Below are 57,671 nucleotides of genomic sequence, written 5' to 3'. Positions count from 1 at the left end.
GCCTGCTGCAGGAATTCCACATCAGTCACATCCGCGACAACCTCGGCATGAGCCTGTCCGGTGGTGAACGCCGCCGTGTGGAAATCGCTCGCGCGCTGGCAACGGCACCGAAATTCATCCTGCTCGACGAACCGTTCGCCGGTGTCGACCCGATTTCGGTCGGCGACATCAAGCAGATCATCCACCACCTCAAGGCCAAGGGCATTGGTGTACTGATCACCGACCACAACGTCCGTGAGACGCTGGACATCTGCGAAACCGCTTACATCGTCAACGACGGTCAGTTGATTGCCGAGGGCGATGCAGAAACCATCCTGGCCAACGATCTGGTCAAGGAAGTGTATCTGGGCCACGAGTTCCGCCTGTAAGCGCAACAGTGCCCGGTGCGCCGCCCGGGCGCTGTATCGATTCAAGCAGGATTTAATACGCTTTAATTGTTACAGCGCTCTAGGCAAACACTTCAGTTTCAGGCATATAATTTGCTTAAGTTTGGCGCTTCGGCGCCCTGTAGTGGATGGCGCATAGCGCCGGCGAATAAGGTGTTAAGCCCCTGCCATGAAACCATCGCTAGTCTTGAGAATGGGCCAGCAGCTGACGATGACACCGCAGCTGCAACAGGCCATCCGTCTGCTCCAATTGTCGACCCTGGATCTGCAACAGGAAATCCAGGAGGCTCTGGAATCCAATCCGATGCTCGAACGCCAGGAAGAAGGCGACGACTTCGACAATTCCGACCCCATGGCCGACAACGCCGAACAGAAGCCCGCCACCGAAATCCAGGAACCGTCCTATCAGGAAACTGCCCCGACGGTGGACAACCTCGAGGAGGGCGAATGGAACGAGCGCATCCCCAACGAGCTTCCGGTCGACACCGCCTGGGAAGACGTCTACCAGACCAGTGCCAGCAGCCTGCCGAGCAGCGACGATGACGAGTGGGACTTCACCACACGCACCTCCGTCGGCGAGAGCCTGCAAAGCCATCTGCTGTGGCAACTGAACCTTGCACCGATGTCCGACACCGATCGCCTGATCGCCGTCACCCTGATCGATTGCATCAACAATCAGGGCTACCTGGATGAAACCCTCGAAGAGATCCTCGAGGCGTTCGATCCGGAACTGGACATCGAACTGGACGAAATCGAAGCCGTCCTGCACCGCATTCAACAATTTGAACCAGCCGGCATCGGCGCCCGCAACCTCGGCGAATGCCTGCTGCTGCAATTGCGCCAGCTGCCAGCCAAGACGCCTTGGCTGGCTGAAGCCAAGCGTCTGGTCAGCGATTACATCGACCTGCTCGGCGGCCGCGACTACAGCCAGTTGATGCGTCGCATGAAGCTCAAGGAAGACGAACTGCGTCAGGTCATCGAACTGGTGCAGAGCCTGAATCCGCGCCCAGGCTCGCAAATCGAGTCGACTGAAGCCGAATATGTTGTCCCTGACGTTATCGTGCGCAAGGACAACGAGCGCTGGCTGGTCGAGCTCAATCAGGAGTCGGTGCCACGCCTGCGCGTCAATGCCCAGTACGCCGGTTTCGTGCGTCGCGCCGACACCAGCGCCGACAACACCTTCATGCGCAATCAGTTGCAGGAAGCCCGCTGGTTCATCAAGAGCCTGCAGAGCCGCAACGAAACCCTGATGAAAGTTGCCACCCAGATCGTCGAGCATCAGCGCGGTTTTCTGGAGTACGGCGACGAAGCCATGAAGCCGCTGGTCCTGCATGACATCGCCGAAGCGGTCGGCATGCACGAATCAACGATTTCACGGGTGACCACACAGAAATTCATGCATACCCCGCGCGGTATTTATGAGTTGAAATACTTTTTCTCCAGCCACGTCAGCACCTCCGAAGGCGGCGAATGCTCGTCCACAGCGATCCGCGCGATCATCAAAAAACTGGTTGCAGCGGAAAATCAGAAAAAGCCGTTGAGTGACAGCAAGATCGCTGGTTTACTGGAGGCACAAGGCATTCAGGTGGCTCGCCGCACCGTCGCCAAGTACCGCGAATCCCTCGGGATCGCGCCTTCGAGCGAACGCAAGCGGTTGATGTAAGCCACGTTACAGCGTTCCAGTGGCAGGCTTTTCGGCCTGCCGCTTTATGCACTGGCAACGAAGGAGAAGCTGTATGCAAGTCAACATCAGTGGACACCAACTGGAAGTGACCCAACCTCTGCGTTCCTACATCGAGGAAAAACTCCAACGACTGGAGCGACATTTCGACAAGATCACCAACGTGCAAGTCACGATGTGCGTCGAAAAGCTGAAGCAGAAAATTGAAGCCACCTTGCATATACCCGGCAGCGAAGTGGTCGCTAACGCAGAAGATACTGATATGTATGCTGCGATCGACTCACTGACCGACAAGCTGGATCGCCAACTCAAAAAGCATAAGGAAAAGACCCAGAGCCTCCTTCAGGGCGCTACCGGTCGTTAACATCCCTAATCCATGATCCGACTTGAAACCATCCTGACCCCCGGCCGTTCCCTCGTGAACGTGCCGGGCGGCAGTAAAAAGAAAGCCCTCGAACAAATTGCCAACCTGATCGCCCGCGAAGTGCCGGATCTGGAGATGCAAGATGTCTTCGAGGCGTTGATTGCCCGTGAAAAACTCGGCTCCACCGGTTTTGGTAACGGCATCGCCATTCCTCACTGCCGTCTCAAGGGTTGCCAGTCGCCTATCAGCGCCTTGATGCACCTTGATACGCCAATCGATTTCGACGCCATTGATGGCGCTCCGGTTGACCTGCTGTTCGTACTGCTGGTCCCGGAAGCCGCCACCGATGCGCACCTGGAGTTGCTGCGTCAGATCGCCAGCATGCTCGACCGCAAGGACGTGCGCGATAAACTGCGCAGCGCCGCGAGCAACGAAGCCTTGTATCAGGTTGTCCTGGACGAGCAGAACGGGCATTAATCATGCGCTTGATCATCGTCAGCGGCCGTTCCGGCTCGGGTAAAAGTACGGCTCTGGATGTCCTTGAGGACAACGGCTATTACTGCATCGACAACCTTCCTGCAGGCTTGCTGCCGGAACTGGCCGAACGCGCGCTGATTCACACTGAGCTGGCGCAACCGCTGGTGGCCGTGTCCATCGATGCGCGCAACCTGCCGAGCCACCTGACGCGCTTTCCGGAGCTGCTTGAAGATGTCCGGGGAAAGCACATCCAGTGCGACGTTCTGTATCTGGACGCCGACGAAGAAACCCTGCTCAAGCGTTTCTCCGAGACTCGCCGTCGCCATCCACTGAGCAACGCCAACCGCTCGCTGGCCGAGGCGATCCAGGATGAAACCGCCCTGCTCGGCCCGATTGCCGACCTCGCGGACCTGAAGATCAACACCACCAATCTGAACCTGTATCAGCTGCGCGACAGCATCAAGCTGCGCCTGCTGAACCAGCCGGAGCCGGGGACCGCATTTCTGGTCGAGTCCTTCGGCTTCAAGCGCGGCATGCCGGTCGACGCGGATCTGGTATTCGATGTGCGCTGCCTGCCCAATCCGTACTGGAAGCCGGAACTGCGCGCGCAATCAGGTCTCGATGCGCCGGTGGCTGAGTACCTCGCGGCGCAGCCAGAGGTCGAAGAAATGTTCCAGGACATTTTCACTTACCTGCACAAGTGGCTGCCGCGCTTCGCTGCGAGCAACCGCGCCTACGTCACCATTGCCATTGGCTGCACCGGCGGGCATCACCGCTCCGTCTACCTGACCGAACGCCTGGGTCAGGCCCTGCAGAAAACCCTGAAGAACGTCCAGGTTCGCCACCGCGACCTCACTTAAAGGATTCACACCGCGATGCCTGCTCTGGAAATCGAAATCATCAACAAGCTGGGCCTGCATGCCCGCGCATCGGCCAAGTTTGTTGGAGTGGCCGGGCAGTATCCGGATTGCACGATCAGAGTGGGTCGTACACCAGAGACCACGATTGATGGCAAAAGCATCATGGCGATGATGATGCTGGCGGCTGGCAAGGGCACCAAAATCTATCTGAGTACTGAAGGGCATCAGGAACAGGAAGCCCTGGATGCGCTGGTGGCGTTGATCAACAACTACTTCGACGAAGGCGGCTGACAGCCAAAGTCAAAAGATCGCAGCCTGCGATCTTTTGCTCTGCTTCAACCCAACGCCGTATCCATCACCATCATCAGACAAAACCCGATCAGCAAACCAAGACTGGCCAGCTTGTCATGACCATTGCGTCGCGACTCGGGAATCACTTCGTGAGTCACTACCAGCAACATCGCCCCTGCCGCGAGCGCCAGACCTAACGGCAACAACACCTGCGCCAGACTGACCAGCCAGGCACACAACAGTGCAAACACCGGTTCAACCAGACCAGACGCCGCGCCGATCAGAAACGCCTTGACCCGCGACATCCCCGCCCCGGCCAGCACCAAGGCAATCACCAGACCTTCCGGTACATCCTGCAAAGCGATGCCCATGGCCAGACTGTCCGCATCCGGCATGCCGCCGCCGGCGGAAACGCCGACGGCCATACCTTCCGGTATGTTATGGGCAATGATGGCGAACACGAACAGCCAGATACGCGGCGCAATTACCGGATGCTCAGGTGTGCCGACCAACATTTCCGGCGAAGCTCCGGATAACTGACGATCAACCAAATACAGACCGAATGCACCGAGCATGATGCCGAAGCAAATCAGGCCGCTGGATGACCAAGGTGTCAGACCCAGATTTTCGGCGGCGGCAATGCCCGGCACGATCAGCGAAAACGCCGTCGCCGCCAGCATCACCCCCGCGCCAAATCCCAGCAAGGTGTCACTGAGTGCCTGCGGCATGCGCCGAATCACCAGCACCGGAACAGCGCCAAGCGCCGTGCCGAGGGCGCAGATCGCGCCGCCCTGAAGCGCCCGTGACAGTCTCGGTTCCAGATTCAGCCATTCCAGTCCGTGGGCAACCAGCAAGGTCATGCCCGCCAACAGCAATAGCGAGCCCACTGCGTAGCGAAACATACGCCCACTTCCGATCGCCAGTGTTTCAGTGCCCATAGTCAGCCTTGGATTGTTTTTATAAAAGACTTAAACCAGTGCGGCGTGATAGCGCGCAGCAACTTCAGGCCAATTGATCACGTTGTAGAACGCGCTGATGTATTCCGGACGACGGTTCTGATAACGCAGGTAATAGGCGTGCTCCCACACGTCGAGACCGAGAATCGGCGTGTTGCCGTTCATCAGCGGACTGTCCTGATTGCCGCTGCTCTCCACGATCAGCTTTTTCTCGGGCGTCACACTGAGCCAGGCCCAGCCGCTGCCGAATCGGGTCAGTGCGGCTTTGGTGAAGGCTTCCTTGAAGCTGTCGAGACCACCCAGTTGCTCATCAATCGCCTTGGCCAGCGCGCCATCCGGTTTACCGCCGCCGCTCGGCACCATCACTTCCCAGAACAGCGAGTGGTTGGCGTGACCGCCGCCCTGATTGATCACGGCCGCACGGAGTTTTTCCGGCAGATCCTTAACGCTGGCGACCAGTTTTTCTACCGGCCACTCAGCGTATTCAGTGCCTTCTACTGCGGCGTTGAGGTTGTTGATGTAGGTCTGGTGATGCTTGGTGTAGTGAATCTCCATGGTCTGCGCATCGATATGCGGTTCGAGGGCGTCGTAGGCGTAAGGCAAGGCAGGCAAGGTAAAAGCCATTTCAATGGACTCCATGGTGATGTGGGACAGGCGCGCGGCGCGCATTGCCGGTATCCGGGTGCAGCAGGCGCTGGGTGCGCGGGTATTCGCCGTGTTCACTGATGAAATTCAGCAGCTCGACGTAGGTCTTGCTGCTCTGGCGCAGCGCCGCTTCACGTAATGCAAGGCGCTGACGTTCGTCCTGCATGGTCTGCAACAGCCGTTGGTGGATGGCGCAGAGGTATTCGGCACTCTCCTCCGGCTGGTTCAGGCGCAAGTGCAGATCCGCCAGGTTGTGATGGGAGATGACGCAGGCCGCCACCGCTTCGTCGGCATCGGCCCAGCGTTCGAACAACACTTGCGCCAGGGCCAGGGCTTGCAGATAAGCCTCACGGGCGTCGATCAATTCGCCCAGCATGAAGCAGCGATTGGCCCGTTCGATCGTGCGTTTCCAGTGCTCCATGGTGAGCCTCCTCCAAAGCGGTTGCAGGGTTTACACGCCGCCGGCGGTGAGTTTCTCGGGGTTGAGCAACTGTTCCAGTTGGCTGCGCGACAGGTCGGTGTGTTCCAGTGCGACGTCGATCACCGCGCGGCCTTCCTTGTAGGCCTGCTTGGCGATCTCGGCGGCTTTCTGGTAACCGATAATCGGGTTGAGCGCGGTGACCAGAATCGGGTTGCGTGATAGCGCCTCTTTCAGGCGCGACTCGTTGACCTTGAAGCTGGCAATGGCCTTGTCGCCGAGCAGACGGCTGGAGTTGGCCAGCAGTTCGATGCTGCTCAACAGGTTTTGCGCGATGATCGGCAGCATCACGTTGAGTTCGAAATTGCCCGACTGGCCGGCGACAGTGATCACCGAATCGTTACCGATGACTTGCGCGGCGACCATGGCGGTGGCTTCCGGGATCACCGGATTGACCTTGCCCGGCATGATCGACGAGCCCGGTTGCAGGGCTTCCAGTTCGATTTCGCCGAGGCCGGCGAGCGGGCCGGAATTCATCCAGCGCAGGTCGTTGGCGATTTTCATCAACGACACAGCGGTGGCTTTTAGCTGACCGGAGACGGCGACGGCGGTGTCCTGCGAGCCAATCAGCGCGAACAGATCCTTGCCCGGGGTGAATTGCACGTCGGTCAGTTGGCTGAGCTGACGACTGAAACGCGCGGCGAACTCAGGATGTGCGTTGATCCCGGTGCCGACCGCCGTGCCACCCTGCGCCAGGGATTGCAGGCTTGGCAGCAAATCCTGCAGGTGAGCGATGTTGGCTTTGATTTGCTGCGCCCAGCCGTTGAGCACCTGGCTCATGCGCACCGGCATGGCGTCCATCAAATGCGTGCGGCCGGTTTTGACGTGATGATGCACTTGCCCGGCTTTGCGCTCGATCACTTGCACCAAGTGCAGCAGCGCCGGCAGCAATTGTTCGTGCAGGGCCAGCGCGGCGCTGACGTGGATGGTGGTCGGGATGATGTCGTTGCTGCTCTGGCCGCAGTTGACGTGATCATTGGCATTCACCGGCTCATCGAGCAGGCGACTGGCGAGAGTGGCAATCACTTCATTGGCGTTCATGTTGGAACTGGTGCCGGAACCGGTCTGGAAGATATCCACCGGGAAATGCTGCATGAAATCGCCTTCGAGCAGGCCTTGCGCGGCGTCGCTGATGGCTTTGCCCTGAGCGGCAGTGATCTGGTTGAGTTCGACGTTGGCGCGCGCGGCGGCGGCTTTGGCGAGGATCAGTGCGCGAATGAATTGCGTCGGCATCGGTTTGCCGCTGATCGGGAAGTTATCCACTGCGCGCTGGGTTTGCGCGCCGTAGAGAGCGTCCACCGGCACCTGCAGTTCGCCCATGCTGTCGCGCTCAATACGTGTCTTGGTCATCTGAAAATCCTTGCACCAGTTCAATAAGAGGAATCGAGGGAAGCAGTTCGCAAGTGGCGAGCTGCCAGGTATAGCGTTGCCAACGTTTGAGCCGGCATTTGCACAGGGACAGGCGTTCCATTTCACGCAATGGGCGCCAGGCTTGATCGAGACAGAGGCTACGCCAGTGCCACGGCAAGGCGATGTCGGTGGCCGTGTCGAGCAGAAGGCGGAAGGAGGTTTCAGCGATGGTCCAGGGAGAAGTGGCCGTACAACAGGCCAGATACCGGCCTTCGGCCAAGTAATGTTCGATCACGCGCGGCTCGTCAGGATCCATAGCGCAACGGATCTGGCGACTCATCCAGCGCCAGCTTTCGAGATACGGCTGCTCGTGCAAGGCAGAACTCATGATCCGGGGCTCATCCGATAATGAGATTTATTATTAGATGATAATGAGAACCAAAACAAGAGCTCCGATTTACGCAGAGTTTATTGTGGGAGCGAGCCTGCTCGCGAAGGCGTCCCGTCAGTCACCGCTGCGGTCGGCTGTTAAATCGCTTTCGCGAGCAGGCTCGCTCCCACAAATTTTTGTGTGGAGCCAATAAAAAAGGCGCGCCACCCGATGGGGTGGCGCGCCTTTTTAGTTCTGACGAATGAGGTTTAGCTGCCCGCCACCGTCATCCGCTCGATCAACACAGAGCCGGTGCGGATGTTGCTACGCAGTTCCAGGTCATTACCCACCGCAACGATCTGCTTGAACATGTCGCGCATGTTGCCGGCGATCGTCACCTCCTGCACGGCGAACTGGATTTCGCCGTTTTCAACCCAGAAGCCTGCCGCCCCGCGCGAATAGTCGCCGGTGACCATGTTCAGGCCATGGCCCATCAATTCAGTAACCAACAAGCCACGCCCCATACGCTTCAGCAGCGCCGCCTGGTCTTCATCACCATGGGTAACGAACAGGTTATGCACCCCACCAGCGTTCGCCGTGCTTGGCATGCCGAGTTTGCGCCCGGAGTACGTGCCGAGGATGTACGACACCAACTCGCCCTTTTCGACGAACGGTTTGGCATACGTCGCCAGACCATCACCGTCGTACGAAGCACTGCCCATTGCGCGCATCAGGTGCGGACGCTCGTCGATGGTCAGCCACTCCGGAAACAACTTCTGCCCCAGGGTGCCTTCAAGGAACGACGACTTGCGATACAGACTGCCGCCCGACACCGCCGAGAGGAAACTGCCGAACAAACCGCCCGCCAGCTCTGCGGAAAACAGCACCGGCACCTCGCACGTCGGTACCGGGCGCGCGCCCAAGCGGCTCGCCGCCCGTTGCGCGGCACGCTGGCCGATGCTCACCGGATCGGCCAGAAGACTGCCCTGACGGTTCACGTCGTACCAGTAATCACGCTGCATCTGGCCGTCGGCCTCAGCGATCATCACGCAGCTCAGGCTGTGTCGGGTCGACGCATAACCGCCGATAAAGCCGTGGCTGTTGCCGTAAACGCGGCAGCCCTGATGGGTGCTCAGGGTAGTGCCGTCTGCGTTCTTGATCCGCGCATCGGCGTCGAAGGCCGCTGCTTCACAGAGCAGGGCCTTCTCGATGGCCTGCTCCGGAGTGATGTCCCATTCGTGGAACAAATCGAAATCGTGCTGCTCCTTGGCCATCAACGCCGCATCGGCGAGACCCGAGGCTTCGTCTTCGGAGGTGTGTTTGGCGATGGCCAGTGCCGCTGCGACGGTCTCGCGAATCGCATCCGGGCCGGTTGCCGAGGTGCTGGCCGAGCCTTTGCGCTGGCCCACGTACAGCGTGATGCCAAAGCCCTGATCGCGGTTGAATTCAACGGTTTCGACTTCGCGCTGGCGCACCGACGTCGACAGGCCCTGCTCCAGCGACACCGCTACTTCACAGGCACTGGCGCCCTGACGCTTGGCTTCGGCGATGATCTGCTCGACTTGTTCTTGCAGTGCCGGCAATGCCTGCGGGCCGACGCTTTCAACTGCACTCATGCTCATCTCCACTCAAATTCTGCTTTCGGCTGGGGTCATCGAGCGACCGGGCCGGACAAGCGGCCCCCGACTGGTTATCATGGCGGCGTTTCTTTGCGGACTGCCACCATGGTTGATTCTTACGACGACTCCCTCGATACGGGAGAAAAAAGCAAATCTCAGGTCAAACGCGAGCTGCATGCTCTGGTTGACCTCGGCGAGCGCCTGACAACACTCAAGCCAGACTTGATCGCAAAACTGCCGCTGACCGACGCTATGCGCCGGGCTCTGGCCGATGCGCCCAAGCACACCGCGAACATCGCGCGTAAACGGCACTTGCAGTTCATCGGCAAACTGATGCGCGATCAGGACACTGACGCGATTCTGACCTTGCTCGATCAACTCGATGCCTCGACTCGTCAGTACAACGAGCGTTTCCATAACCTGGAACGCTGGCGTGATCGCCTGATTGCAGGCGACGATGCCGTGCTGGAGAAATTCGTCGTCGAGTACCCGGACGCCGATCGCCAGCAACTGCGTTCCCTGATCCGTCAGGCTCAGCATGAGGTTGCGCAAAACAAACCTCCTGCTTCCAGCCGCAAGATCTTCAAGTACATCCGTGAGCTGGACGAGACTCAACGCGGCCTGCGTTGATATTCGCCACCGGGTGGCCGCCCTGCGCGCCACCCGAAGCTCCACCTCTTCTTATGCGCCCGTGCCACCCACGGTGATCGCATCGATTTTCAGCGTCGGCTGACCCACACCTACCGGCACCGATTGCCCGTCCTTGCCGCACGTGCCCACACCGCTGTCCAGCGCCAGATCGTTACCGACCATCGACACCCGGCTCATCGCCTCGGGGCCGTTGCCGATCAACGTCGCGCCTTTGACTGGCGCGGTGATCTTGCCGTCTTCGATCAGGTACGCCTCGCTGGTGGAGAACACGAACTTGCCGCTGGTGATGTCGACCTGACCACCGCCAAGGTTGGCGCAGTAGATGCCCTTCTTCACAGAGGCGATGATTTCTGCCGGATCGCTTTCGCCGCCGAGCATGTACGTGTTGGTCATGCGCGGCATCGGCAGATGCGCATAGGACTCCCGACGACCGTTACCGGTGCGAGCAACGCCCATCAGGCGCGCATTGAGTTTGTCCTGCATGTAGCCTTTCAGTACGCCATTTTCGATCAGCGTGGTGCACTCGGTCGGCGTGCCTTCGTCGTCGACGCTCAGCGAACCGCGACGGCCGCTCAAGGTGCCGTCATCGACGATGGTGCAAAGCTTCGAGGCAACCATTTCACCCATGCGACCGCTGTACGCCGAGCTGCCCTTGCGGTTGAAGTCACCCTCCAGACCGTGGCCGACCGCTTCGTGCAGCAGCACGCCAGACCAGCCCGAACCCAACACAACCGGCAACGTACCGGCCGGCGCCGGAATCGCTTCCAGATTTACCAGCGCCTGGCGCAGCGCTTCACGGGCATAGCCCATGGCGCGGTCTTCGGCGAGGAAATAACGATAGTCGGTACGCCCGCCGCCGCCATGCCCGCCGCGCTCGCGACGACCATTCTGTTCAACGATGACGCTGACGTTGAAACGCACCAGTGGCCGCACATCCGCCGCCAGGCCGCCGTCGGTGGATGCCACCAGAATGCGTTCCCAGACACCGGCCATGCTGACGCTGACTTGCTGGATACGCGGGTCGAGGGCACGGGTAGCCACATCGATGCGCTTGAGCAGCTCGACTTTCTCGGCACGAGTCAGCACTTCCAACGGGTTATCCGGCGCGTATAACTGTGCGACATCCTGCGTGGTGAACGCCTGCACCGTGCCGTTCTGCCCGGCCCGGGAGATCGAACGCGCGGCACGGGCCGCTGCGCCGAGCGCTTCGAGGGTGATCGCGTTGCTGTAGGCAAAACCGGTTTTCTCACCGGACTGCGCACGCACGCCCACACCCTGGTCTAGGTTGAAGCTGCCTTCCTTGACGATGCCGTCTTCCAGCGCCCACGACTCGGAGATCTGGCCCTGGAAATACAGGTCGGCCGCATCGATACCAGGACCGGCCAGATCACCGAGCACGCCTTGCAGGCTCTCGATCGTCACGCCACCGGGCGCCAACAGGTGATCACTGACTGAGGACAACAACTCGCTCATAGGTTTACGCCTTAAATTCGTGTTCTGAAGCAGGCCGCTGTGCGCCCTGCGAGAAAAACCGCCGATGGCTCACCACCGGCATTCGCGCCCTGATGGACGCTTGTTCAATACTGTCGCGTTCGGCCAACAACACCGCTTCGCCTTGATCCTGACTCGCCAGCACGCGCCCCCACGGATCGATAATCGCCGCATGACCGAAGGTTTCTCGCGGTCCTGGATGGCTCCCGCCCTGCGCTGCGGCCAGCACATAACACTGGGTCTCGATGGCCCGGGCGCGAATCAGCACATCCCAATGCGCTGCTCCGGTTACCGCAGTAAAGGCCGACGGTGCGGTAATCAACTCGGCACCGGCGGCGCGCAACTCGCTGTAAAGCTCGGGAAAGCGCAAGTCGTAACACACGGTCAGACCAAGTCGGCCTACCGGCGTGTCGGCAACCACCACGCCACTGCCATAAGCATAGTCATCGGATTCGCGGTAACGGCCGCGATTGTCCGCCACATCGACGTCGAACAGATGCAACTTGTCATAGCGTGCAACGATTTCACCCTGATCATCGACCAGCAGCGAGCAGGCATTGGCCTTGGCCGTCGGTTGATCCACCGGCGGCAACGGCAAGGTGCCGGCCACTATCCATAACTTGAGGTCGCGGGCGGTCTGTTTCAACCATGGCAGGATCGGTCCTTCGCCCAATGCTTCGGCGCGGCCGATGTCAGCGATGTCGCGACGGCCCATGGCGGCGAAGTTTTCCGGCAGCACCGCCAGCTTCGCGCCGCCAGCAGCAGCCTGTTCGAGCAGGCGTCGGGCCTGAGCCAGATTGGCCAGCACGTCGCTTTGGCTGACCATTTGAATTACCGCTAAAGACATGGCCGCTCCTCGGAATCTGCACATAAATCTGTAGGAGCTGCCGCAGGCTGCGATCTTTTGATCTGACTCTTAAAACAAAAGATCGCAGCCTTCGGCAGCTCCTACCAAGGCGTAGTGTCTGCTAGTTAAAAAGGCTTGTCGAAGGTGATTTTCGGCTCTTTCCAAGGGCCTTTGACGGTGTACTTCACACTGGCGAAGCGCGCCACGCGATCACCGATCAACTTGTCGATAAGGAACAATGCACCGCCAACCGCTGGTGCGCCAACGATCAGCGCAGCAATCGGCAGGTTGTTGGTCACCGGCAAGGTCACCAGCAACTTGGCGTCAACCTTGTCGCCGACCAGATCCAGCGTACCGTCCAGCTCAAGGTTGCTGGAAGGACCGGTCAGGCGAATCGGCTCGCGGGTGACATACACACCGTTGTTTGCCACCAGCAAACCTTTGACCCGGTCGTAGCTCAAGCCTTTGCCGAACAGATCAGAGAAATCCAGACGCAAACGCCGGCCGATAGAGTTGAAGTTGAGCAGGCCGAACACCCGCAACGCCTGCGCGCCGCCCTCCACTTCAACGAACTGGCCTTTGTTCAGCGACGCATCGAGTGTGCCGGAGAAACGCTTGGTCGCCAGCCACGCCGGCGAGCCCGGCCAACGGCCATCGACGTCCATGTGGAATTCTTCGCTGGTTACGCTCGGGGCAAAGCCCCAGCCCTTGAGGACGTCGGCGAGGTTCTTGCCACCAATGCGACCTTTGAACCAACTGTTGGTCGCACCCGGCGCACCTTCCCAGCCACCATTGCCCTGCAACAGGATGCCTTTTAGACCCATGTCGAGGTTGTTCAGGGCGATGCCTTTGGCGGTCGGACGCACCTTGAGCGACCAGCCGCCGACCAGATCCGGGCCGAGGAACAGTTGATTGATGGTGATATCCAGTGCCGGAATCTTCGTCGGATCGACAGAGACCAAAGGGTCCGGCGAATTCTCGTCAGCCTGCACCGTCGGGTCCGGCGCCGGCAGTTTCACGTATTGCAGATTGACCGCGATCGGCACGCCCTTGGCGTCCGGCAGACTGGCCGAGCCTTTCGCCTGCTGGCTGTCGAGCGCCAGATTCCACGCGCCCGGCTTGCGGTTGAGCTGTACCGACGCCTGATCCAGCGTGGTCCCGAATGCGGTGAGCTTGCCGACCTTGAAATCAGCACTGTTGAGTAATTGCTTGGCGCTGCCGCCCGGATCCTGCCCGGCATATTTGTTGACCAGGTCCTGCCACGGTGCGACGTCCAGTTCCGAGAGCACACCGCGAATCCGCAATCCCTTGGCGCCCGGCAGCACTGCTTCGCCGGCACCGAGGAACAGCTCGCCACGGCCCTCGGCGAAATTGGTCGGCGGTGCCGCAAAGGTGAAGTTGGCCAATTGGTCGTAATTGACCCAATAACGCCGTTCCTGCCCCTGCAATGTCATGCGGAACACGGTATCGCGCCCGACATCCGCCGTCATGCCGAACGGTGCCGGCAGATCCACGGCAACGCCTTTGAGATTGGAGCTGACCATCAACTGACTGTCGGCGCCATCCAGATTCAACTGCAGTTGATACGGAATCACCCCCGACACTGGCAATGGCTGCGTGACACCCAACCAGTCGGTGAGTTTCTTCACTTCGACCTGCCCGGATGCCGCCACCCGAGTCTTGAGCTTGCCGGGACTGCCATCGGCGAAGATCTGCGCAGTCACCGGTTTGTCGAATGCGCGCGCGGCGATGTTCTGCCCGCTCAGCCCTTTGGCGCTGTCAAAGCGGAAATCGCCCTTGAGCTGAGTCAGCTCCAGCTTCGGCTCAGCCAGCTTCAGGCGCCCATTGGCGGTTTTGAAGTCGACGAGGATTTTCGGCTGGTCGCCACCCTTGTCCAGCGGGATATCGAGCTTGAGCTTGCCTTGCAGATCCCCGGCCCCTTCCCAACCGGCAAAGGTTTCACCTGTGCCGATCGGTGCGTCCTGAAGAATTTTCAGTCCATCACCGAGGCCGCCGGCAAAGCCGCCATCGAGATACATGTGCGTGTGTTGTCCAGCCGGCACATGCGGGATATTGACGAACACATCGCTGACCTGAGTGTCGAGCAACTGCCCCTTGTCAGCCCAGATCCGCACGCCACTGTCTTCGATGAACACGTCACCACTGACCTTGCTCACGTGCGGCCAGCCCGGCTGGAAGGCCAGTTCAGCGTCATGCACTTTGAAGAACAGACTGATGCTGCGGTCGGCCTCACCGGCATTCTTGCTCAGCGAGCCCTGATATTGGAAGAAACCCTGGTCGACTGCACCTTTGAGGATTGCTGTACGCAGCCACTCGTCGAGCGCCGGGCTCAAGACTTCGGGCAGGTATTTGGCCGTGTAGCGACCATCGCCCTCGACCAGACCGACCCGCAGGTCCATGTAGTCTTCCTGGCTATGGTCGAAATGCAGGCGAATCAGGAAGTCGCCGGCAATCTTGCCCTCTTCGCCGAGCACCTTCAGGTACGGAGCGATCAGGGTGAAACCGTCTTTATCGAGTTTCCAGGTCAGACGGGCGTTGGCCTGAAGGTACTGCCATGGCTTGGCGAAAATCGGGTCGAGGTGCAGGACAAAATCCTTGCTGTCCATGCGCAGTTCGCCACCGTCGAGGTTGCCGCTGAGGCTGCCGCTGACATTTCGTGCCGCCGGCGCGCCGTGATAGGCGTCGAAACCGACGTTATCCAGGTTGGTGGCGAAACTGAATTTGTTGCCGTCGGTAGCGTTGGGGCGAAAATCCAGCAACACATTGCGCAGACCACCGGTGACTTTCAAATGATCAACGGCCGTGGCGAAACCTTGTGGTAACGGCCCCAACGCATTCAGCAGTGGCGTGATCGGGGTCAGATCGAGACGATCCGCCTGCAAGTGCCAGAGCTCGTCCACCTTGTCGGTCGCGCGCGTCTGCTTCAGCTGTACATGCGACTCCCAACGTTTTTCAGCGAAATTCATCGCCAGCGAATCGAGGGTGAGAGTCGCGCCCTCGGCACTGTTCTCGTAGTAGGCATTCAGCGCCAGATTATTGATCTGGATCGGCTTGCGATCGGCATAGGCGCCGGTCAGTTGCGGCGCGTTCAAACGGAGCGCTGCACTTTGCAGCGTGCCCTTGGCCCAATTGACCCAGAGCTCACCGCCGGCCTTGATCTCGGAAAAATTCCATTGTTGGGTCAGACGCTCCGGCAGCCACTTCGACCAATCGCTCTGCGGCAGGCTGGCGTAACCCTCCACCACACTGTCCTGCCATTGATCAGGACGAATTCGCGTACGCAGGCTCAGCGCAACGGGCTGGCCGTCCGGCAGGGTCAGACGGGCATCGAGCCGTTGGCGGCTAGCGCCGGTTTTCAGATTGAGGCCGACATAGGTGAGCGTCAGCGGCGCGTGATCCAGCGGCTGCAAGGTCACCTGACTGTCGAGCACCGACAGTTGTTGAATCATCTGCGAGCGATTGAACAACTGCTGCGGATCGAGCGGCTGATCGTTCTGCACCGGCAAGCCTTCCAGTGCCCAACTGCCGTCTTCGGCCTCTTTCAGGCTGATCTTCAGACCATTGAGTTCCAGGTGGGCAATGCGCACCTCGCGAGCCAACAGACTGGCCCACAAATCCGGCACTACCCGCACGTGATCAAGACGCAATGCATTGGTACCGGCCCCGACCATCACGTCATGAGCCAGCAGGATCGGCGCAAAACCGCTCCAGTTCCCTTCCAGTTCACCAATCTGCAACGGCATGCCAAGGGCGGCGCTGGCCTTGTCCTCGATGTCGGCGCGATATTCGGCCACCAGCGGGGTCAGCTCACGGCCAAGACTGACGTACAACGCCATCAACACCAGAACCAACGCGCACAGGCCCAGCCCCCAGCGGGTGAGTGCGGCCAGAATGCGTGTCAGACGCTCCATGTCAGATGGCTCCCATGGCAAAAATACTGCGAAAAGCTGAGGCCAGCCGCGGTGGAATAAACGTGACGCAGGGGATCAGAGCAACACCACGTCATATTGTTCCTGGGAATACATGGTTTCCACCTGGAAGCGTATGGTGCGCCCGATAAACCCTTCAAGTTCAGCGACGTTACCGGATTCTTCGTCAAGCAGGCGATCGACCACTTTCTGGTTCGCCAGCACCCGATAACCCTCGGCCTGATAGGCCCGCGCTTCACGGAGGATCTCGCGGAAAATCTCGTAACAGATGGTTTCCGCGGTTTTCAGTTTGCCGCGCCCCTGACAACTGCTGCACGGCTCGCATAGCACTTGCTCGAGACTTTCGCGGGTGCGCTTGCGGGTCATCTGCACCAGACCCAACTCGGTGATGCCGATGATGTTGGTCTTGGCGTGGTCACGCTCCAGCTGTTTTTCCAACGTGCGCAGCACCTGGCGCTGGTGTTCTTCATCTTCCATGTCGATGAAGTCGATGATGATGATCCCGCCCAGATTGCGCAGGCGCATTTGCCGGGCAATGGCGGTGGCCGCTTCGAGATTGGTCTTGAAGATGGTTTCTTCGAGGTTGCGATGACCGACGAAAGCGCCAGTGTTTACATCGATGGTGGTCATGGCTTCTGCCGGATCCACCACCAGATAGCCGCCGGATTTCAGCGGCACCTTGCGTTCGAGGGCTTTCTGGATTTCGTCTTCGACGCCGTAAAGGTCGAAAATCGGCCGTTCACCCGGGTAATGTTCCAGACGATCGGCGATTTCCGGCATCAATTCGGCAACGAACTGCGTGGTTTTCTGGAAAGTTTCCCGGGAGTCGATGCGAATCTTCTCGATTTTCGGGTTGACCAGATCACGCAGGGTACGCAACGCCAGACCGAGGTCTTCGTAAATTACGCTCGGTGCGGCGATGGTTTTGATCTGCTCGTTGATCTGATCCCACAGGCGACGCAGATATCGGATGTCCATGAGTATTTCGTCGGCGCCAGCACCTTCTGCGGCGGTGCGCAGAATGAAACCGCCCGCCTCTTTGATGCCTTCTTTGGCTACGCAATCGCTGACCACCTGTTTGAGGCGCTCACGCTCGGCTTCGTCTTCGATTTTCAGGGAAATGCCGACGTGGGCAGTACGCGGCATGTACACCAGATAGCGCGACGGGATCGACAGTTGTGTGGTCAAGCGCGCGCCTTTGGAGCCAATCGGGTCCTTGGTGACCTGCACCACAAGACTTTGGCCCTCGTGCACCAGCGCGCTGATGCTTTCCACCGCAGGGCCTTCGCGCAGGGAGATTTCGGCAGCGTGAATGAACGCCGCGCGATCCAGACCGATGTCGACGAATGCGGCCTGCATGCCCGGCAATACCCGAACAATCTTGCCTTTATAGATGTTGCCGACGATCCCGCGTTTTTGCGTGCGCTCAACGTGGACTTCTTGCAGCACACCGTTTTCGACCACCGCCACGCGCGATTCCATCGGCGTGATGTTGATCAGAATCTCTTCACTCATGGCAGGATCTCGTTCAGGCATGTTCACGATAATGGCCGCATCTGGATTCGTACGACGCTCATTGCGCGTTCAGGTTTTGCCAACAGGGTATGCCGAAATGGCCTAACAGTTCTGCGGTTTCGCAAACAGGCAACCCGACCACAGCCGAGTAACTGCCATTGAGGCCGGCGACAAACACCGCGCCGAGCCCCTGAATGCCATAACCGCCGGCCTTGTCCCGTGGCTCGCCACTGGCCCAATAGGCGGCGGCTTCTTCACTGCTGATCGGGCGAAACCGCACCAGACTGCGCACCACCCGCGACTCGCAGCGCTCGTCTTCCAGCACAGCGATGGCGGTCAGCACTTCATGCTCCTTACCGGACAACATCATCAGCATGGCGCATGCGTCGGCTTCGTCCACCGGTTTGCCAAGAATTTTGCCGTTCAGCACCACGGCGGTGTCGGCCCCCAGCACGCAGAATGGCTGAGCAGACACGACGCTACGGCGCCCGGCCTCGGCCTTGCCGCGCGCCAAGCGCTCGACATAGGCCGACGGCGATTCTTCGGGTAATGGGGTTTCGTCGATATCCGCACTGATGGCGGAAAACGGAACGCCGATCTGCGTGAGCAATTCACGGCGACGCGGCGATCCGGAGGCGAGGTAAAGCGGCTTCATCAAAACATCTCCCTGTTCAGTGCCCTGCTTCACCGGCTCAATTGATTTTGTAGCGTCGGCGCAATCCGCGTAGGGCAAAGCTGACCCAAGGCCAGAGCAAGGCACTGACCAGCGCCGGAAGTACCAGCGCCAGGGTCGGCTGACGATTACCGGTCAACGCGCTGAGCCACAATTGCACCAGTTGCGCGAGGCCGAAAATCACCAGAATTACCAGGCATTGCTGCCACATCGGGAACATTCGCAGGCGTTGTTGCAATGAGAGCACGAGGAAGGTGATCAGTGTCAGGATCAATGCGTTCTGCCCAAGCAGCGTGCCGTAGAGCACATCTTCAGCCAGTCCGAGGCAAAACGCTGTGACCATGCCGACCGTTTGCGGCATGTACAGTGCCCAGAATGTCAGGAGCAGCGCCAGCCACAGCGGACGCAGAATTTCCATGAATTGCGGCAACGGCGAGACACTGAGCAACATGCCGATGAGAAACGTCAGCCAGACAATCCAGCCGTTTCGCGATGCGGTAGCCCCGACCATTATTCTTGTCTCCCGGTTGTCGCCGGTGCACTGACAGGCGGTTTGACCGCAGGTCGCGCAGCAGGCTGGGCAGCTGGAGGTTTGGTTGCCGCCGGCGTAGCTGCCGGTGGTTTAGCAGGCGCAGGCGGTTTACTGGCAGCGGGTTTGGCCGGTGTGGCGCTGGCTGCAGCGGTCGGTGCGGCAGGTGTTGCGGGCGTCGGAGCAGCCGCCGCAGGCACAGTCACGGACTTCGGCACAGTGGCCGGAATAATCGGACCACCGCCAAAGGCATCAAGATTTTCCTGCGCTTGCGCGGCATCGTTGGCGCGCTCTTCGGCGGTGCGGTTGTCGCTGAATACCAACAACAGGTAACGGCTGCGGTTGAGTGCGGCAGTCGGCACGGCGCGGACAATCGCGAACGGCTGGCCGGAATCGTGGATCACTTCCTTCACCGTGGCGACCGGGTAACCGGCCGGGAAGCGCTGGCCAAGGCCGGAGCTGACCAGCAGATCGCCCTCTTTGATATCGGCCGTGTCAGCGACGTGACGCAACTCCAGACGCTCCGGGTTGCCGGTGCCACTGGCAATCGCCCGCAGACCGTTGCGGTTCACCTGCACAGGAATGCTGTGAGTGGTGTCGGTCAACAACAATACACGGGAGGTGTAAGGCATCAACTCGACCACTTGCCCCATCAGACCGCGCGCATCGAGCACCGGCTGCCCCAGCACCACGCCATCACGCTCACCTTTATTGATGATGATGCGATGAGTGAAAGGGTTGGGGTCCATGCCGATCAACTCGGCCACTTCGACCTTTTCATTGACCAGCGCAGAGGAATTGAGCAACTCGCGCAGCCGAACGTTCTGCTCGGTAAGGGCGGCAAGCTTCTGCATGCGACCCTGATACAGCAGGTTTTCGGTCTTGAGTTTTTCGTTTTCGGCGACCAGTTCGGTGCGACTGCCGAATTGACTGGCAATCCCTTCCCAGAGCCGTCCGGGCAGGTCGGTAATCCAGTAGGCGTCCATCAACACCAGCGACGCTTGTTTGCGCGCGGGCTTGAGCAAGTCGAAGCGGGCATCGACCACCATCAGCGCGACCGACAGCACGGCCAGCACCAACAGGCGCACACCCAACGAAGGGCCTTTGGCGAAAAGCGGTTTAATAAGCCGCTCCTCCCAGGCAAATGTTCTGTTTATTCATACGGCATCAAACCGGCCTGGATGAAGACTGACAGAAGATAAACGCCAACAGGCAGCACTGCAAAGTGCTGCCTGCGCGCTCACCCACGTATTGCACTCGGCGACTTATTCGCTCGAGAGCAGATCCATGGTGTGCTTATCCATCATTTCCAATGCACGGCCACCGCCGCGAGCAACACAGGTCAGCGGATCTTCGGCAACGATGACTGGCAGACCGGTTTCCTGGGCCAGCAACTTGTCGAGATCACGCAGCAGCGCGCCACCACCGGTCAGCACCAGGCCACGCTCGGCGATGTCGGAAGCCAGTTCCGGCGGCGATTGCTCCAGCGCGCTTTTCACGGCCTGAACGATGGTAGCCAGAGACTCTTGCAGAGCTTCCAGCACTTCGTTGGAGTTCAGGGTGAATGCGCGTGGAACGCCTTCGGCCAGGTTGCGACCGCGAACGTCGACTTCGCGAACTTCGCCGCCCGGGTAGGCCGTGCCGATTTCCTGCTTGATGCGCTCAGCGGTGGATTCACCGATCAGGCTGCCGTAGTTACGACGCACGTAGGTGATGATCGCTTCGTCGAAGCGGTCGCCGCCAACGCGCACGGATTCGGCATAGACCACACCGTTCAGGGAGATCAGCGCGATTTCAGTGGTACCACCACCGATATCCACGACCATCGAACCGCGTGCTTCTTCGACCGGCAGGCCGGCACCGATCGCAGCAGCCATCGGCTCTTCGATCAGGAACACTTCACGGGCACCGGCACCGAGGGCCGATTCACGGATGGCACGACGCTCAACCTGAGTGGATTTGCATGGAACGCAGATCAGCACACGAGGGCTAGGCTGCAGAAAGCTGTTTTCGTGAACCTTGTTAATAAAGTATTGCAGCATCTTTTCGCAGACGCTGAAGTCGGCGATCACGCCGTCCTTCATCGGACGAATGGCAGCAATGTTGCCCGGCGTACGGCCGAGCATGCGCTTGGCCTCGGTGCCGACAGCAACGACACTTTTCTGGTTACCGTGTGTCCGAATGGCCACAACCGATGGCTCATTCAGGACGATACCGCGCTCGCGCACGTAAATAAGGGTGTTGGCAGTGCCCAGGTCAATGGAAAGATCGCTGGAAAACATGCCACGCAGTTTCTTGAACATGGGAAAGGGACCCTAGGCAACGCGTGGGTAAAAAAGTGCGGCAAACTCTAACAACGACAGGGATTTTGGGCAAGGCGCCAATATGTTAAATTGGCCGCTTTTCTGTGCACCAAGCCCCACAATCGCGGCCTTATGACCGTAGAAGTGCGGTAGTGTTCCGACAATCTAACACACGGACGCCGTCCGTTCTGTTTTCCACAGGAGAATCCCGATGGCGCTAGAACGCTCCGACGTGGAAAAAATCGCTCATCTGGCCTGCCTTGGCCTCAATGATGCCGATCTTCCACACATTACTTCCGCTCTCAACAGCATTCTCGGTCTGGTCGACGAAATGCAGGCTGTTAATACCGACGGAATCGAGCCTCTGGCCCACCCGCTGGAAGCCAGTCAGCGCCTGCGCGCCGACGTCGTGACCGAGAGCAATCACCGCGAGGCCTACCAGTCCATCGCACCAGCGGTCGAAAACGGCCTGTATCTGGTTCCGAAAGTCATCGACTAAAGGGAAAGAGCCTGCAATGCATCAAATGACTCTGGCCGAGATCGCCCGCGGTCTCGCCGATAAAAAGTTTTCCTCCGAAGAGCTGACCAAAGTCCTGCTGGCGCGCATTACCCAGCTTGATCCGCAGCTCAACAGTTTCATCAGCCTCACCGAAGAGCTGGCCATCGAGCAGGCGAAAGCCGCCGATGCCCGCCGCGCCAACGGTGAGAGCGGCGCCCTGCTCGGTGCGCCGATCGCTCACAAAGACTTGTTCTGCACCCAGGGCATTCGCACCAGCTGCGGCTCGAAGATGCTCGACAATTTCAAAGCCCCGTACGACGCTACTGTCGTCGCGAAGCTGGCCGCTGCCGGTGCCGTGACCCTGGGCAAGACCAACATGGACGAATTCGCCATGGGTTCGGCCAACGAGTCGAGCTGGTACGGCGCGGTGAAAAACCCGTGGAACCTGGAACACGTACCGGGCGGTTCGTCCGGCGGTTCGGCGGCGGCGGTTGCTGCTCGTCTGTTGCCAGCGGCGACGGCCACCGACACTGGCGGTTCGATTCGTCAGCCGGCGGCATTCACCAACCTCACCGGCCTGAAACCGACTTACGGTCGCGTTTCGCGCTGGGGCATGATCGCTTACGCCTCCAGCCTCGATCAGGGTGGCCCGTTGGCGCGCACGGCCGAAGACTGCGCAATTTTGTTGCAAGGTATGGCCGGCTTCGATCAGAACGACTCCACCAGCATCGATGAGCCGGTGCCGGATTACTCCGCAAGCCTCAACGAATCGCTGCAAGGCCTGCGCATCGGCGTACCGAAGGAATACTTCAGCGCCGGTCTCGACCCGCGCATCGCCGAGCTAATTCAGAACAGCATCAAAGAGCTGCAGAAGCTCGGTGCGGTGATCAAGGAAATCAGCCTGCCGAACATGCAGCACGCGATTCCTGCCTACTACGTGATCGCGCCGGCAGAAGCCTCCTCGAACCTGTCGCGTTTTGACGGCGTGCGTTTCGGTCATCGCTGCGAGCACCCGAAAGACCTGATCGACCTGTACAAGCGCTCCCGTGGCGAAGGCTTCGGCGCGGAAGTCCAGCGCCGGATCATGGTCGGTGCCTACGCGCTGTCCGCCGGTTACTACGACGCCTACTACCTGAAAGCGCAGAAGATCCGTCGCCTGGTGAAGAACGATTTCATGGCTGCCTTTAATGAAGTCGACATCATCCTCGGCCCGACCACGCCGAACCCGGCCTGGAAGCTTGGCGCCAAGAACAGCGACCCGGTCGCTGCCTATCTGGAAGACGTCTACACCATCACCGCCAACCTCGCCGGCCTGCCGGGCCTGTCGATGCCGGCCGGTTTTGTCGACGGTCTGCCGGTTGGCGTGCAATTGCTCGCGCCGTATTTCCAGGAAGGCCGTTTGCTCAATGTTGCGCACCAGTATCAGTTGAACACTGACTGGCACACCCGCACCCCAACCGGCTTCTGAGGAGACACACATGCAATGGGAAGTCGTGATCGGGCTGGAGATTCACACTCAGCTCACTACCCGGTCGAAAATCTTTTCCGGTAGTTCCACCACATTCGGTTCCGAGCCGAATACCCAGGCCAGCCTGATCGACCTGGGCATGCCCGGCGTGCTGCCGGTGCTGAACCAGGAAGCGGTGCGTATGGCGGTGATGTTCGGTCTGGCGATTGACGCCGAGATCGGTCAGCACAACGTGTTCGCGCGTAAAAACTATTTCTACCCGGATCTGCCGAAGGGCTACCAGATCAGCCAGATGGAATTGCCGATTGTCGGCAAGGGTCACCTGGACATCGCCCTCGAAGACGGCACGGTCAAACGTGTCGGCATCACCCGCGCGCATCTGGAAGAAGACGCCGGCAAGAGCCTGCACGAAGAGTTCAACGGTGCCACCGGCATCGACCTGAACCGTGCTGGCACGCCGCTGCTGGAAATCGTTTCCGAGCCGGACATGCGCAGCGCCAAGGAAGCCGTGGCTTACGTCAAGGCGATTCACGCGCTGGTACGTTATCTGGGTATTTGCGACGGCAACATGGCCGAAGGCTCGCTGCGTTGCGACTGCAACGTGTCGATCCGTCCGAAAGGCCAGGTTGAATTCGGCACGCGCTGCGAGATCAAGAACGTCAACTCGTTCCGCTTCATCGAGAAGGCGATCAACTCCGAGATCCAGCGTCAGATCGAGCTGATCGAAGACGGCGGCAAAGTGATCCAGCAGACCCGTCTGTACGATCCGAACAAGGACGAGACCCGTCCGATGCGTTCGAAAGAGGAAGCCAACGACTACCGTTACTTCCCCGATCCGGACCTGCTGCCGGTGGTCATCGAAGAGTCGTTCCTCGGCGAGGTGCGCGCCACCCTGCCGGAACTGCCTCCGCAGAAACGCGAGCGCTTCCAGAGCCAGTTCGGTCTGTCGGCGTACGACGCCAACGTGCTGGCCACCAGCCGTGAGCAAGCGGACTACTTCGAGAAAGTCGCAGCCATCGGCGGCGACGCCAAACTGGCGGCGAACTGGGTGATGGTCGAGTTGGGCAGCCTGCTCAACAAGCAAGGCCTGGACATCGACGAGTCGCCGGTTTCCGCTGAACTGTTGGGCGGCATGCTGCAACGCATCAAGGACAACACCATCTCCGGCAAGATTGCCAAAGTGGTGTTCGAAGCGATGGCCAACGGCGAAGGCAGCGCGGACGAGATCATCGAAAAACGCGGCCTGAAGCAAGTGACCGACAGCGGCGCGATCTCCGCGGTACTGGACGAAATGCTCGCGGCTAACGCCGAGCAGGTTGAACAGTATCGTGCGGCGGATGAAGCCAAACGCGGCAAGATGTTCGGCTTCTTCGTCGGCCAGGCGATGAAAGCGTCGAAAGGCAAAGCCAACCCGCAGCAGGTGAACGAACTGCTGAAAAGCAAGCTCGAAGGCTGATTCCGGCCCCGCGCTCGGGGATCGTTCCCACGCTCTGCGTGGGAATGCCGCCCCGGACGCTCCGCGTCCATTGCGGTGTGACGCAGAGCGTCACGGGATGCATTCCCACGCTGGAGCGTGGGAACGATCACTTTGGAGTATCTGAATGAAACGTCTGCTCGGCGCCTGCGCCCTGCTCTCCTTGCTGGCCGGTTGCGCCAGCACCGACACCATCGACCCGCACGGTTACGACCAGACCGGCGTCGCCTCCTATTACGGTGCCAAGCACCACGGTAAACGCACCGCCAGTGGCGAGCCGTTCAACCAGAATTCCCTGACCGCCGCCCATCGCCAGTTACCCTTCGGCACACGGGTGAAGGTCACCAACCTGAAAAACGATGAATCCGTCGTGGTCCGCATCAATGACCGTGGTCCGCATACCCGTGGACGCCTGATCGACGTGTCCCGCGAGGCTGCCGAACAACTCGGCATGCTGCGCAGCGGCACCGCACGGGTTCGCGTGCAGGCCCTCGACGACTGATGGAGCGCTGACCATTTTCGGATTAGCCGATTTGCCCCTGATCAGCGTGATCGAACTGCTCGCCGGCCTGTGCCTGCTGATCTTCGGCGCCGAACTGATGGTGCGTGCGGCGGTGCGTCTGGCGGCGCGTCTGCATGTGCGGCCGCTGATCATCGGTCTGACCATCGTCGCCCTCGGCAGCAGTGCGCCGCAAATGGCCGTCAGTCTTCAAGCGGCACTGGCGCATAACCCGGACATTGCCGTTGGCAGCGTAGTCGGCAGCAGCATCTTCAACATCCTTGTCACCCTCGGCCTTTCCGCGCTGATCATTCCTCTGCGCGTTTCGCGGCAATTGGTGCGCCTCGATATTCCGCTGATGATCGGCGCCAGCCTGCTGGTGTTCGTATTGGCCTGGAACGAAGAGATCGGTCGCTTCGACGGCATCCTGCTGCTCGGCGCATTGGCGCTGTATCTCGGCTTGCTGCTGCGCCAGTCACGACACTCGACGCGGCCGCACACGGAGCGCATTGAAACAAGCCAAGCGTCGTGGATCGGCAGTTCGCTGATGATCATCGTCGGTTTGGCGATGCTGGTATTTGCCGGGCACCTTTTGCTCGGAGCTGCCGTGGTGGTGGCAACTGATCTTGGATTTTCCGAGCGTGTCATTGGCCTGACCGTTGTCGCTGTCGGCACCTCGCTGCCGGAACTGGCGACCTCGCTGATCGCCGCACTGCGCGGGCAACGGGATATTGCCGTCGGCAACGTGATCGGTACCAACCTGTTTAATCTGCTCGGGGTACTCGGCCTGACCGCATTGATCGCGCCGACGCCGCTGTCGGTGTCGCCGAACGCACTGGATTTCGATCTGCCGGTGATGCTCGGCGTCGCCGCGCTGTGCCTGCCGGTGTTTTATTCCGGTTACCGCGTGACGCGAGCCGAAGGTCTGCTGCTGCTCGGTTTGTATCTGGCGTACGGGCTGCACGTGGTGTCGTTCACCACCGGCATGCCCCTGGCCGGCAAGCTTGAGCGAATGATGTTGTTTTATGTCCTGCCAACGCTGCTGACGTTCTTGTTGTTCACGTCGATACGCGCCTGGCGCCGCCAACACCACAAGAGGGATATGCCATGACCGAATCGAAGAAGTCCGGGGTTGAAGTCCGCCGTCAGGTAATGGGCGATGCGTTTGTTGATCGCGCCTTGGGCAACGCCACCGAGTTCACTCAACCGTTGCAGGACTTCGTCAATGAACACGCTTGGGGCGGTGTGTGGAATCGCGAAGGTCTGCCGCTGAAAACCCGCAGCCTGATCACCCTCGCCGCGCTGACGGCACTGAAGTGCCCGCAGGAATTGAAAGGCCATGTGCGCGGTGCGCTGAACAATGGCTGCACGGTGGACGAGATTCGTGAGGCGTTGCTGCATTGCGCGGTGTATGCCGGCGTGCCGGCGGCGATTGATGCGTTTCGCGCGGCGCAGGAAGTGATCGACAGTTACGAGAAAAGCTAAAAGATCGCAGCCTGCGGCAGCTCCTACATGGAAATGCGGTCTCCTGTAGGAGCTGCCGCAGCTGCGATCTTTTGATCTTGCCTTTATATCCACCCACCCCACTGCAAAACAAAGATCCCGACATTGGTGGTGATCGCCGCCATCAACGTGGTCATCACGATAATCGCCGCCGCCAGTTCATGATTGCCCTGCGCCGCCCGGGCCATGACAAAACTTGCCGCCGCCGTCGGGCTGCCGAAGTACAAAAACAGAATCCCCAATTCCGCGCCGCGAAAACCCCACAACCACGCTCCCAGCGTTGCCAGCACCGGCAACCCGATCATCTTCACCAGGCTGGAACTGAGCGCCATGCTGCCGCTCTTGCGCAACGCCGCCAGCGACAGCGTGCCGCCAATGCAGATCAACGCCAGCGGCAAGGTGGTCTGCGCCAGATACTGACCGGAGGTCTCCAGCCATCCCGGCAAACCGATCTTGAAATAGGCAAACGGCGCCGCCGCAATCACGCTGATGATCAGCGGATTGCTGAACACGCTTTTGCAGATGCTCCACGGATCGGACTTGATCACCGGGCTGTACACCGCCAACACGATGGTCGACAGCGTGTTGTAGAACAGGATCACCAGCGCCGCGAGAATCGCCCCGAGGGAAATCCCGTAATCGCCATACATGCTCGCCGCCAGTGCCAAACCAATGACGCCGTTGTTGCCGCGAAACGCGCCTTGGGTATAGATGCCGCGATCTTCGCGCGGGCAACGGAAAATCGCCCAGCCCCAGGCCAGGGCAAAGCTCACCAGCGTGGCGAGGGAGAAGTAGATCAGCAGGGACGGTTGCAACGCGGCGTGCAGATCGGCATGCAGAATGCCGAGGAACAGCAGCGCCGGCATGGTGACGTTGAACACCAGCGACGAAGCGGTGTGAATGAAGTTGTCGTTGATCCAGTCGATGCGCTTGAGCAGCACACCGAGAAACAGCATGGCAAACACCGGCGCGGTGATGTTCAGGGTTTCGAGGAAGATTGCCAGCATGCCGGGGAGCCTTGGGTGAGCGTCGTTAGGGGGCTAATGATAAGCCAAAAGCTTGAAAAGCCCCTCACCCTAACCCTCTCCCCGAGGGAGAGGGGACTGACCGAGGTGTTTTGCGGCATACATCGACCTGCAAGACCGAGTCGATTATGGATTCGGCAAAGCACTTTCAAGTCGATGTACTTCTAAATATCCCCGGATCGGCCCCCTCTCCCCGAGGGAGAGGGGACTGACCGAGGTGTTTTGCGGCATACATCGACCTGCAAGACCGAGTCGATTATGGATTCGGCAAAGCACTTTCAAGTCGATGTACTTCTAAAATATCTCCGGATCGGCCCCCTCTCCCCCCGGGAGAGGGCTGGGGTGAGGGCCGAGCCGGTCACGCATCAAGTAATCGGCGCCGGGTTAAACAACGTAATGTCGTTATGCAGCTTGTGCTTCTCCGCCCACGTCTGCTGTTTGCCGCTGGCAACATCCAGGTAGTAGTGGAACAACTCCCAACCCAGTTCCTCGATCGTCGCGCGCCCGGTCGCAATCCTTCCGGCGTCGATATCAATCAGATCAGGCCAGCGCTGCGCCAATTCCGTCCGCGTCGATACCTTCACCACCGGCGCCATCGCCAAACCATACGGCGTACCCCGCCCGGTGGTGAACACATGCAAGTTCATCCCCGCCGCCAACTGCAACGTGCCGCAAACAAAATCACTCGCCGGCGTTGCACAGAAAATCAAACCCTTCTGCTTGAACCGCTCGCCCGGGCCGAGCACGCCGTTGATTGCGCTGCTGCCGGATTTGACGATCGAACCCAGCGACTTCTCGACAATGTTCGACAGCCCGCCCTTCTTGTTGCCCGGCGTGGTGTTGGCGCTGCGATCCGCTTCACCCTTGGCCAGGTAACGGTCGTACCAGTCCATCTCGCGCACCAGTTCCTCGGCGACGGTTTTGCTTTCGGCGCGTGAAGTCAGCAGGTAAATCGCATCGCGCACTTCGGTGACTTCGGAAAACATCACCGTCGCCCCTGCACGCAACAACAAGTCCGAGGCATAACCCAGCGCCGGGTTGGCGGTGATCCCGGAAAACGCATCGCTGCCGCCACACTGCATGCCGAGGATCAACTCGGACGCCGGCACGGTTTCGCGGCGGCGCTGGTCGAGCTTCTTCAAACGGACCTCAGCCAATTCCATGATCTGCTCGATCATCTCGGTGAAGCCGTGACTGGAATCCTGCAAGCGATACAGCCACGGATCGCTGAGATCCACCGACGCATCGTCTTCGTGCATCACCTGCCCGGCCTGCAATTTCTCGCAACCGAGGCTGATCACCAACGCCTCGCCACCGAGGTTCGGATTACGCGCCAGATTGCGCACGGTGCGAATCGGGATGTAAGCGTCGGTGGCAGTAATCGCCACGCCGCAGCCATAACTGTGGGTCAGCGCCACGACGTCATCGACATGCGGGTACTTCGGCAGCAGCTCTTCCTTGATGCGTTTTACCGCGTGATCAAGCACGCCGGTGACGCACTGCACGGTCGTAGTGATCCCGAGAATATTGCGCGTGCCGACGGTGCCGTCAGCGTTGCGATAGCCCTCGAAGGTGAAGCCTTCCAGCGGTGCCTGCGCGTCCGGCACCTCGGTGGACAGCGGCAAGCTGTCCAGCGGCGGCGCGGTCGGCATGCGCAGTTGATCTTCCTTGACCCAACTGCCACGGCGAATCGGCTGCAATGCGTAGCCGATCACCTGACCGTAGCGAATCACCTGGCCGCCCTCGGGAATGTCTTCGAGGGTGACCTTGTGGCTCTGCGGCACAAATTCCAGCGTCACCAGGCCATCGGCAAACTCAGTGCCGGCCGGTGCGCCCTGGTCGTTGACCACGACCACCACATTGTCCCGCTCGTGCAGGCGGATGTGGCGCGGCGAGTCGGAATGTTCAATCAACTGCATGACGCCGCTCCTCAGGAATGCGCTTGGGACAATTTACCGCTGGCTTCAACACCGCCGTTGGCTGGCGGCTCTTTGAGTACCACACGTTTGATCGGGCCAACGATGACCAGATAGCTGAACACCGCGACCAGTGCGTTGGCACCGACGAACACCAGCGCCCATTTGAACGAACCGGTGGAGCTGATGATGTAGCCAATCACGATCGGCGTGGTGATCGAAGCAATGTTGCCGAAAGTATTGAACAGGCCACCGCTCAGACCGGCGATCTGTTTTGGCGAAGTGTCGGAAACCACCGCCCAACCCAGCGCGCCAACGCCTTTGCCGAAGAAGGCCAGGGCCATGAAGCCAACCACCATCCATTCCACTTCAACATAGTTGCAGGCAACGATGCTGCTGGAAACCAGCAGGCCGGCAATGATCGGCGCTTTGCGCGCGAAGGTCAGCGAGTGGCCCTTGCGCAACAGGTAGTCGGAAATCACCCCGCCGAGTACGCCGCCGATAAAGCCGCAGATTGCCGGCAACGAGGCGATGAAACCGGCCTTGAGAATGGTCATGCCACGCTCTTGCACCAGATACACCGGGAACCAGGTCAGGAAGAAATAGGTGATGCCGTTAATGCAGTACTGGCCCAGATACACGCCGAGCATCATGCGATTGGTCAGCAACTGACGGATGTAATCCCACTTCGGACCGTCGGACTTTTTGCCCTTCTGATCCATGTCGACCATGCCGCCGTTTTCAGCGATGTGTTTGAACTCAGCTTCGTTGATACGCGGGTGTTCACGCGGGCTGTAGATCACTTTCAGCCAGACCAGCGAGAAGATGATCCCGAGGATACCCATGACGATAAACACGTGCTCCCAACCGAAGGAATACACGATCCAGCCCATCAGCGGTGCGAACAACACGGTGGCAAAATATTGCGCCGAGTTGAAGATCGCTGACGCGGTGCCACGTTCAGCGGTCGGGAACCATGCGGCGACGATACGCGCATTGCCGGGGAACGAAGGCGCTTCAGCCAGACCGACGAGGAAGCGCAGCATGAACAGCGCAACGATGGCGGTGGACATGCCGAACTCACCGACAAAGCCTTGCAGCACGGTGAACAGCGACCAGGTGAAAATGCTCAGGGCATAGACTTTTTTCGAGCCGAAGCGATCGAGCAACCAGCCACCGGGGATTTGCCCGGCCACATAGGCCCAACCGAATGCGGAGAAGATGTAGCCGAGGGTGACTGCGTCAATGCCCAGATCTTTTTGCAGGCTGGAGCCGGCAATGGCGATCGTGGCACGGTCGGCGTAGTTGATCGTGGTCACCAGAAACAGCATGAGCAGGATCAAATAGCGGACGTGAGTCGGCTTGGACGATTGCATGTAGAGGTACTCCCACTGATTATTTTTATGCGCGGGTGAATCTTCTTTGGTCTTGCATCTATTCCCTGTAGGAGCTGCCGAAGGCTGCGATCTTTTGATCTTAAAAGATCGCAGCCTTCGGCAGCTCCTACAGGGTTATTGCGTTTATCAGGAACCGATGTAACTGGTCTTCACGACCGTGTAGAACTCTTGCGCATAACGGCCTTGCTCACGTGATCCATAGGATGAACCTTTACGGCCACCGAACGGAACGTGGTAATCGACGCCAGCGGTCGGCAGGTTGACCATCACCATCCCGGCTTGCGAATGACGTTTGAAGTGGTTGGCGTACTTCAGCGAGGTGGTCGCAATACCCGCCGACAAACCGAATTCGGTGTCATTGGCCATCGCCAGCGCCGCGTCGTAATCGGCCACGCGAACGACGTTGGCCACCGGGCCGAAGATCTCTTCACGGCTGATGCGCATCGACGCTTCGCTGTCGGCAAACAGCGTTGGCGCGAGGAAGTAGCCTTCGGTGTCGCAGGTCACCAGACCGCCACCACTGACCAGACGCGCACCTTCGGACTGACCGATGTCGATGTACTTCATGTCCTGTTCAAGCTGTGCTTGCGAAACCACTGGACCGATGTCGGTGCCGGATTTCAGGGCGTGGCCGACCTTGATCGACTTCATGCGCTCGGCCATGGCTTCAACGAACTTGTCGTGAATCCCGGCGGTGACGATCAAGCGGCTCGACGCTGTGCAACGCTGGCCGGTGGAGTAGAACGCGCTCTGCACCGACAGCTCGACCGCTTGCTTGAGGTCGGCGTCATCGAGAATGATCTGCGGGTTCTTGCCGCCCATTTCCAGCTGAACCTTGGCCTGGCGCGAGACGCAGTTGACCGCGATCTGACGACCCACGCCCACCGAACCGGTGAAGCTGATGCCGTCGACTTTCGGGCTCTGCACCAAGGCATCACCGACCACACGGCCGCTGCCCATCACCAGATTGAACACGCCGGCCGGGAAGCCTGCGCGGGAGATGATTTCCGCCAGTGCCCAGGCGCAACCCGGCACCAGATCGGCGGGCTTCAACACCACGCAGTTGCCGTAGGCCAAGGCTGGCGCGATTTTCCAAGCCGGAATCGCGATCGGGAAGTTCCACGGGGTGATCAGACCGACCACGCCCAGTGCTTCGCGGGTCACTTCGACGTTGACGCCCGGACGCACCGACGGCACGTAGTCGCCGGACAGACGCAGGCATTCACCAGCGAAGAACTTAAAGATGTTACCGGCGCGGGTCACTTCGCCGATGGCTTCAGGCAAGGTCTTGCCCTCTTCGCGGGCCAGCAAGGTGCCGAGTTCTTCGCGACGGGCGAGAATCTCAGTGCCGACTTTATCCAGCGAATCGTGACGGGCTTGAATGCCCGAAGTCGAGTACGCCGGGAATGCCGCGCGAGCAGCGTCGATGGCGGCGTGAACCTGAGTCAGGTCAGCCTTGGCATAGTCGCCGATGGTGTCGCTCAGTTCCGACGGGTTGATGTTGGCCGAGTAGTCGGCACCGGCAACCCATTCGCCGTTGATGTAGTTGTCGTAGCGTTTTGCAGTTGTCACAGGGGCAGCCCTCAAATCTCAAAGCCTTCACGCAAAAAGCCGCTGATTGCTCAGCGGCCTCGCTTTTATCGGGTGTTACTGCGCACCTTGCTTGTCGATCAGCGCGGCGAGCATTTCGTACTCTTCGCCGGTCAGGTCGGTCAGCGGTGCCCGCACCGGGCCTGCGTCATAGCCAGCGATTTTCGCGCCTGCCTTAACGATGCTCACGGCATAACCGGCCTTGCGGTTGCGGATGTCGAGGTACGGCAGGAAGAAGTCGTCGATGATCTTGCCGACGGTGGCGTGATCTTCACGAGCGATCGCGTGGTAGAAGTCCATCGCGGTTTTCGGGATGAAGTTGAACACCGCCGAGGAGTAAACCGGCACGCCCAACGCCTTGTAGGCTGCGGCGTAGACTTCGGCGGTCGGCAGACCACCCAGGTAGCTGAAGCGATCACCGAGGCGGCGACGGATCGACACCATCAACTCGATATCGCCCAGACCATCCTTGTAGCCGATCAGGTTCGGGCAGCGCTCGGCCAGACGTTCCAGCAGCGGTGCGTTGAGGCGGCAAACGTTGCGGTTGTAGACGACCACGCCGATGTTGACCGATTTACACACGGCTTCAACGTGAGCGGCAACACCATCCTGGCTCGCTTCGGTCAGGTAGTGCGGCAGCAGCAACAGACCTTTGGCGCCCAGACGCTCGGCTTCTTGAGCGTATTCGATGGCCTGACGAGTCGAACCACCGACACCGGCTAGGATCGGCACACTCGTTGCGCAAGTGTCGACGGCAGTCTTGATGATTTCCGAGTATTCGCTGGCGGCGAGGGAGAAGAACTCACCAGTGCCACCGGCGGCGAACAAGGCTGAAGCGCCATACGGAGCCAGCCATTCCAGGCGTTTGATATAGCCCGCGCGGTTGAAATCGCCCTGCGCGTTGAAATCGGTCACCGGGAAAGACAGCAGGCCGGCAGAGAGGATGGACTTCAGTTCTTGTGGATTCATTATTCGAACACCCTGGTAGCAACGTTTTTTGTGAGTTGATCGTTCAGCCTTCGCTGAAGTTGTAGGTCATCGTACAACTTAAAAGATAACCGTCAACTGCATTTCATCGTTGTGGGTGGTTTTTTGTCGGACAAAAGTGTTTAAGCCCTAGCGCGAATTCTCGCAAAGGCCCGTGATTACTGGGTTCGATTGCAGAAACGTCTGGTCAAGATTCGTTTACTGAGCGCCGTTGCTACGCCGCGTAATGTGTGACGACCGCCACGAAGGATCGTGGCGGATCACTCGAAGGAACCCGAAATGTCCACGAATTACGCTGCTCCGACTCTCTCGAAAATGGCTGCTCGGTCCTCCTGCACCCTCACGCTTCAGCTATCGACGCTGCCTGATGTCTTGATCGTACAAGTCCCGGATTCCAGCGATTTTCCGGCGAACTGGAGCGTCTACCCGATTCTCGGCGACGACCCTGAGGAACCGGAATGGGCAGGTGAGGAAGTGAACACTGGCACTTGGGACGATGCTGAAGACGAGATGGAGAAACTCACGGGGATCGAATTGCAGATTCCCAAAGAGGTGCTGCGGCAGTACCTGAACAGGAATGTTGAACTGCGCTACAAGTTTTCTGATGAATCGAGCATGGAGCCGTTTTCGCAGGCGCTGAAGTTGCGGATCGAGGGCTGAATCTTGTCGCGGGAGGTGAAGTGACCGTTCATCGAAACTGGTATTTCTTACAGGTGCCAGACTTTCGCGATTCAGACATTAATCAGCTTGAGCTGCCAACGGCTCGTTTCGACAACGAAAAGGATTTTGAACATGACAGATAAACGTTTCGCCATCCAAATGCTGCCAGCACCTGTGCTGAAGGAAGCAATCAATAACGTCCTGCACGTACATAGCCTGGTGGACCCCGCTCACGGAATAGTACCTGCGTCTCAAGAAGCGGCCTCAGGGGACAGAATTACACTTAAAGTGTACGACTCTGACGGCGCCGAGCAGTGGTCACACTCCGTAGTACTGACTGCAATCTCCGCTGGAAAGCCCGCTGAGTTTGCAATCCCGAAAGCGCTTTTTGAAAAAATGCTCAAAGCTGGCGTCAACGCGGTCTTGCAGTACTCCATCGAACGTGCGGGCACCCAAAAGCATTCAATGCAACTGGTAATCGAGCTTAAAGACTGATCCAACCTCAGCCCTGCGCCTGCGCCTCTTCATGGGCCTGGCGCAGTCTTTCACGGCTGTTGGTCAGGTGCAGACGCATCGCCGCACGCGCTGCATCGGAATCCTGACGGGCAATCGCGTCGTAGATTTCTTCGTGCTCACGGCTCAGGCGACTCATGTAGTGCTGCTGATCATCATGGGCCAGGCGCGCCGAATTCAGCCGCGTACGCGGAATGATGCTGGTGCCCAGGTGGGTCATGATGTCGGTGAAGTAGCGGTTGCCGGTGGACAGGGCGATTTCCAGGTGGAAAGCAAAGTCCGACGCCACAGCATCACTGGCATGGGCAGCGCTTTCATTAAGCGCATCGAGCGCGGCGCGCATGGTCGCCAGTTGCTCGGCGCTGCGACGTTGCGCGGCAAGGCCGGCAGATTCGACTTCGAGGCTGATGCGCAATTCGAGGATGGCCAGCACATCACGCAGGGTGACGACGGTGGCCGGATCGATACGGAAACCGCTCGGACTTGGCGTGTCGAGTACAAAGGTGCCGATGCCGTGGCGAGTCTCCACCTGGCCGGCAGCCTGCAAACGGGAAATCGCCTCGCGCACCACGGTGCGGCTGACGCCATGGGCTTCCATGATCGCCGACTCGGTAGGCAATTTGTCACCGCGTTTAAGCAGGCCATCGCGGATCTGCTCGCTCAGCACCGTCACCAGTTCCTGGGCCAGGCTGCGGCGCTTGCGCGGGAGACGCGGGGTGTCGATCAGGTTTTCCATGGTGTGCATCTAGTCTCGAAAATTCGGCTTGTGGGCATCATAGCTCAAGCGGGTTGTACGATCACTTTCCATTTCCATACAAAACCTGTGGGAGCTGGCTTGCCAGCGATGAGGCCATACCTGTCGATGAAGATGTCGACTAAACCGACGCCATCGCTGGCAAGCCAGCTCCCACATGGGATGTGTGTTGATCAGGCAGTCACGGTCTGTTCAACCAAATGCCCGCTCTCGATCCGCACATGCCGTGGATGGAAGCGTTTCAAACTGCTGCGATGGCCGACGCTGACAATGCTCAGCCCCGGTATCTGATCAATCAACGCCTGATACAGCGTCGCTTCATCTTCCTCGTCCATCGCCGAAGTCGCCTCGTCCATGTACAACCACTGCGGTGCGTAAAGCAGCGCACGGGCGAAGGCCAAGCGTTGCTGTTCACCCGGCGAGAGCATGCGTTGCCAGTGATTGGCCTCGTCCAGCCGCGCGACCAGATGCGGCAAACGGCAGGTTTCCAGCACTTGTGCATAACGTTCAGACGCGTAGGTGTCACCCGGTTGTGGATAACTCAGTGCCTCGCGCAGGGTGCCGATCGGCAGATACGGCTTTTGCGGCAGGAACAGATACCGCGCCGCCGGCAAGCGGATGTTGCCGTGCCCCGCCGGCCACAAATGCCCCATCGCCCGCAACAGCGTCGACTTGCCGCTGCCGGAACGGCCGCTGAGCATGACCCGATCACCCGGCTCCACGGTCATGTCGGCATTGGTCAACAGATGACGACCATCGGCCAGGTCCAGACCAAGGTTATGCACCTGCAGTTCGCTGCCCTGATTCTGCACGTCGATCGCCGGGATGCGCTCTTCGTTGTCGGTCATGGCCTGGCGGAAACTCAGCAAACGATCACAGGTTGCGCGCCACGCGGCCAGATCCGAATACGCACTGATGAACCAGCTGAAATTCTCCTGCACGTTGCCGAATGCCGAGTTGATTTGCATCAGCTCACCCAGTTCGATCTTGCCCGCCAGATAACGTGGGGCCGCGACGATGAACGGGAAGATGATTGCGATCTGGCCGTAGCCGGAAGTGAAGAACGTCAGGCGCTTGGATACGCGCATGATGTCCCAGAAGTTGTGCCAGACCAGCCCGAAACGGCTGCTCAAACGACGATTTTCGTTCGGTTCACCGTTATACAAGGCGATGCTTTCAGCGTTCTCGCGCACGCGCACCATGGAGAAACGCAGGTCTGCTTCGAAACGTTGTTGTTGGTTGTTCAGGCCGATCAAGCGTCGACCGATCAGGTGCGTCAGCCAACTGCCGACGGCGGCATAAATCAGCGCACACCAGAACATGTAGCCGGGAATCTCGATGCCGAACACTTCGATGCTGCCGGAAACACCCCACAAAATGATCGAGAACGACACCAGACTGACCACCGTGCGAATCAGCCCGAGGCCAAGGCTCAGGGTGTTGGCGGTAAAGGTGTTGAGGTCTTCGGAAATCCGCTGGTCGGGGTTATCGGTGTAACCGCCCTGCTCCAGCTGATAGTAGTTCTTGTGGCCGAGCCAGCGCTTGAAGTGGTTCTCGGTCAGCCACGCCCGCCAGCGAATCGTCAGCATCTGCGTCAGGTACAGGCGATACACCGCGCCGAGAATCGCCACCGTGGCGATGCCGCAGAAATACAGGATCAACTGCCAGAACGCCGCTTCGTCCTTCTTTTGCAGAGCGTTGTAAAAATCCTTGTACCAACTGTTGATCCACACCGAGATCGCCACGCTGAACAGCGACAACGCGATCACGGCAATCAGCAATGTCCAGGCCTTGCCCTTCTCTTCGCTGCGCCAGTAAGGCGTGGTCATCGCCCACACTTTACGAAAAAATTGCCCGCGCACAGCATCGTTGACCGCGGAATATTCAGCGTTCTGATTCATGGATAAGGCTCGATATAGAAAAGAACAGACACGCACCGATCATAGATGATCGGTGCGTTTTATCGCGAGGGCTGGCGATAGTCGTTCAGCGCAGGTTCAGCGACGAACCGGGCGCTTCTGCAGTTTGCGCTGCAGGGTGCGGCGGTGCATGCCCAGGGCACGGGCAGTGGCGGAGATGTTGCCTTCGTGTTCGGTGAGCACACGCTGGATGTGTTCCCATTGCAGGCGGTCAACCGACATCGGGTTTTCCGGCACCAGACTGTCGAGATCAGCATGCTCGGAGAGCAACGCGGCCAGCACGTCGTCGGCGTCGGCCGGTTTGCACAGGTAGTTGCAGGCGCCGCGCTTGATCGCTTCGACTGCGGTGGCAATGCTCGAATATCCGGTGAGAATCACCACGCGCATTTCCGGGTCCAGCTCCAGCAACTTGGGCAGCAGTACCAGACCGGAATCGCCGTCCATTTTCAGATCGAGCGCAGCGTAATCAGGCAGATCGGCCTGGGCGATGGTCAGGCCTTCTTCGGCGGAACCTGCTGTGCTGACGCGAAAGCCACGGCGAGCCATGGCGCGGGCCATGACGCGGGTGAAGGTTGCGTCGTCGTCGACCAGCAGCAAATGCGGCAGTTCTTCGCCTTCGACTTGGATTTCGTCACTCATGTTGGTCTCCTCGGGCGCCGTGGGGCAGGCGCAGCTCGGTGAGCGTGCCGCCTTCCTCATGACTATAGAGTTTCACTGAGCCGCCGGCGCGTGTCACGCTGGCCTTGCTCAAAAACAGGCCCAGGCCGAAACCTTTGCCCTTGGTGGTAAAAAACGGTTTGCCGATCTGCTCAGCGATGGCCAGCGGCACGCCGGCGCCGTGGTCACGAATGCTGATGGTCAGGTTCTCGACGTCCCAGTCCAGGGTCACTTTGAGGTTTTCCGGGCAGGCATCGGCGGCGTTGTTGAGCAGATTCAGCAAGGCCTGGGTCAGATCCGGCGGCGGCGCCATGCGCGGCACGGTGCCTTGGCCGAGACGGTGGAAGCGATAACTGGCCTCCGGACGCATCAGGTGCCAGCGGTTCAGCGCTTCATCGAGCCAGTCGGTGACGTCCTGCATCTCGACCGCCAGACGCCGGTTGGCCTCGGCGGCGCGCACCAGTTGCTGCAAGGTTTCTTTGCAGAGTTTGACCTGATCCTGCAGCACCTTCAGGTCGTCCTGCAGCATCGGGTCAGGATGGTCCTGCTGCATTTCCTTGAGCAACACGCTCATGGTCGCCAGCGGTGTGCCCAGTTCATGGGCGGCGCCAGCAGCCTGGGTGGCGACGGCGAGCAATTGCTGATCGCGCAGGCCTTCTTCGCGGCGGATCGCGCGTAATTCTTCCTGACGGCGCAGCTCCTCAGCCATACGCGCGGCGAAGAAGGTGATCACCGCCGCGGCGAGCGCGAAGCTCAGCCACATGCCGTAGATCTGCAGATTCTCGCGGGCGACCGGCAGGGTTTCCAGCGGATAGAACCGCGTCAGCATCACCGTGTACAGTGCCAGCGCGATGCCGGAGAGGATCACCGAATAGCGCCACGGCAGTGTCACCGCGGCGATGGTCAGCGGTACCAGATAATAGGAAACAAACGGGTTGGTCGAACCGCCGGAGAAGTACAGCAGCGCACTGTGGATCACCAGATCGCAGGCCAGTTGCAGCGCATATTCGAGTTCGGTCACTGGCCACGAGGTACGCAAACGCACCGCGGTAAACACGCAGAGCAGCGTCGAGCAGCCAAGGGTCATTGCCAGTTGCACCCACGGCAACGGCAGCAGTTGCAGCCAGTAGGCCAGGCCTACAGAACCGGCCTGCGCGGCGAGCACCAGGGTGCGAATAAAAGTCAGCCGCCAGAGGTTCTGGCGAGTGGCGGAAGTCAATTGTACGGGGGCGAGCATGAGCTCTCCTGATGAGCGCTCCAGGCGGATCGCACGGAGTATAACCAAGCCACGGCCTTGAGAGGCGAAAGTGCGGCAAACGACCACATGGCGAAGACATCTTCGGCGGCTATAAGGGCCTCTTCGCGAGCAAGCTCGCTCCCACAGGGGGGAATGCATTTCAAAGGTGGCAGCGAGCCTGCTCGCGAAGGGCTGCACAGCTGACCCGCCGATGTGTATAGAAGTTGTAACTGGGCGAACCGGATCATAAAAGCTAGAGTCTGATGGTTTCACGCAGGCCCCCGAACCATCACCTGCGCCCTCATCAAGGAGCTTTCATGCACACATTCCGCCGCAGCGCCGCCCTTCTCGCCCTGACCGTCGGCAGCATCGCCAGCCTTCCGGCCCTGGCCGCCGATGAGCTGCACTACAACCAGATTTCCCTGCGCGCCGAAGTCAGCACGGAAGTGGCCCGCGACCTGATGATTGTCACCCTCTACACCGAAGAGCAAAACACCGACCCGGCCAAACTCGCCGCCGACGTCAGCACCACCATGAACAAGGCCCTGGCCCAGGCCAAGCAAGTCAAAGACATCACCTTGCGCCAAGGCAGCCGCAACAGTTACCCGATCTACGACACCAAAGGCCAGAAGATCACCGGCTGGCGTGAACGCGCCGAACTGCGCCTGGAAAGCGCCGACTTCGCCGCCCTGTCCAAACTCACCGGCGAACTGCTGGGCGACCTGAAAATGGGCGGCATGGACTTCGCCATCGCCGACCCGACCCGCAAGGCCAGCGAAGACCAGTTGCTCAAAGAAGCCGTGACCGCCTTCAAAAACCGCGCGCAACTGGCCACCGATGCACTGGGCGGCAAGGGTTACAAAATCGTCAACCTGAACCTCAACAGCAACGGTTATCCACAACCGTACCTGCGCGCACCGATGATGATGAAAGCGGCGGCGATGGATTCCGCGCCGGTTACGCCGGAAGTTGAAGCAGGCACCAGCCAGGTCAGCATGACCGCTGATGGTTCGATTGAAGTGTTGATGCAGTGATTTGATCTGGGCTGAATGAAAAACCGGCGATCAGAGCATGGTCGCCGGTTCCACCCTACAACCCCCGCAAAGCAGGCGACAACGTTGATAGGTCAGACAAGACTTCTACTGTTCTAGAGGTTTAAGTCCCAATCTCATCGACGATGCGCTGTGCATCTTCCCTCGTAGCGCATAACTGTGAATAAGGGGTTCCGTCCTTATAACAAACTTGAAAGCGGGAGAAGCCCCATTCATATTCGTAAATCCTGAAGGCTTTGTAGTCAGTAATAATCGGATAACTCATGGTCAAGTCCTTATGTGTTTTCGTTCAAGCCTCGAAGTCGCTCCTTGCAGTAGCGAAACGTACTCGGCTTGAAGAAATACTCAGGCGCATTGGAAAGATTATCTACTGTCATAAATTACAGGTTTGCGGTGAGCTTCATATCGAATTGAAATAAGCCATTGAATCAAGCATTCATCTGCTTATGAAACCAAAAAACCGGGCCGTTACCGGTGATAATCACCATTCTTGTACCTGGATTTTTGGTGCATGAACCGGCTCCATAGCGAGCACGCTCGCGCCTACAAAGGGAACGCGTCCCAAATGTGGGAGCGAGCCTGCTCGCGAAGAACGATAACGCGGTCTCAGGTCTGCGGATCAACCCGATCCAGCGCCCGATTCACCGCCAACTCGGCCAGCATGATGATCTGCTGAATCGCCAACGCCGTATTACGCTCGGGCCGGCCCAGTTGATCGGCAAAGTTACCGGTTAACGTGTTCGCCGACGCCAGTGATTCACAGGCATGCGCCAGCAGGCTTTCGGTGTCGATGTTTGGCTGGATCAGGAACATCGTGCTGGGTTGCCGGGGCTTGACCGGGTCGGGGCTGAGATAGAAATCCAGGGCGCGTTTGATGGCTTCGCGGGTTTTGATCTGGTCGTCGGCGCGGATGGCGTCTTCGAGTGGGGTATCGAGGGGTGGGTCAGGTATCAATTTATCCATGGAAAATTTCCTTATTAACTGACGCCATTCATTTCCGATCTCACTCGAGAAATGAGGTGGCAACTATGTACGGAGTGAGATTACCGGTAAGGAAACCAACCCGGCCGGACAAAGTCCGCCCGTACATAGCCGCCATAAAAACTGCTGTCAGCATGAGCTGGCGGCGATTATGGAGGGGCTTGTGCAGGTTTCCAAATTCAATAACCGGGAATCTCACCTCCCGATCGCCGAGTCTTCAGCGACGCCCAAAGACTAGAGAGCGCACGTCCGACGGACAACCTGAAAACCTTGTGGGAAGGTTCTGGTTATCTGACACAGATTTAAACAGCCAAAAGCCAACCCTCACCCTAGCCTCTCCCAGAGGGAGAGGGGACTGACCGTGGTGTTTGGGAGAGTTACGCCGACGTGCGATTGCCGTGTTGAACTCAGATTCTGAAACAGATCAAAAGCCCCTCACCCTAGCCCTCCCGAAACGTCGGACCGCCCGCAGGGAGAGGGGACTGACCGAGTGGTTTGGGAGATGTACGCCGACGTGAAATACCGAGTCGAACTCAGATCTTGAAAAGCCCACAAATCGGCTCCCTCTCCCTCGGGAGAGGGCTGGGGTGAGGGGTAGCCACAACACAAATCAACAGCCGAACACCACTTGGCTCTTCACCACTCAACAGGATGAGCGTTAGCTCGGCTGCAGCTCTTGATCTGTAGGGCGACGTCGGAAGGCTGAGTGGAGGGATTGATCCGGGCGTGGGAGCGCAGCGACCGTTTGGCGCAGCCAAACACAGCGAGAGGAGGTGCAGCGAAGCAAACCGTAGGCGCTGCGCCCGGATCGATCCCGCAGCGAAGGAACCCCGAGCCCCAGCGAGCGGGCCGCACGTAGGAGCAAGCCTTTTTGGTTACTTTTTCGGCGTCTGGAAAAAGTGACCCGCCGTAAGGGCGGAACCCTAAGCAGCCGTTACCGCAGCAACGGATATACACACAAGTGCTAGATATGCCGAGATAGACGCTTCAACAGGAAAAACGATATTTCCGCCACCCCCCCCGCCCCAGCTACTCTTCCACGATTACCACCGCCGATTCCCCGGGGACCCCATGCCAAGATCCACCCTAAAACTGCTCTTGATCTCCCTCGCACTAACCGCCATAGCCCCGATCGCCAACGCCGCCACAACCCTGGTCTACTGCTCCGAAGCCAGCCCCGCCGGCTTCGACCCCAGCCAATACACCAGTGGCACCGACTTCGACGCCTCCGCCGAAACCGTCTTCAACCGCCTCACCCAATTCAAACGCGGCGGCACCGACATCGAACCCGGCCTGGCAACAAAATGGGATATCTCCCCGGATGGCCTGCAATACACCTTCCACCTGCGCCAAAACGTAAAATTCCACACCACCGACTACTTCACCCCCACTCGAGACTTCAACGCCGACGACGTCCTCTTCACCTTCCAGCGCCTGCTCGACCCGGAAAACGCCTTCCGCAAGGCCTACCCCGCCGAATCCCCCTACTTCACCGACATGGGCCTCAACACCACGATCAAATCAGTAGAAAAACTCGACAAGCAAACCGTGCGCTTCAACCTCAACAACGTCGACGCCGCGTTCGTGCAAAACCTCGCCATGAGCTTCGCCTCCGTGCAGTCGGCCGAATACGCCAACCAACTGTTGAAAGAAGGCAAAGCCGCCGACCTCAACCAGAAGCCGATCGGCACCGGCCCATTCGTGTTCAAGCGCTACCAGAAGGACTCACTAATCCGCTACGCCGCCAACACGGCCTACTGGAAACCCGAAGACCTCAAAATCGATAACCTGATTTTCTCCATCACCCCGGACGCCGCCGTACGCCTGCAAAAACTCAAGGCCGGCGAATGCCAGGTCAGCGGCTACCCACGCCCGGCCGACATCGAAGTGATGGAAAAAGACCCGAACCTGCGCGTGCTCAAACAGGCCGGTTTCAACCTCGGCTTCCTCGCCTACAACACCACCCACGCGCCACTCGACCAGCTCAAAGTGCGGCAGGCGTTGGACATGGCCATCGACAAACCGGCAATCATCAAAGCCGTTTACCAAAGCGCCGGCCAGTTGGCGCAAAACGCCTTGCCGCCGGCGCAATGGTCGTATGACCCGAACATCAAGGACGCTCCCTACGACCCGGCAAAAGCACGGGTGCTACTGAAAGAAGCAGGGGTTGCGCCGGGTACAACCATCAACCTCTGGGCGATGACAGTGCAGCGCGCCTCGAACCCGAACGCGCGGATGTCGGCGCAGATGATCCAGCAGGATTGGGAGAAAATCGGCATCAAGGCCAACATCGTCAGCTACGAATGGGGCGAGTACATCAAGCGCGCGAAAAATGGCGAACACGACGCGATGATCTATGGTTGGACAGGTGACAACGGTGACCCGGACAACTGGCTTGGCGTGCTTTACAGCTGCGCGGCGGTAAAAGGCAGCAACTACGCCAAATGGTGCGATCCGGCCTACGACAAACTGGTGCAACAGGCCAAGTTGTCCACCGACAAAGCACAGCGGGTAAAACTGTATCAACAGGCGCAACTGATCCTTAAACAGCAAGTGCCGATCACACCGATTGCCAACTCCACGGTGTTTCAGCCGCTGCGCAAGGAAGTTACTGACTTCCGGATCAGCCCGTTCGGTCTAACCCCCTTCTATGGCGTGGGTATAAATAAGTAACACCGAGCCCCAAGGCGGCGCGCACAACGTGACCAACGCACCGTTTTGGGGCTTCATTTGCACCGTAAAAACCACCCGCAAACGGTCAAATGCGTCAGAAGTTATACAGATGCGACATTAAGGTACGTTCGTGCCACGCTTTGAGGCCGGCAGTCACTCTGGATCTTGCAATGGGTATGGCCCCTGCATAAGTATCCGCAGGCACGACTCACGAGGTCGTACCTCACAACTAAAAAATGACAACAAATCATGAGGCCAACATGCTTAAACACGCGGTCATTCCGTTTTTAGTCGGCGCAGGCTTGTTAGCCTCCGCACCTTTCGCATCCGCTGCGACTAACCTGGTGTTCTGCTCCGAAGGCAGCCCGGCCGGTTTCGACCCAGGCCAGTACACCACCGGAACCGACTTCGACGCCTCAGCCGAAACCATGTTCAACCGTCTGACCCAGTTCGAGCGCGGCGGCACCGCCGTGATTCCTGGTCTGGCGACCAAGTGGGACATTTCCGATGACGGCCTGACGTACACCTTCCACCTGCGTGAAGGCGTCAAGTTCCACACCACCCCGTATTTCAAGCCGACTCGTGAGTTCAACGCCGACGACGTACTGTTCACCTTCAATCGCATGATTAACAAGGATGACCCGTTCCGTAAGGCGTACCCGACCGAATTCCCGTACTTCACCGACATGGGGATGGACACCAACATCACCAAGATCGATAAAGTCGACGATCACACCGTCAAGTTCACTTTGAAAGAAGTGGATGCCGCGTTCATCCAGAACATGGCCATGAGCTTCGCCTCGGTACAGTCCGCCGAGTACGCTGCCCAACTGCTCAAGGAAGGCAAGGCTGCCGACATCAACCAGAAGCCGATCGGCACTGGCCCGTTCGTGTTCAAGAGCTACCAGAAAGACTCCAACATCCGTTACACCGGCAACAAGGACTACTGGAAGCCTGAAGACGTGAAGATCGACAACCTGATCTTCGCCATCACCACCGACCCGTCGGTACGTATTCAGAAGCTGAAAAAGAACGAGTGCCAGGTCACCCTGTTCCCGCGTCCGGCCGACCTGAAAGCGCTGAAAGAAGACAAAACCCTGAAAATGCCTGACCAGGCTGGTTTCAACCTGGGTTACATCGCCTACAACGTGATGGACAAGGTCAAGGGCAGCAACGAGGCCAACCCGCTGGCAGACCTGCGCGTTCGTCAGGCGCTGGACATGGCTGTGAACAAGCCGCAAATCATTGATTCGGTTTATCAGGGCGCAGGCCAACTGGCCGTCAACGCCATGCCGCCGACCCAATGGTCTTACGACACCACCATCAAAGATGCCAAGTACGATCCTGAGAAAGCCAAACAGCTGCTCAAGGAAGCCGGCGTCAAGGAAGGTACCGAGATCGTGCTGTGGGCGATGCCGGTGCAGCGTCCGTACAACCCGAACGCCAAACTGATGGCTGAAATGCTCCAGTCCGACTGGGCCAAGATCGGCTTGAAAGTGAAGATCACCAGCTACGAGTGGGGCGAGTACATCAAACGCTCCAAAGGTGGCGAGAACCAGGCCATGATCATTGGCTGGAGCGGTGACAATGGTGATCCGGACAACTGGCTGAACGTGCTGTTCGGTTGCGACTCGCTCAGCGGCAACAACTTCTCCAAGTGGTGCGACAAGAAGTTCGACGGCCTCGTCAAAGAAGCCAAACGCACGACCGACCAGGCCAAGCGCACCGAACTGTACAAACAGGCGCAACACGTCCTCAAAGATGCAGTCCCGATGACACCTATCGCTCACTCGACGGTGTACCAACCCATGCGCGCCAACGTGCAGGATTTCAAGATCAGCCCATTCGGCTTGAATTCCTTCTACGGCGTCAGCGTCAGCAAATAAGGCACTGCAACGGCGACGTTTATAACGTCGCCGTTGTTTTACCTGCCGGGAAGTTAGGAAATTGCCTACAGCCAATTCCACTGTGGATTACCGCAGCGGTATAGGACGCGTCGCCTTTTCCTACGAGCTTTAAGGCATTTACGCATTTACTGCCAGAACCGCGGCCCCTACCGTCGGGTACTGACCAGTGTCTGCGTGGGCCACCGGTTTGCCGTACGCACTGGATTGAGCTCGATGCAGCCAAAACGTCTCCGGATGAGACGACGGCGCATTGAACAACACTAAAAAAGAGGGAGCGTCATGCGCCATACCTTGATTTATTCCGCATTGTTGGGGGCCGGCCTGTTGGCCGCCTCGTCCGCCAGTTTCGCCGCCAGTAAAAGTCTGGTGTTCTGCTCTGAAGGCAGCCCGGCGGGCTTTGATACCGCGCAATACACGACGGCCACCGATAACGACGCCGCCGAACCGATCTACAACCGACTGGTCGAGTTCGAAAAAGGCGCGACTAATGTCGTCCCGGGCCTGGCAACCACGTGGGATATTTCCGAGGATGGTCTCAAGTACACCTTTCACCTGCGTGAAGGTGTGAAATTTCATACAACGCCGTACTTCAAGCCGACCCGCGACTTCAACGCCGACGACGTGTTGTTCACGTTTAATCGCATGCTCGATGCACAGCAACCTTTCCGTAAGGCTTATCCCACCGAATTCCCGTATTTCAACGGGATGAGCCTGAACAAGAACATCGCCAAGGTCGAGAAGACCGGGCCGCTGACCGTGGAGTTCACGCTCAACAGCGTCGACGCAGCGTTCATTCAGAATATCGCCATGAGCTTCGCCGCCATCCTGTCCGCCGAATACGCCGACAAACTGCTGGCCGAAGGCAAGCCAAGCGACATCAACCAGAAACCGATCGGCACCGGGCCGTTCGTGTTCAAGAGTTATCAGAAAGACTCGAACATTCGTTACACCGGTAATAAACATTACTGGGATCCGAGCCGGGTCAAACTCGACAACCTGATCTTCGCGATCAACACCGACGCCTCGGTGCGCGTGCAGAAGCTCAAGGCTGGCGAATGCCAGATTACCCTGCATCCGCGCCCTGCCGATGTTGAAGCGTTGAAGGCCGACCCGAAACTGCAACTGATTTCCAAACCGGGTTTCAACCTCGGCTACATCGCCTATAACGTCCGCCACAAGCCCTTCGACCAGCTCGAAGTGCGCCAGGCGCTGGACATGGCGGTGAATAAACAAGGAATTCTCAACGCTGTTTATCAGGGCGCCGGTCAACTGGCCGTCAACGCCATGCCGCCGACCCAGTGGTCCTACGACGACAGCATCAAAGACGCCGCCTACAACCCGGAAAAAGCCAAAGAGCTGCTCAAGGCTGCCGGCGTTAAAGAAGGCACCGAGATCACCCTGTGGGCGATGCCGGTGCAGCGCCCGTATAACCCGAACGCCAAACTGATGGCCGAAATGCTCCAGGCGGACTGGGCCAAGATCGGTCTGAAAGTGAAGATCGTCAGCTACGAATGGGGCGAGTACATCAAGCGCACCAAAAATGGCGAGCACGACATCAGCCTGATCGGCTGGACCGGTGACAACGGGGATCCGGACAACTGGCTCGGCACGCTGTACAGCTGCGATGCCATCGGCGGCAACAACTACTCCATGTGGTGCGACCCGGCTTACGACAAGCTGATCAAACAGGCCAAGGTCGTCACCGACCGCGACCAACGCACCGTGCTCTATAAACAGGCCCAGCAATTGCTTAAACAGCAAGTGCCGATCACGCCTGTCGCCCACTCGACGGTCAACCAGCCGTTAAGCGCGAGGATCGAAGGGTTCAAAGTCAGCCCGTTCGGTCGCAACGTGTTCTCGGGTGTCGGTATCGATTAAACCAGATGATTAGCCGCAACGCTGGGGGGCGCTGTCTAGCCCCTCACGCAAGCGCTTTGCCGAAATTCGCCAATCCGGCTTTTTGCAAACGTTTGCGATGTGTGAACGAGTTCTAAACCAATAACCGGCATACCAAAAAAAGCCGGCATAAAAAGAAAGTAAAGGAGCTTCACCCATGAAACTGAGCAGCACCGCGATACTGGCTCTGGCCATCAGCAGCGTCACCGCCACGGCGTACGCAGAAACCCAAAGCCAGGCGTTCACTCCAGTAACCGTCAACGAGAAGAGCGCCCAGGCCGAGGCCACCGGCTTCCTCGAAGGTCAATCGATCAGCGGTTCGACCCGCAACTGGTACGCCAACGAGCAACTCAAGCGCGGCGGCAAGTTCGCCTATCGCAAGAACGGCCAATCGACCGAAACCGACCGCCGCATCAACTGGGTGCAAGGCACGATCATCAAGTACAACTCGGGCTTCACCGAAGGTACTGTCGGTTTCAGCACCGAAGTGGCGGCCTACAACGCCATCGCTCTTGAGCGTGACCGCGAGAACCTCGCCTCCAACAACGGCGGCGCACCGGGCACTCGTCCAGGCGCAGGCAACAACCGTACGCTGACCAAAGAAGGCGGTGACGCTCAAGGTCAATGGAGCAAAGTGGGCCTGGCCAACATCAAGGCACGTATCTCCAATACCACCCTGACCGCCGGCCGCATGAACTTCAGCAGCCCGCAGGTCGACGTGATCGGCAACCGTCCGCTGCCGTCGAGCTTCGAAGGTATCGCGATCCACAGCGAAGAGCTGAACAACCTCTCGTTCGACCTGGCAACGTTCGACCGCGTCTCGCCTCGTACCGAAGAGAGCCTCAGCAAGTTCCGCTCCGAATACGGCAACATCGACGCCGAAGCTGACCACGTGAATACCGCCGGTATCTCGTACCAGCCGTTCGCCAGCCTGACCACCAGCCTGTGGGGCACCCAGGCTGAAGACCTGTGGAACCAGTACTACTTCGGCGCCACCCACGTGCTGGGTGACAGCTCGATCCTCAGCCTGACCACCGGCCTGAACTACTACAAGACTGTCGACGAAGGCAAAAAACTGCTGGGCGACATCGACAACGACACCTACTCGCTGTCGTTCGGCCTGACTCACCTGGCACACACCCTGACCTTCTCGTATCAGGAAGTGAACGGTAACGAGTACTTCGACTACCTGCACGAAACCAACGGTATCTACCTGGCCAACTCCCTGCTCTCGGACTTCAACGGCCCGAACGAGAAGTCCTTCCAGGTTTCCTACGGCATCAACATGGCCGAATACGGTGTACCGGGCCTGAAGTTCAACATCTACCAGGCGCGCGGCTGGGGCATCGACGGCACTCACTACAAAGGTGGCGGCTACGACGGTGTGCAATCGATGGACGGCGAGCACCACTATGAATACGGCATCGGTGCAACCTATGCCGTACAGAGCGGGCCACTCAAAGCCACCACGATTCGCGGCACTTACACCGCTCACCGCGCCAGCGAAAACCAGGCTGACGGCAGCATCAACGAGTTCCGTCTCGTGACCACGATTCCATTCAACATCCTGTAAAAAACGCCAACCGACGGCTGACTCATGATGAGTCGGCCGTTCGGTTTTTTGTCTTCAACCGATTGCAGAGGGTTATCGATGAAAATGCTTCCCCTACGTGCGGCCATCGCGGCTGCGTTGCTGAGTGTCGCTGTCGGCGTCTCGGCCAAACCCTTGGTGGTCTGCACCGAAGCCAGTCCGGAAGGCTTCGATATGGTCCAGTACACAACTGCAGTCACGGCGGACGCTGTGGCCGAAACCATCTTCAACCGCCTGGCTGACTTCAAGCCCGGCACCACTGAAGTGATCCCGGCACTCGCCGAGTCCTGGGACATCAGCGAAGACGGCCTGACCTACACGTTCCACCTGCGCAAAGGCGTCAAGTTTCACACCACCGAATATTTCAAGCCGACCCGCGACATGAACGCCGACGACGTGGTCTGGAGCTTCCAGCGTCAACTGGACCCGAATCACCCGTGGCACAAACTGTCGAGCGTGGGCTTCCCGTACTTTGAAAGCATGGGCTTCAAGGAACTGCTGAAGAATGTCGAGAAAGTCGACGACAACACGGTCAAGTTCACCCTGACCCGCCGCGAAGCGCCGTTCCTGGCCGACATCGCGATGGCGTTCTCCTCGATCTACCCGGCCGAATACGCCGACCAATTGCTCAAAGCCAACAAGACCGGCGACCTCAACAACAAGCCGATCGGCACCGGCCCGTTCATCTTCCAGCGCTACGCCAAGGATGCGCAGGTGCGCTTCAAGGCCAACCCGGAGTATTTCCGTGGCAAGCCGCCAGCCGATGCGTTGATCCTGGCGATCGCCACCGACAACAACGTGCGCCTGCAGAAGCTCAAGGCCAACGAATGCCAGATCGCGCTGTATCCAAAACCGGATGACATTCCGAGCATCAAGAAAGACGCCAAGCTCAAGGTCGATGAACTGAACGCGATGACCGTTTCGTACATCGCCATGAACACCCAGCACAAATACATGAGCGACGTGCGTGTGCGTAAAGCGATCGATATCGCCTTCGACAAAGCCGCTTACGTCAACGCGCTGTTTGGCCCGGGCAATGCGACCGTCGCGGTCAACCCGTACCCGGACACGCTGCTGGGCTACAACCACGACCTGAAGAACCCGCCACGTGACCTCGACAAGGCCCGCGCCCTGCTCAAGGAAGCCGGGGTTCCGGAAGGCACCGTGTTTACCTTGTTTACCCGTAACGGCGGTGGCCCGACCAACCCCAACCCGATGCTCGGCGCGCAGATGATGCAGGCTGACCTGGCGAAAGTCGGGATCAAGATCGACATTCGCGTGATGGAATGGGGCGAAATGCTCAAACGCGCCAAGGCCGGTGAGCACGATATGGTCTCGGCCGGATGGGCGGGCGACAACGGCGACCCGGATAACTTCCTGACGCCTATGCTCAGTTGCGAAGCTGCCAAGAACGGCGAAAACTACGCGCGCTGGTGCAACGAGAAATTCCAGGCACTGCTCGACGAAGCACGGGCTAAAGTAGATCCGGCCGAACGCGCGAAACTCTACGAGCAGGCTCAGGTCCTGTTTAATCAGGATCAACCGTGGATCAGCATGGCCCACACGCGGATGTTTACTGCAATGCGCAACAACGTAGAGGGCTATCACATCAGCCCTCTCACCACTAATAACTTCGCCACCACCCAGGTGAAGTAGATAAGAAACTCCCGGTGTTCCTGACCCCAGGGACACCGGGCACGCCTAACCGGCTGATGAGGTACCACACAAGATGTTTAGTTTTATTGCCCGCCGACTGGGGTTGTTGATCCCCACGTTTTTCGGCATCACCTTGCTGACTTTCGCGTTGATTCGCATGATTCCGGGCGACCCCGTGGAAGTGATGATGGGCGAACGTCGGGTCGACCCCGAAATGCACGCTCAGGCAATGGAACGCCTAGGTCTGAACAAGCCACTGTATGCCCAGTATCTGGACTACATCGGCAAACTGGCTCAAGGCGACCTCGGCGAATCCCTGCGTACGCGTGAAAGCGTGTGGACCGAGTTCACCTCTCTCTTTCCGGCGACCCTGGAACTGTCCATGGCCGCCCTGCTGTTCGCCGGCATTCTCGGTCTTCTGGCCGGGGTGATCGCGGCACTCAAGCGAGGATCGCTGTTCGACCACGGGGTGATGGGCATCTCCCTCGCGGGCTATTCGATGCCGATCTTCTGGTGGGGCCTGATCCTGATCATGTTCTTCTCGGTGAGCCTGGGCTGGACCCCCGTTTCCGGGCGGATCGATTTGCTCTATGACATCGAGCCGCGCACCGGTTTCATGCTGATCGACACGCTGCTGGCCGATGACGTCGGTGCGTTCTTCGATGCCCTGCATCACCTGATCCTGCCGGCCATCGTGCTCGGCACCATTCCGCTGGCAGTGATCGCACGGATGACCCGTTCGTCGATGCTTGAAGTGCTGCGCGAAGACTACATCCGCACCGCCAAGGCCAAGGGCCTGTCGCCGTCGCGCGTGGTGTTCGTCCACGGCCTGCGTAACGCGCTGATTCCGGTACTCACCGTGGTCGGTCTGCAAGTCGGCACCCTGCTGGCCGGTGCGGTCCTGACCGAAACCATCTTCTCCTGGCCCGGCATCGGTAAATGGCTGATCGAAGCCATCGGCGCCCGGGACTACCCGGTTGTGCAAAACGGCATCCTGTTAATCGCCTGCCTGGTGATTCTGGTCAACTTCGTAGTGGACATCCTCTACGGCTTTGCCAACCCACGCATCCGTCATCAGCGCTGAGGTCAATAACCATGAGCACTCCAACATCCTCAGTAGCCACCGCCGCCGCCAACGCGGATCAAAGCCTGCTGTACCCGTCGCCGTACAAAGAATTCTGGCAAGCCTTCTCGAAGAACAAGGGCGCAGTTGCTGGCCTCCTGTTCATGCTGCTGATCATTTTCTGCGCGCTGTTCGCGCCGTGGGTCGCGCCGCATAACCCGAGCGAGCAATACCGTGACTTCCTGCTGACGCCACCGGCGTGGCTGGAAGGCGGACAGATGCAATTCCTGCTCGGCACCGATGAACTGGGGCGTGACCTGCTGTCGCGTCTGATCCAGGGCTCGCGCCTGTCGCTGCTGATCGGTTTGTCGTCGGTGGTGATGTCGCTGATTCCGGGGATCCTCCTCGGTCTGTTCGCCGGGTTCTTCCCGAAGATGATCGGCCCGACCATCATGCGTCTGATGGACATCATGCTGGCCCTGCCGTCGCTGCTGCTGGCTGTGGCGATTGTCGCCATCCTCGGCCCTGGCCTGATCAACACCGTGATCGCCATTGCTGTGGTGTCCTTGCCGTCCTACGTGCGTCTGACCCGTGCCGCCGTGATGGGCGAACTGAACCGCGACTACGTGACCGCCGCGCGCCTGGCCGGTGCCGGTCTGCCACGCCTGATGTTCATCACCGTGCTGCCGAACTGCATGGCGCCGCTGATCGTTCAGGCGACCCTGAGCTTCTCTTCGGCGATTCTCGATGCCGCCGCACTGGGCTTCCTCGGCCTTGGCGTACAACCGCCGACCCCTGAGTGGGGCACCATGCTGGCCTCGGCCCGCGACTACATCGAACGCGCCTGGTGGGTAGTCAGTCTGCCTGGTTTGACCATTTTGCTCAGCGTGCTGGCAATCAACTTGATGGGCGACGGTCTGCGCGATGCGCTGGACCCGAAACTCAAGAACGCCGCCTGAGGAGATTCCCATGTCACTGCTAGAAATCAAGAATCTCAACGTTCGCTTCGGCGACAAGACCGCGACCCCGGTGGTCGACGGCCTCGACCTGAAAGTCGACAAAGGCGAAGTACTGGCCATCGTCGGCGAATCGGGTTCGGGTAAATCCGTGACCATGATGGCGCTGATGGGCCTGATCGAGCATCCCGGCATCGTCACCGCCGACTCGCTCAGCTTCGACGGCAAAGACATGCTCAAGCTGAGCAACCGTCAGCGTCGGCAAATCGTCGGCAAAGACCTGTCAATGGTCTTTCAGGACCCGATGACCGCACTGAACCCGAGCTACACCGTCGGTTTCCAGATCGAAGAAGTGCTGCGTCTGCACCTGAAAATGTCCGGCAAGCAAGCGCGCAAACGTGCGATCGAGCTGCTGGAAAAAGTCGAAATCCCGGGCGCCGCGAGCCGTATGGACGCCTACCCGCACCAGCTGTCCGGCGGTATGAGCCAGCGTGTTGCGATTGCCATGGCGATTGCCGGCGAGCCGAAACTGCTGATCGCTGACGAACCGACCACGGCACTCGACGTAACCATTCAGGCGCAGATCATGGATCTGCTGCTGGCGTTGCAGAAAGAACAGAACATGGGCCTGGTGCTGATCACTCACGACCTCGCGGTCGTGGCTGAAACCGCCCAGCGCGTCTGCGTGATGTACGCCGGTCAAGCCGTTGAAGTCGGCCAAGTGCCGCAACTGTTCGACATCCCGGCGCACCCGTACAGCGAAGCGCTGCTCAAGGCGATTCCCGAGCACAGCCTCGGCGCCTCACGCCTGTCGACCCTGCCGGGTATCGTCCCGGGCCGCTACGACCGTCCGCAGGGTTGCCTGCTGTCGCCGCGCTGCCCGTACGTGCAGGACAGCTGCCGCACGCAGCGTCCAGGCCTTGATCCGAAAAGCAACAGCCTCGCGCGCTGCTTCTTCCCGCTGAACCAGGAGGTGGCGTAATGGCCGTCGTACTTACCGCCCGCGACCTGACCCGTCACTACGAAGTCTCCCGTGGCCTGTTCAAGGGCCACGCGACCGTGCGCGCACTCAACGGTGTGTCGTTCGAACTGGAAGCCGGCAAGACCCTCGCCGTGGTAGGCGAGTCGGGCTGCGGCAAATCCACCCTCGCCCGCGCTTTGACGCTGATTGAAGATCCGTCGTCCGGATCCTTGAAAATCGCCGGCCAGGAAGTCGCCGGCGCCGACAAGGCGCAGCGCAAGCAACTGCGCAAAGACGTGCAGATGGTCTTCCAAAGCCCATACGCCTCGTTGAACCCACGGCAGAAAGTCGGTGATCAGCTCGGCGAACCGCTGCTGATCAACACCAACCTCTCCGCCGCTGAGCGTCGCGAGAAAGTCCAGGCGATGATGAAACAGGTTGGCTTGCGCCCTGAGCATTATCAGCGCTATCCGCACATGTTTTCCGGCGGTCAGCGTCAGCGTATCGCCCTGGCCCGGGCGATGATGCTGCAACCGAAAGTGCTGGTGGCGGACGAACCGACGTCGGCATTGGACGTGTCGATTCAGGCGCAGGTGCTGAACCTGTTCATGGATCTGCAGCAGGAGTTCAACACCGCTTACGTGTTCATCTCGCACAACCTCGCGGTGGTGCAACACGTGGCCGATGACGTGATGGTGATGTACCTAGGTCGCCCGGTAGAACTGGGGCCGAAGAACGACATCTACGAGCGTCCACTTCACCCGTACACCCAGGCGCTGCTCTCGGCGACCCCGACCATTCACCCGGATCCGAACAAGCCGAAAATCAAGATCGTCGGCGAACTGCCTAACCCGCTGAACCCGCCTCCGGGCTGTGCTTTCCACAAGCGCTGCCCGTATGCGACCGAGCGTTGCAGCACGGAAGAGCCAGCGTTGCGCCAGCTCGACAGCCGGCAGGTGGCTTGCCACTACGCCGAGCAGTTCCTCGACGGCGCGGCATAAGCAAATCTGGAGAGCGACACGAAACCTGTAGGAGCTGTCGAGTGAAACGAGGCTGCGATCTTTTGATTGTCAGAATCAGAATCAAAAGATCGCAGCGTGCCGCAGCTCCTACAGGGATCATGTTTATTCAGGGATAACGTGTTGAGCAAACCCCTTCCACCTCGATTGCGCATCAGTCGAGGCAGAAGGGGTTTTCTTTTGCCTGCCATTTACGTTTGGCTATCGCCTTCGTCGTCCGGATCATCAGAGTCCGGCTCATCGGTGGTCGAGTCGTCGTCATCGGCGCTGCCACCCTGCCCCTGATCGCCCGGCTCGGATTCAGACTTGGCGAGCATCAAACCGCTATGCCCCACCTGTCCGTTGAACGCCTGGGAATCATGATCCTCGCACTCGGCCCAGGCCGTCGCGGTGCCGAGGGACAGCATGACCATCACTTTCAACAGTAATAAAACCCGTAGCAACCTGCTTTTCATAGCCGACTCCATCCATTTTCAGGTGAGACATTCGTGCCTGACTGGCGCTGTGTGAAATCTAGTTCCGATCCATCGGGTTCACCAGATAGGACGCTAACGAGCGCGCAGAAATGCCCTCGACAGACAGAATGCTTTCGAATAATGCCAATAGCTGGATCAGCTAAGCGACCGGGCGCACGCGCGTGGCCTGCCAAGTCAGCGGGATGGAAATCAACACCATCAGCGCACTCGCCAGCCACACACTGTGGCCCCCGAATTGACCATACAACTGGCCACTGAGCACCGGTGACAACAGCGCACTGGTGCTCCAGCTCATAAAGAACAGGCCGAAGTACTGACCGCTTTTGCCGGCTTGGGCAAAGCGCATGGCCAGCACATTCAGCGGCGGCATGAAAAACGCCTCGCCCAAGGTCCAGATCAGCGTCGACAGGCAGACGTAAAACAGCCCGGAACCGAACGGCAACATGCCGAGCCCGCAGGCCAGCAACACACTGCCGAGCAGCATTTGTCGACGCATGCCCCATCGCTCGCCCCAATGCGACAACGGAATCTGCAGGGCGATCACCAACAACGCATTGAGGCCAAACTGCCAACCGATCGCTTCGGTGCTCAAGTGATAGTAATCACGCAGATAATTGCCCAGGGTGCTGTAGACCGTGTCGAACGCGATGCCAAGCACAGCCGTCGCCGCCAGCAACCAGAGGAACGGTTTGTCGCGATACGGCCCCCCGGAACCTGCGTCATCCGTGGGCCTTTCGTCATTGATCAGCACCGGACGCTGCCACGTGGTGCGGACGAACCACAGCAAGGCCAGCAACGTCATTGCCGCACTGGCGAAAAATACCCAGCGAAAATCAGCCTGCGCCAAAACCCCGCCCGCCACCCCGGCAGCGGCCATCCCGAGGTTGCGCGCCACCCGGCTCAAGGCCTGCGCACGCGAGCGCTGCGCCACCTCGCAATATTCCATGATCAGGCGCTGATGCAGCGTGCGAATGGCCCCATCGAGGGTTCCGCTGAGCAACAACAATGCCGCCAGCAACGGCACCTGCGTCACCAGCCCCAGCAGCAACAGCACCCACACCGAAACAAAGAACAACGCCGCCGTCAGCCGCGCCGTGCGCACATGATCACTGAGCCAGCCACCGAGCATCGAACCGACCAGCAAACCCGCACCGTACGCCGACAGCAACCAGCCAACCGTCTCGATCGCCAGCCCCAGCTCCTGACGCAGGTACAGTGCCATGAACAGCTTGACCATGCTGCTCAAGCGATTGATGAACAACAGCGCCGCGAGCACCCAGGCCATTACGCTGAAATAACCGTTGAGCCGCAGCAGTTGAGTCAGTCGACTCGTCATTCCCTTGACCTCTCAAAGCGACTTGCGTGGAGCTGGAACACTAACGGCCAGCAGGCTGGTTGTCGCGTTCGAGAACAGCGAGATCACAAAAAACGGAGACGGCCTACAGCCATTGCGCGGACGAAACCAGAAACCGACTTGAGATCAAAAGCCCCTCACCCTATCCCTCTCCCAAAGGGAGAGGGGACTGACCGAGGTGTTTGGGAGAGCTACGCCGACGTGAAATACCGAGTTGAGCGCAGGTTCTGAAACAGGTCAAAAGCCCCTCACCCTAGCCCTCTCCCGGAGGGAGAGGGGACTGACCGCGTGGGCTGGAAGAGATACGCCGACGTGAAATACCGAGTCGAACTCAGATCTTGAAAAGCCCACAAATCGGCTCCCTCTCCCTCGGGAGAGGGCTGGGGTGAGGGGCAAGAGCACCACAAAACCAAAGCCGAACACCCGCTCTTCACCACTCAACAGGATGAGCGTTAGCTCGGCTGCAGCTTTTGATCTTGATCCACGGGCGACATCGGAAGGCTGAGTGGAGGGATTGATCCGAGCGTGGGAGCGCAGCGACCGTTTGGCGCA

The 57,671-nt window shown here is 59.2% G+C and carries 51 protein-coding genes and 1 pseudogene (1 of these 52 running past the window's edge); 25 read left to right on the top strand and 27 right to left on the bottom strand.

Annotated features, from left to right (window positions below):
* The 6 genes from lptB to ACM6IN_RS12635 form a co-directional block, all read left to right on the top strand.
* On the top strand, positions 1–368 hold the 3' portion of the coding sequence (lptB, locus tag ACM6IN_RS12660) for an LPS export ABC transporter ATP-binding protein (RefSeq protein ID WP_008085069.1). Its footprint begins 358 nt before the window's first position; the window shows 368 of its 726 coding nt (coding positions 359–726); its start codon lies beyond the left edge, outside the window; the stop codon is at positions 366–368.
* 187 nt (positions 369–555) lie between these two features.
* Positions 556–2,049 carry an RNA polymerase factor sigma-54 gene (locus ACM6IN_RS12655; RefSeq protein ID WP_042704934.1) on the top strand — a complete coding sequence of 498 codons (1,494 nt, stop codon included), beginning with the start codon at positions 556–558 and terminating at the stop codon, positions 2,047–2,049.
* 73 nt (positions 2,050–2,122) lie between these two features.
* Positions 2,123–2,431 carry a ribosome hibernation-promoting factor, HPF/YfiA family gene (gene hpf / locus ACM6IN_RS12650; RefSeq protein WP_007912419.1) on the top strand — a complete coding sequence of 103 codons (309 nt, stop codon included), beginning with the start codon at positions 2,123–2,125 and terminating at the stop codon, positions 2,429–2,431.
* 12 nt (positions 2,432–2,443) lie between these two features.
* The gene (gene ptsN, locus ACM6IN_RS12645; RefSeq protein WP_007912426.1) at positions 2,444–2,908 is read left to right on the top strand and encodes a PTS IIA-like nitrogen regulatory protein PtsN; all 465 of its coding nucleotides are present in this window, start codon (positions 2,444–2,446) and stop codon (positions 2,906–2,908) included.
* Positions 2,909–2,910: 2 nt separating this feature from the next.
* Positions 2,911–3,768 (top strand): RNase adapter RapZ, encoded by an 858-nt coding sequence (rapZ, locus tag ACM6IN_RS12640; RefSeq protein ID WP_007912427.1) that lies wholly within the window; start codon positions 2,911–2,913, stop codon positions 3,766–3,768.
* Between the two features lie 15 nt (positions 3,769–3,783).
* Positions 3,784–4,059, top strand: a complete 276-nt coding sequence (locus ACM6IN_RS12635; RefSeq protein ID WP_007912428.1) for an HPr family phosphocarrier protein — start codon at positions 3,784–3,786, stop codon at positions 4,057–4,059.
* 44 nt (positions 4,060–4,103) lie between these two features.
* On the opposite strand, the gene ACM6IN_RS12630 is transcribed toward ACM6IN_RS12635, so the two are convergent.
* The 6 genes from ACM6IN_RS12630 to pmbA all read right to left on the bottom strand — a co-directional run bounded on the left by ACM6IN_RS12630 (position 4,104) and on the right by pmbA (position 9,474).
* Positions 4,104–4,997, bottom strand: a complete 894-nt coding sequence (locus ACM6IN_RS12630; protein ID WP_414916141.1) for a ZIP family metal transporter — start codon at positions 4,995–4,997, stop codon at positions 4,104–4,106.
* Positions 4,998–5,027: 30 nt separating this feature from the next.
* Complete coding sequence (locus ACM6IN_RS12625; RefSeq protein WP_042704935.1) at positions 5,028–5,639, bottom strand: superoxide dismutase; 612 nt, start codon at positions 5,637–5,639, stop codon at positions 5,028–5,030.
* A 1-nt stretch (position 5,640) separates the two neighbouring features.
* Positions 5,641–6,081: a hypothetical protein gene (locus ACM6IN_RS12620; RefSeq protein ID WP_007912432.1), complete on the bottom strand. Its 441-nt coding sequence runs from the start codon at positions 6,079–6,081 to the stop codon at positions 5,641–5,643.
* A 30-nt stretch (positions 6,082–6,111) separates the two neighbouring features.
* Positions 6,112–7,488 carry a class II fumarate hydratase gene (locus ACM6IN_RS12615; protein WP_414916140.1) on the bottom strand — a complete coding sequence of 459 codons (1,377 nt, stop codon included), beginning with the start codon at positions 7,486–7,488 and terminating at the stop codon, positions 6,112–6,114.
* Positions 7,469–7,876: a hypothetical protein gene (locus ACM6IN_RS12610; protein ID WP_007912436.1), complete on the bottom strand. Its 408-nt coding sequence runs from the start codon at positions 7,874–7,876 to the stop codon at positions 7,469–7,471. The genes ACM6IN_RS12615 and ACM6IN_RS12610 overlap by 20 nt, the downstream gene beginning before the upstream one ends.
* A 251-nt stretch (positions 7,877–8,127) precedes the next feature.
* On the bottom strand, positions 8,128–9,474 hold the full coding sequence (gene pmbA, locus ACM6IN_RS12605; RefSeq protein WP_095112677.1) for a metalloprotease PmbA: 1,347 nt from the start codon (positions 9,472–9,474) through the stop codon (positions 8,128–8,130).
* A gap of 108 nt (positions 9,475–9,582) precedes the next feature.
* Between pmbA and yjgA the strand changes: the two genes are divergently transcribed.
* The gene (yjgA, locus tag ACM6IN_RS12600) at positions 9,583–10,107 is read left to right on the top strand and encodes a ribosome biogenesis factor YjgA (RefSeq protein ID WP_007915377.1); all 525 of its coding nucleotides are present in this window, start codon (positions 9,583–9,585) and stop codon (positions 10,105–10,107) included.
* Between the two features lie 51 nt (positions 10,108–10,158).
* On the opposite strand, the gene tldD is transcribed toward yjgA, so the two are convergent.
* The 8 genes from tldD to mreB all read right to left on the bottom strand — a co-directional run bounded on the left by tldD (position 10,159) and on the right by mreB (position 21,436).
* Positions 10,159–11,601 (bottom strand): metalloprotease TldD, encoded by a 1,443-nt coding sequence (gene tldD / locus ACM6IN_RS12595; RefSeq protein ID WP_007915374.1) that lies wholly within the window; start codon positions 11,599–11,601, stop codon positions 10,159–10,161.
* Positions 11,602–11,605: 4 nt separating this feature from the next.
* Complete coding sequence (locus ACM6IN_RS12590) at positions 11,606–12,466, bottom strand: carbon-nitrogen hydrolase family protein (RefSeq protein WP_414894717.1); 861 nt, start codon at positions 12,464–12,466, stop codon at positions 11,606–11,608.
* Positions 12,467–12,591: 125 nt separating this feature from the next.
* Complete coding sequence (locus tag ACM6IN_RS12585) at positions 12,592–16,398, bottom strand: YhdP family protein (RefSeq protein WP_414916139.1); 3,807 nt, start codon at positions 16,396–16,398, stop codon at positions 12,592–12,594.
* A 75-nt stretch (positions 16,399–16,473) separates the two neighbouring features.
* Positions 16,474–17,931 carry a ribonuclease G gene (gene rng, locus ACM6IN_RS12580; protein WP_007915369.1) on the bottom strand — a complete coding sequence of 486 codons (1,458 nt, stop codon included), beginning with the start codon at positions 17,929–17,931 and terminating at the stop codon, positions 16,474–16,476.
* A gap of 58 nt (positions 17,932–17,989) precedes the next feature.
* Positions 17,990–18,586 (bottom strand): Maf family protein, encoded by a 597-nt coding sequence (locus ACM6IN_RS12575; RefSeq protein WP_007915365.1) that lies wholly within the window; start codon positions 18,584–18,586, stop codon positions 17,990–17,992.
* 37 nt (positions 18,587–18,623) lie between these two features.
* Positions 18,624–19,115, bottom strand: a complete 492-nt coding sequence (mreD, locus tag ACM6IN_RS12570) for a rod shape-determining protein MreD (protein ID WP_077571118.1) — start codon at positions 19,113–19,115, stop codon at positions 18,624–18,626.
* A complete protein-coding gene (mreC, locus tag ACM6IN_RS12565; RefSeq protein ID WP_081498748.1) occupies positions 19,115–20,257 on the bottom strand; it encodes a rod shape-determining protein MreC in 1,143 nt (380 codons plus the stop codon). Before mreC ends, mreD begins: the two co-directional genes overlap by 1 nt.
* 141 nt (positions 20,258–20,398) lie before the next feature.
* A complete protein-coding gene (gene mreB / locus ACM6IN_RS12560; protein WP_002555108.1) occupies positions 20,399–21,436 on the bottom strand; it encodes a rod shape-determining protein MreB in 1,038 nt (345 codons plus the stop codon).
* Positions 21,437–21,647: 211 nt separating this feature from the next.
* Here mreB and gatC point away from each other — a divergent pair, with 211 nt between their 5' ends.
* From gatC to ACM6IN_RS12530, 6 genes are all read left to right on the top strand, one after another.
* A complete protein-coding gene (gene gatC, locus ACM6IN_RS12555; RefSeq protein ID WP_007915356.1) occupies positions 21,648–21,935 on the top strand; it encodes an Asp-tRNA(Asn)/Glu-tRNA(Gln) amidotransferase subunit GatC in 288 nt (95 codons plus the stop codon).
* Between the two features lie 16 nt (positions 21,936–21,951).
* Entirely contained in the window at positions 21,952–23,403 is a 1,452-nt protein-coding gene (gatA, locus tag ACM6IN_RS12550; RefSeq protein ID WP_007915354.1) for an Asp-tRNA(Asn)/Glu-tRNA(Gln) amidotransferase subunit GatA, read from the top strand.
* 10 nt (positions 23,404–23,413) lie between these two features.
* On the top strand, positions 23,414–24,859 hold the full coding sequence (gatB, locus tag ACM6IN_RS12545; RefSeq protein ID WP_007915352.1) for an Asp-tRNA(Asn)/Glu-tRNA(Gln) amidotransferase subunit GatB: 1,446 nt from the start codon (positions 23,414–23,416) through the stop codon (positions 24,857–24,859).
* 145 nt (positions 24,860–25,004) lie between these two features.
* Positions 25,005–25,379: a septal ring lytic transglycosylase RlpA family protein gene (locus tag ACM6IN_RS12540; protein WP_007915349.1), complete on the top strand. Its 375-nt coding sequence runs from the start codon at positions 25,005–25,007 to the stop codon at positions 25,377–25,379.
* Positions 25,380–25,425: 46 nt separating this feature from the next.
* Positions 25,426–26,487, top strand: a complete 1,062-nt coding sequence (locus ACM6IN_RS12535) for a calcium/sodium antiporter (protein ID WP_414916162.1) — start codon at positions 25,426–25,428, stop codon at positions 26,485–26,487.
* On the top strand, positions 26,484–26,861 hold the full coding sequence (locus ACM6IN_RS12530; RefSeq protein ID WP_007915345.1) for a carboxymuconolactone decarboxylase family protein: 378 nt from the start codon (positions 26,484–26,486) through the stop codon (positions 26,859–26,861). The genes ACM6IN_RS12535 and ACM6IN_RS12530 overlap by 4 nt, the downstream gene beginning before the upstream one ends.
* Positions 26,862–26,944: 83 nt before the next feature.
* Here the strand turns inward: ACM6IN_RS12530 and ACM6IN_RS12525 are convergent, their stop codons facing one another.
* The 5 genes and pseudogenes from ACM6IN_RS12525 to kdgD form a co-directional block, all read right to left on the bottom strand.
* Positions 26,945–27,886, bottom strand: coding sequence for an AEC family transporter (locus tag ACM6IN_RS12525; RefSeq protein WP_007915344.1), 942 nt, complete (start codon positions 27,884–27,886; stop codon positions 26,945–26,947).
* A gap of 383 nt (positions 27,887–28,269) precedes the next feature.
* Positions 28,270–29,823, bottom strand: a complete 1,554-nt coding sequence (garD, locus tag ACM6IN_RS12520; RefSeq protein WP_077571106.1) for a galactarate dehydratase — start codon at positions 29,821–29,823, stop codon at positions 28,270–28,272.
* Between the two features lie 11 nt (positions 29,824–29,834).
* Positions 29,835–31,226, bottom strand: a pseudogene (locus tag ACM6IN_RS12515) (MFS transporter); the annotation flags it as partial.
* A gap of 117 nt (positions 31,227–31,343) precedes the next feature.
* Positions 31,344–32,789 carry an aldehyde dehydrogenase family protein gene (locus ACM6IN_RS12510; protein ID WP_007915341.1) on the bottom strand — a complete coding sequence of 482 codons (1,446 nt, stop codon included), beginning with the start codon at positions 32,787–32,789 and terminating at the stop codon, positions 31,344–31,346.
* 75 nt (positions 32,790–32,864) lie between these two features.
* Complete coding sequence (gene kdgD, locus ACM6IN_RS12505) at positions 32,865–33,776, bottom strand: 5-dehydro-4-deoxyglucarate dehydratase (RefSeq protein ID WP_007915340.1); 912 nt, start codon at positions 33,774–33,776, stop codon at positions 32,865–32,867.
* 297 nt (positions 33,777–34,073) lie between these two features.
* Between kdgD and ACM6IN_RS12500 the strand changes: the two genes are divergently transcribed.
* Both ACM6IN_RS12500 and ACM6IN_RS12495 read left to right on the top strand, forming a co-directional pair.
* The gene (locus ACM6IN_RS12500) at positions 34,074–34,454 is read left to right on the top strand and encodes a hypothetical protein (protein WP_414916138.1); all 381 of its coding nucleotides are present in this window, start codon (positions 34,074–34,076) and stop codon (positions 34,452–34,454) included.
* A gap of 132 nt (positions 34,455–34,586) precedes the next feature.
* A complete protein-coding gene (locus ACM6IN_RS12495) occupies positions 34,587–34,949 on the top strand; it encodes a hypothetical protein (protein ID WP_414916137.1) in 363 nt (120 codons plus the stop codon).
* Between the two features lie 7 nt (positions 34,950–34,956).
* Here the strand turns inward: ACM6IN_RS12495 and ACM6IN_RS12490 are convergent, their stop codons facing one another.
* The 4 genes from ACM6IN_RS12490 to ACM6IN_RS12475 form a co-directional block, all read right to left on the bottom strand.
* Entirely contained in the window at positions 34,957–35,703 is a 747-nt protein-coding gene (locus ACM6IN_RS12490; RefSeq protein ID WP_176472316.1) for a FadR/GntR family transcriptional regulator, read from the bottom strand.
* A 191-nt stretch (positions 35,704–35,894) separates the two neighbouring features.
* Positions 35,895–37,622, bottom strand: coding sequence for an ABC transporter ATP-binding protein/permease (locus tag ACM6IN_RS12485; RefSeq protein ID WP_414916136.1), 1,728 nt, complete (start codon positions 37,620–37,622; stop codon positions 35,895–35,897).
* 96 nt (positions 37,623–37,718) lie between these two features.
* The gene (locus ACM6IN_RS12480; protein WP_003221630.1) at positions 37,719–38,279 is read right to left on the bottom strand and encodes a response regulator transcription factor; all 561 of its coding nucleotides are present in this window, start codon (positions 38,277–38,279) and stop codon (positions 37,719–37,721) included.
* On the bottom strand, positions 38,272–39,534 hold the full coding sequence (locus ACM6IN_RS12475; RefSeq protein WP_007915316.1) for an ATP-binding protein: 1,263 nt from the start codon (positions 39,532–39,534) through the stop codon (positions 38,272–38,274). The genes ACM6IN_RS12480 and ACM6IN_RS12475 overlap by 8 nt, the downstream gene beginning before the upstream one ends.
* A gap of 317 nt (positions 39,535–39,851) precedes the next feature.
* Here ACM6IN_RS12475 and ACM6IN_RS12470 point away from each other — a divergent pair, with 317 nt between their 5' ends.
* Complete coding sequence (locus ACM6IN_RS12470) at positions 39,852–40,568, top strand: SIMPL domain-containing protein (protein ID WP_122843135.1); 717 nt, start codon at positions 39,852–39,854, stop codon at positions 40,566–40,568.
* A 121-nt stretch (positions 40,569–40,689) separates the two neighbouring features.
* Here the strand turns inward: ACM6IN_RS12470 and ACM6IN_RS12465 are convergent, their stop codons facing one another.
* Positions 40,690–40,851, bottom strand: a complete 162-nt coding sequence (locus ACM6IN_RS12465; RefSeq protein WP_414894725.1) for a hypothetical protein — start codon at positions 40,849–40,851, stop codon at positions 40,690–40,692.
* Positions 40,852–41,192: 341 nt separating this feature from the next.
* Positions 41,193–41,549 (bottom strand): DUF6124 family protein, encoded by a 357-nt coding sequence (locus tag ACM6IN_RS12460; RefSeq protein ID WP_150650068.1) that lies wholly within the window; start codon positions 41,547–41,549, stop codon positions 41,193–41,195.
* 1,089 nt (positions 41,550–42,638) lie between these two features.
* Here ACM6IN_RS12460 and ACM6IN_RS12455 point away from each other — a divergent pair.
* From ACM6IN_RS12455 to ACM6IN_RS12415, 9 genes are all read left to right on the top strand, one after another.
* Complete coding sequence (locus ACM6IN_RS12455; protein WP_414916135.1) at positions 42,639–44,240, top strand: ABC transporter substrate-binding protein; 1,602 nt, start codon at positions 42,639–42,641, stop codon at positions 44,238–44,240.
* 260 nt (positions 44,241–44,500) lie between these two features.
* Entirely contained in the window at positions 44,501–46,126 is a 1,626-nt protein-coding gene (locus ACM6IN_RS12450; protein WP_095114532.1) for an ABC transporter substrate-binding protein, read from the top strand.
* A gap of 300 nt (positions 46,127–46,426) precedes the next feature.
* Positions 46,427–48,025, top strand: a complete 1,599-nt coding sequence (locus ACM6IN_RS12445; protein ID WP_007917614.1) for an ABC transporter substrate-binding protein — start codon at positions 46,427–46,429, stop codon at positions 48,023–48,025.
* 175 nt (positions 48,026–48,200) lie between these two features.
* Positions 48,201–49,616 carry an OprD family porin gene (locus ACM6IN_RS12440; protein ID WP_007917616.1) on the top strand — a complete coding sequence of 472 codons (1,416 nt, stop codon included), beginning with the start codon at positions 48,201–48,203 and terminating at the stop codon, positions 49,614–49,616.
* Positions 49,617–49,694: 78 nt separating this feature from the next.
* Positions 49,695–51,290, top strand: a complete 1,596-nt coding sequence (locus tag ACM6IN_RS12435; RefSeq protein WP_095114534.1) for an ABC transporter substrate-binding protein — start codon at positions 49,695–49,697, stop codon at positions 51,288–51,290.
* 73 nt (positions 51,291–51,363) lie between these two features.
* Positions 51,364–52,374: an ABC transporter permease subunit gene (locus tag ACM6IN_RS12430; protein WP_007917620.1), complete on the top strand. Its 1,011-nt coding sequence runs from the start codon at positions 51,364–51,366 to the stop codon at positions 52,372–52,374.
* Between the two features lie 11 nt (positions 52,375–52,385).
* Entirely contained in the window at positions 52,386–53,312 is a 927-nt protein-coding gene (locus ACM6IN_RS12425; RefSeq protein ID WP_414893475.1) for an ABC transporter permease subunit, read from the top strand.
* A 10-nt stretch (positions 53,313–53,322) separates the two neighbouring features.
* Complete coding sequence (locus ACM6IN_RS12420; protein ID WP_007917624.1) at positions 53,323–54,291, top strand: ABC transporter ATP-binding protein; 969 nt, start codon at positions 53,323–53,325, stop codon at positions 54,289–54,291.
* Positions 54,291–55,271 (top strand): peptide ABC transporter ATP-binding protein, encoded by a 981-nt coding sequence (locus ACM6IN_RS12415; RefSeq protein ID WP_007917625.1) that lies wholly within the window; start codon positions 54,291–54,293, stop codon positions 55,269–55,271. The genes ACM6IN_RS12420 and ACM6IN_RS12415 overlap by 1 nt, the downstream gene beginning before the upstream one ends.
* 209 nt (positions 55,272–55,480) lie before the next feature.
* Here ACM6IN_RS12415 and ACM6IN_RS12410 read toward each other — a convergent pair whose 3' ends face one another.
* Both ACM6IN_RS12410 and ACM6IN_RS12405 read right to left on the bottom strand, forming a co-directional pair.
* The gene (locus tag ACM6IN_RS12410) at positions 55,481–55,744 is read right to left on the bottom strand and encodes a hypothetical protein (protein ID WP_007917627.1); all 264 of its coding nucleotides are present in this window, start codon (positions 55,742–55,744) and stop codon (positions 55,481–55,483) included.
* 160 nt (positions 55,745–55,904) lie between these two features.
* A complete protein-coding gene (locus ACM6IN_RS12405; protein ID WP_414916134.1) occupies positions 55,905–57,101 on the bottom strand; it encodes an MFS transporter in 1,197 nt (398 codons plus the stop codon).
* Positions 57,102–57,671: the final 570 nt, after the last annotated feature.

Source organism: Pseudomonas sp. IT-P395, from assembly GCF_949767675.1.
GTDB lineage: Bacteria > Pseudomonadota > Gammaproteobacteria > Pseudomonadales > Pseudomonadaceae > Aquipseudomonas.
The sequence above is the reverse complement of the archived record's forward strand: the minus strand, read 5'-3'. Positions and strand labels throughout refer to the sequence as shown.

Excerpts from the sequence above, each read along its gene's own strand:
- ACM6IN_RS12655 (WP_042704934.1), top strand. The coding sequence starts at position 556 with ATGAAACCATCGCTAGTCTTGAGAATGGGCCAGCAGCTGACGATGACA.
- hpf (WP_007912419.1), top strand. The coding sequence starts at position 2,123 with ATGCAAGTCAACATCAGTGGACACCAACTGGAAGTGACCCAACCTCTG.
- ptsN (WP_007912426.1), top strand. The coding sequence starts at position 2,444 with ATGATCCGACTTGAAACCATCCTGACCCCCGGCCGTTCCCTCGTGAAC.
- rapZ (WP_007912427.1), top strand. The coding sequence starts at position 2,911 with ATGCGCTTGATCATCGTCAGCGGCCGTTCCGGCTCGGGTAAAAGTACG.
- ACM6IN_RS12635 (WP_007912428.1), top strand. The coding sequence starts at position 3,784 with ATGCCTGCTCTGGAAATCGAAATCATCAACAAGCTGGGCCTGCATGCC.
- ACM6IN_RS12630 (WP_414916141.1), bottom strand. The coding sequence starts at position 4,997 with ATGGGCACTGAAACACTGGCGATCGGAAGTGGGCGTATGTTTCGCTAC.
- ACM6IN_RS12625 (WP_042704935.1), bottom strand. The coding sequence starts at position 5,639 with ATGGCTTTTACCTTGCCTGCCTTGCCTTACGCCTACGACGCCCTCGAA.
- ACM6IN_RS12620 (WP_007912432.1), bottom strand. The coding sequence starts at position 6,081 with ATGGAGCACTGGAAACGCACGATCGAACGGGCCAATCGCTGCTTCATG.
- ACM6IN_RS12615 (WP_414916140.1), bottom strand. The coding sequence starts at position 7,488 with ATGACCAAGACACGTATTGAGCGCGACAGCATGGGCGAACTGCAGGTG.
- ACM6IN_RS12610 (WP_007912436.1), bottom strand. The coding sequence starts at position 7,876 with ATGAGTTCTGCCTTGCACGAGCAGCCGTATCTCGAAAGCTGGCGCTGG.
- pmbA (WP_095112677.1), bottom strand. The coding sequence starts at position 9,474 with ATGAGTGCAGTTGAAAGCGTCGGCCCGCAGGCATTGCCGGCACTGCAA.
- yjgA (WP_007915377.1), top strand. The coding sequence starts at position 9,583 with ATGGTTGATTCTTACGACGACTCCCTCGATACGGGAGAAAAAAGCAAA.
- tldD (WP_007915374.1), bottom strand. The coding sequence starts at position 11,601 with ATGAGCGAGTTGTTGTCCTCAGTCAGTGATCACCTGTTGGCGCCCGGT.
- ACM6IN_RS12590 (WP_414894717.1), bottom strand. The coding sequence starts at position 12,466 with ATGTCTTTAGCGGTAATTCAAATGGTCAGCCAAAGCGACGTGCTGGCC.
- ACM6IN_RS12585 (WP_414916139.1), bottom strand. The coding sequence starts at position 16,398 with ATGGAGCGTCTGACACGCATTCTGGCCGCACTCACCCGCTGGGGGCTG.
- rng (WP_007915369.1), bottom strand. The coding sequence starts at position 17,931 with ATGAGTGAAGAGATTCTGATCAACATCACGCCGATGGAATCGCGCGTG.
- ACM6IN_RS12575 (WP_007915365.1), bottom strand. The coding sequence starts at position 18,586 with ATGAAGCCGCTTTACCTCGCCTCCGGATCGCCGCGTCGCCGTGAATTG.
- mreD (WP_077571118.1), bottom strand. The coding sequence starts at position 19,115 with ATGGTCGGGGCTACCGCATCGCGAAACGGCTGGATTGTCTGGCTGACG.
- mreB (WP_002555108.1), bottom strand. The coding sequence starts at position 21,436 with ATGTTCAAGAAACTGCGTGGCATGTTTTCCAGCGATCTTTCCATTGAC.
- gatC (WP_007915356.1), top strand. The coding sequence starts at position 21,648 with ATGGCGCTAGAACGCTCCGACGTGGAAAAAATCGCTCATCTGGCCTGC.
- gatA (WP_007915354.1), top strand. The coding sequence starts at position 21,952 with ATGCATCAAATGACTCTGGCCGAGATCGCCCGCGGTCTCGCCGATAAA.
- gatB (WP_007915352.1), top strand. The coding sequence starts at position 23,414 with ATGCAATGGGAAGTCGTGATCGGGCTGGAGATTCACACTCAGCTCACT.
- ACM6IN_RS12540 (WP_007915349.1), top strand. The coding sequence starts at position 25,005 with ATGAAACGTCTGCTCGGCGCCTGCGCCCTGCTCTCCTTGCTGGCCGGT.
- ACM6IN_RS12530 (WP_007915345.1), top strand. The coding sequence starts at position 26,484 with ATGACCGAATCGAAGAAGTCCGGGGTTGAAGTCCGCCGTCAGGTAATG.
- ACM6IN_RS12525 (WP_007915344.1), bottom strand. The coding sequence starts at position 27,886 with ATGCTGGCAATCTTCCTCGAAACCCTGAACATCACCGCGCCGGTGTTT.
- garD (WP_077571106.1), bottom strand. The coding sequence starts at position 29,823 with ATGCAGTTGATTGAACATTCCGACTCGCCGCGCCACATCCGCCTGCAC.
- kdgD (WP_007915340.1), bottom strand. The coding sequence starts at position 33,776 with ATGAATCCACAAGAACTGAAGTCCATCCTCTCTGCCGGCCTGCTGTCT.
- ACM6IN_RS12500 (WP_414916138.1), top strand. The coding sequence starts at position 34,074 with ATGTCCACGAATTACGCTGCTCCGACTCTCTCGAAAATGGCTGCTCGG.
- ACM6IN_RS12495 (WP_414916137.1), top strand. The coding sequence starts at position 34,587 with ATGACAGATAAACGTTTCGCCATCCAAATGCTGCCAGCACCTGTGCTG.
- ACM6IN_RS12490 (WP_176472316.1), bottom strand. The coding sequence starts at position 35,703 with ATGGAAAACCTGATCGACACCCCGCGTCTCCCGCGCAAGCGCCGCAGC.
- ACM6IN_RS12485 (WP_414916136.1), bottom strand. The coding sequence starts at position 37,622 with ATGAATCAGAACGCTGAATATTCCGCGGTCAACGATGCTGTGCGCGGG.
- ACM6IN_RS12480 (WP_003221630.1), bottom strand. The coding sequence starts at position 38,279 with ATGAGTGACGAAATCCAAGTCGAAGGCGAAGAACTGCCGCATTTGCTG.
- ACM6IN_RS12475 (WP_007915316.1), bottom strand. The coding sequence starts at position 39,534 with ATGCTCGCCCCCGTACAATTGACTTCCGCCACTCGCCAGAACCTCTGG.
- ACM6IN_RS12470 (WP_122843135.1), top strand. The coding sequence starts at position 39,852 with ATGCACACATTCCGCCGCAGCGCCGCCCTTCTCGCCCTGACCGTCGGC.
- ACM6IN_RS12465 (WP_414894725.1), bottom strand. The coding sequence starts at position 40,851 with ATGAGTTATCCGATTATTACTGACTACAAAGCCTTCAGGATTTACGAA.
- ACM6IN_RS12460 (WP_150650068.1), bottom strand. The coding sequence starts at position 41,549 with ATGGATAAATTGATACCTGACCCACCCCTCGATACCCCACTCGAAGAC.
- ACM6IN_RS12455 (WP_414916135.1), top strand. The coding sequence starts at position 42,639 with ATGCCAAGATCCACCCTAAAACTGCTCTTGATCTCCCTCGCACTAACC.
- ACM6IN_RS12450 (WP_095114532.1), top strand. The coding sequence starts at position 44,501 with ATGCTTAAACACGCGGTCATTCCGTTTTTAGTCGGCGCAGGCTTGTTA.
- ACM6IN_RS12445 (WP_007917614.1), top strand. The coding sequence starts at position 46,427 with ATGCGCCATACCTTGATTTATTCCGCATTGTTGGGGGCCGGCCTGTTG.
- ACM6IN_RS12440 (WP_007917616.1), top strand. The coding sequence starts at position 48,201 with ATGAAACTGAGCAGCACCGCGATACTGGCTCTGGCCATCAGCAGCGTC.
- ACM6IN_RS12435 (WP_095114534.1), top strand. The coding sequence starts at position 49,695 with ATGAAAATGCTTCCCCTACGTGCGGCCATCGCGGCTGCGTTGCTGAGT.
- ACM6IN_RS12430 (WP_007917620.1), top strand. The coding sequence starts at position 51,364 with ATGTTTAGTTTTATTGCCCGCCGACTGGGGTTGTTGATCCCCACGTTT.
- ACM6IN_RS12425 (WP_414893475.1), top strand. The coding sequence starts at position 52,386 with ATGAGCACTCCAACATCCTCAGTAGCCACCGCCGCCGCCAACGCGGAT.
- ACM6IN_RS12420 (WP_007917624.1), top strand. The coding sequence starts at position 53,323 with ATGTCACTGCTAGAAATCAAGAATCTCAACGTTCGCTTCGGCGACAAG.
- ACM6IN_RS12415 (WP_007917625.1), top strand. The coding sequence starts at position 54,291 with ATGGCCGTCGTACTTACCGCCCGCGACCTGACCCGTCACTACGAAGTC.
- ACM6IN_RS12410 (WP_007917627.1), bottom strand. The coding sequence starts at position 55,744 with ATGAAAAGCAGGTTGCTACGGGTTTTATTACTGTTGAAAGTGATGGTC.
- ACM6IN_RS12405 (WP_414916134.1), bottom strand. The coding sequence starts at position 57,101 with ATGACGAGTCGACTGACTCAACTGCTGCGGCTCAACGGTTATTTCAGC.